This window comes from Wolbachia endosymbiont of Dipetalonema caudispina (genome assembly GCF_013365495.1).
Lineage (GTDB): Bacteria > Pseudomonadota > Alphaproteobacteria > Rickettsiales > Anaplasmataceae > Wolbachia.
This window is the reverse complement of the sequence record NZ_CP046580.1, coordinates 807400-863427: the sequence shown is the minus strand read 5'-3', so window position 1 is coordinate 863427 and position 56028 is coordinate 807400. Positions and strand designations below refer to the sequence as shown.

Sequence of the window (56028 nt, the reverse complement as noted above, 5' to 3'; positions counted from 1 at the left end):
ATTGGAAATTATTTTATTTATTTTTTCAGTTAAATCTTCTCTATCTTTTATAGAGTGTTCATCTATCTCCCAAGTGAATTTTACTTTTTTTTTAATAGGTAATTTTTAATGTTAGATTTAGTTTGATCAAAATTATAGTTATCTGCTGAAGAAGAATATGCTTGTTTCATGATTTTGTGTTTATTTATTAAATCATCAGAGCTTTCTCTCAGTAATGATAATATTTTTTTACACATAGTATTACTATTTTTGTCTTGTTCTTCGAACTCTTCTAAGCAAAGTATTATTCCATTCATAGAATTAGCAAAGTCATGCAGCAGTCTTCCTGATAGTAACTCTGTTATTAGCAATACATCTTTGATGTTTTTATTCATTAGGTATAGTTGTAAATGATTTAAGTTACCTATATTGATAAATACACAATAGTCAATTAAGAGGAATTTTTGTTGTGTTTTTTGTGGTGGTTTATTAATATAGTTTTAATAACTATGGAATTTACAGAAGAGTTATGAGTACTTATTTTGAATCAGGAATAAATCTTAAGTTGTATAATAAGTTGATAAGGAAAATTAAGCATATTATTGAGGAAACTAAGGAAAAAGAAGTGCTTAGTGAGGTAGGTTCATTTTCTGCTCTGTTTGATTTTGCTGAATTGGTTAGAAAATGTGATCATCCTGTGTTAGTTTCTTCTGCTGACGGAGTAGGTACAAAGCTGTTAGTAGCTCAAGAAATAAGTAAACATAATACCATAGGTATAGATTTAGTTGCTATGTGTGTAAATGACTTACTTGCACAGGGAGCAATTCCTTTATTTTTTTTAGATTATTTTGCGACTGGTATTTTGAGTAAGGATGTTTTTCTTTCGATAATTTATGGTATTATAGAAGGATGTAAACAAGCTAAGATATCATTAGTTGGTGGGGAAACTGCTGAAATGCCTGGAATGTATAGCGGTAATTACTATGACCTTGCAGGATTTGCAGTTGGGATGATTGGTAAAAGCCAGATTCTTCCAAATTGTAGTAAAATGAAAGCTGGTGATTATATAGTTGGTTTAGAATCAAGTGGAATTCATTCAAATGGATTTTCTTTGATACGTTGTATTTTTAAAAATTTAGGTATAAGCTATAATGATTTATCTCCGTGGAATAGCCAGCTTTGGGGAGAAGTATTACTTGAGCCTACAAAAATATACGTTGATTCTTTATTGCCTGTTATGTCTCAAGTAAAGGGTATTGCACATATTACAGGTGGTGGTCTGGTAGATAATATTCCACGAATTATTTCAGAAAATTTATTTGCAGATATAGACACTAACTCTTGGAAATGGCCAGATGTATTTTTGTGGTTAGCAGAAGAAGGTAAGGTAAGAAAGGAAGAAATGTTAAGGACATTTAATTGTGGTGTTGGCATGATACTAATCGTGGATTCTGAGAATATACAAAATATAAAAAATTATTTTCTAGAGCGTGAAGAAAAGATTGGGATTATTGGAAGACTTAATGAGGCATGTAATTCTTCATTCAATAAAGTGGTGTTTAGCTAATCTAATTTTATTGATAATCTTTTTGCAACTTTTAGATATGCTTCTTTTATGTTTCCTAAGCTTAAGCGGAAGATGTCTTTATCTAATTTTTCTTGTGTGTTTTTGTCCCATAGTCTACAATTATCGGGGCTTATTTCATCAGCTAAGATAATTTTGTTGTTGTTATTTATTAATCTTCCAAATTCTAATTTGATGTCAACTAAATTTATTTTTGCACTTGAAAATAGATTTGTTAGAAATGCATTAATCTTTAAAGATGTGATCTTAATTTCTTCTATTTCTTTGCGAGATAACCACCCATAATATGTTATATGGTTTTCATTTACCATTGGATCAGTTAAATTATCATCTTTGTAAAAAAACTCTATTATAGATGGTGTGAGCATTTCTCCTTCTTTTATGTTGAAGCGCTTGCAGAAGCTACCTGCTGTAATGTTCCTTACTACTATTTCAAGAGGAATAATTTTTAATTTTTTAACTAATTGTTCTCTTTTATTTAGGATTTTTATGAAATGTGTACTAATTTTTATTTTTTTAAGTTTTTTCATTATAAAAGCACTAATGAGATTATTAACTATTCCTTTACCTTCAATGACTTCATGTTTTTTTTTATTAAGCGCTGTGATGTTATCTTTAAAATATTGTATAACAGTGAATGGGTCTTTGGTTTTGATAATGGATTTAGTTTTACCTTCGTATATTATTTTGTTTAGTATCATAGATAATTTGCTATATTTATTATGAATATTATGTCACTTTTTATTTAGAGTTTGCTATAAATTTGTAAAGATGTTTGATGTTATAATATTAACTATATTTCCAGAGATGTTTCCTGGTTTTTTGAATTATTCTCTTGCTAGGAAAGCGTTAGAGAAAAAGGTATGGAATCTTGAAGTAGTAAATATGCGTTTTTTTGCTAAAGATAAGCATTTAACAGTAGATGATATTCCATATGGAGGTGGAGCAGGGATGGTTATGCGTCCTGATGTTATTGGTAGTGCAGTTGATAGTGTTCTTTCTGCTCATAAAAATACTAAGTTTATTTATATGACTCCATCTGGTAAAAAATTTAATCAGAGCATTGCAAGAGAATTAATAAATTTTCCTCATATAACAATATTATGTGGTAGGTTCGAAGGTATTGACCAGAGAGTAATTGATGAGTATACTCCTTATGAATTGAGTATTGGAGATTATATTCTTTCAGGTGGGGAACCAGCTGCAATGGTTATTCTTGATACATGTATTAGGCTTCTTCCTGGTGTTGTGAGTAACTCTGATAGTCTTGCTGAGGAAAGTTTTAGTTATAGTGGTATGCTTGAGTATCCTCAATATACTAGGCCTAGACAATGGAAAAAACATAAAGTACCTGAAGTTTTATTATCTGGTAATCATAAAAAAATATGTGATTGGAGACAGAGACAGTCTCAGGTTATAACAGAGAGACGTAGACCTGAATTATTGGATGGAAATAAATGATAAATTTACTTGAAGAGTTTAACAAAAAACAAATCAAAACGTTAACTAAGGAGATACCAAAATTTCGTTCAGGTGATGATTTAAAGGTTGTTTTTAAGATAATTGACAGTTCTGGTGAACGTATTCAAACTTTTGAAGGGGTATGTATATCTAAGAAAAGTTGTGGATTGCATTCTTCATTTGTAGTTAGAAAAGTAAGTTATGGAGAAAGTATAGTATCACAATTTTTTATTTATTCTCCTATGTTAGTTTCAGTACAAGTTATTAGGAGGGGAAAGGTCCGTAGAGCAAAGTTATATTATTTGTGTAAACTATTTGGAAAGGCTGCAAGAATAAAGGAGCGTGCTATTTATAAAAGTGGTAAGGGTAATAAGTATTAGTGAGGTTTAGTATAGAACTATATGGTAATATAAGTACTGAGATGATGGGGAGGATATTGATATTTAATAAAGTGGAAAGTCTCATTTGAGCTAGTTGTAAAATGAGTATAAAGACAAAATTTCTTAAGCTTCTTCAGTCTAGACGTGTACACGCTCGTATAGAAAGAAAGAATAAAAGAAATAGAACATTATATTTTTGTTCTTTTATAACATTAGTTATTTCGCTTGGTTGTCCTATATGTATATTGCTTAGTATATTAGTTAACTCTTATAGTGCCTTAACAATAACAAAGATTTTGTTACCAATAGAGATAAGTTCTGATTTTTCTTTAGTAAATAATCCTAGTGATTTGAGGTATAAATATATTGAGTTACTTAATGACTCTTTGCATAAGGTACTTAAAGGTACTGATTTTCAAAATAGTGATGAAATTTTGAGTCGTAGTTCTTACAAAGAACTAGAAAACTTTTTTCATGAAAAAGTAAAGTATGATGGGATGTATGAAATATGGTTTACTGCATCAAGTATAATTAATTCAATCAATAAAAATAAATATTTTAATGATCGTTATGTTAAATTGCTTAACTGGTTAAAAGAAAAAAAAAGGGTAAAAAAATTCTTTAATAAGTCTTTATTTCTTAAATCTGATTCTCGTGAACCTGAAAATGCAGGTATTTTAGGGGCATTTGCTGGCTCTTTGATGACGATTATTGTATGTTTAGTTTTAGCATTACCAATAGGAATTATGTCAGGTATTTGTCTTCATGAGTTTATGTCAAAGAATAGTATGATGACTAATATTATAGAGGTTAGTATAAACAATCTTGTTGCAGTGCCTTCAATAATATTTGGTGTAGTAGGCTTAACTCTCTATCTTGGTATATTTAAACTGCCTCGTTCTTCGCCTCTTGTTAGTGGAATGACTCTTTCATTTATGATGTTACCTAATATTATAATTATAACGAAAAATGCTTTTGCTAGTGTACCTGTTACAATAAAAGCTGCAGCTTTTGCTCTTGGAGCATCTCACATTAAGGTAACATTGGATCATTCTTTGCCAATTGCTTTGCCAAGGATAATACACGGTACTATGCTTGCGGTTGCAAGAGTTTTGGGTGAATCTTCTCCTTTGCTTATGGTAGGTACGGTAGCATTTGTTGCTGATACACCTATGTCATTTTCTGATCCAGCAACTGTTTTGCCTGTACAAATATATATATGGTCAAGTAGTCCTGAAATTGCATTTATTGAACTTGCAGCTATTGCAATTATAGCTTTATTAATAATATTATTTGTTTTAAATTTAGTGGCTAATTTTGTAAAAAGGAAATTTGAGTTTTTTAGTTTTTGATTCATGAAAATTATTGTTTTATTTGGTTATGGCTTAAATTGTGAAAAAGAAACTGCGTTTGCATTTGTAGAGTGTAGTAAAAAGCTTGGTATGAGTAGTGTAGAGGTGAAAATTGTTCATATTAATGAAATTATATGTAATCCAGGTGAATTAAAGTTAAGTAATATACTTGTAATTCCAGGAGGGTTTTCTTATGGTGATTATACTGGTGCTGGTAATGCCTTTGCTTTACGTATTAAGAATAATTTATTGAATGAATTTCAAGATTTTTTATCTCAGGACAAGCTTGTTATGGGGATATGTAATGGTTGTCAGATATTAGTAAAGTTGATTCCAGAATTCTCTAACTTGACTTTAATACGTAATGATGTAGGTAATTATCAATGTCGTTGGATTAGAGTTAAAGTTAATTCACATAGTAATTCTGTTTGGTTACATGGTTTAGGTGAGTTATATCTTCCTGTTGCTCATGGAGAAGGTAAGTTTTTTATGGATCAAAATGCTTTAGGCCAGTTGATAAAAAACAATTTTGTTGCTTTGCGTTATATCAATGAGAATGGTAACTATGCTAATCTACAGTTTCCTTATAATCCAAGTGGATCTTTATATGATGTAGCAGCTTTGTCAAGTAAAAATGGTAAAGTGTTGGCTTTAATGCCTCATCCAGAGAGAGGAATATTTTTTACTCAACAGGATAACTGGCCGTTTGAGAAAGAAAGATGCAAGCGTTTAAAATTCACTATGCCGAAATATGGTGATGGAATGTTTGTATTTGAGAATGCATTGAAGTATTTTTATTAGGGTAATTTATGGAGATTTATGTTGTGCATTGTACAAAATATTTTTTCTTGAGCGTAAGATTATAAATATTGGGGAAAATGAAGAGATTATATGTGCATTTAATCCTTTTAATTATGGATGGTGATAGAAATTGGTACTTTCTTTAAGTAAAACCGAATTGTTTTAGTATTGTCAGATTTCATTATTCAATCATTTACTTTCTTTTTGTAAAAGATTAATAAAGAATGTTAATTACTATATTTTGTTTAAAGAGATGGTAGTAAAAATGAAAGCTTATGCTATTTTTATAGGTTGAAATCTGGCTTTTTTTTTGGAAAGTGAGAAATAATATTATCTATATTGTAGAGTTGATATATAATGCAGGGTAAAGAGTAAATGGTAATGAAATATATTAAAATACTTTATAAAATTCTTTTTTTAGTATTAAATCTAACTCTGTCATTTGAACTTTTATTCCTAATTTTTCCATTGATGTAATACCATAATCTTTTAGTCCACAAGGAATAATGCCTTTGTAGTGAGAAAGATTTGGGGAGACATTGAGTGCTATACCATGATATGTTATCCATTTTCTTAAACGAATGCCAAAAGCTGCTATTTTTTCTTCTACTCCATTATTGTTTACCCAAATGCCTATTTTATCTTCTTTAAATTTTCCAACTATATTAAAGTGCTTTAGAACATTTATGATCCACTTACTTAAATCCTTGATATATAGTTTTATATCGCATTTATTTCTTTTTTTAAGATTTAACATTAAATATATAATGCGTTGTCCTGGTCCGTGATATGTGTACTTGCCACCTCTATTTGTTTTATGCACAGGAAATAATTTTTTAATAATTTCATCGTTTGTTGCACTGATTCCTGCTGTATATATTGAAGGGTGTTGAAGTAGCCATATTAATTCATTGGATAAATTATTATAAATTTTTTGAATTTTTGTCTCCATAAACTTTATGGCACATTTATACTCGATAAGTTGATCACATATTAGCCATTCTATCATATTTATTTTAATTTATATTATTATATAACTTCAATGTTGAAGTTCAAAATTTAGTTAGTAGAAGTAGATAAGTATACTAAGATGTTGAACATAAAGGAGTTGTTATATTAAAGTAATGATTTATTAAAGCTAAGTAGAGAAATTAGATCTGTATTAAGATTAGATCTTACTATAGTGATTAAAAGGTAACTGAAATTATAATATCTTGTATGTTATATATATGCTTACTATTTTTTAGTAATATTGATTATTAAGTATATATTAATTTTAGGGTAGTTTTATTTTTTTAAAATTTAATTTTTATAATGATACAAGTTTTTTTTTAAAGAGAAAAAAATATATAAAGGAGTTATTTTTTTTATCTGCAATTATATTGCAGATAATATAATTTATGGTGTTCTTATTTTATCTTTTAAAGATAGTTTATTAGAGAGTTATAATTTCTGATTATTAGATGATATTGTGTTAATGGTAATTAAATTAAAATGGCTACCTACATTAGTTAGCTGACTTTAATATCTTCTTATAGTTGACACAAAGCCTTTATCTTGAGTTGATTTATATGGATTATTTAGTAGATGAGTTGTGTTGATTGAAAATAGATGTGTATGTGTGAGATCAGTGAATATTTGTAAAGTAGACGAAAAAAAAGGTGTTAATGCAAAAGTTGGGATGAATGATAGGGATTGTTGAAACAATATCTTTAGGTTCTCATTTTGAGAATACAATTGTGTAGTTATTTAGGGAGTTGGAAATAAGTTGATGGTAGTTTTAATGACTTTGAGTGCTGGATAGTGAGTACTCTGTTTCAGCTTTTAATTTATTATGTGTTGAATATATCTTAATGAGAGGAAATATTGTGCTTTTTTCCATAATGTTCTAATCTAATGTAGAATTGTTTTGTTATCTGGCGATAATATATTTTTTTTAATGTATTATAAAACTTAATTTTAGTATTACTTATTTCGTAGTTGATCTATGGATATAATATTACCGTTCATTAATTTTTTAATATGTTTTTTGTTAGAGTCAATATTAATTTTATCAAATATCAAAATATCTCCTGAAGTTTTATTATAAAACTTACTGATGGCAAAAAATGATACAGTAATTTGTTCTTGTTTTCCATGAAAGTATAATTCGACGCTAAACTTATCTTCGAAAACTTTTAATCCATAAAATTGATGTTGTAATATGATAAGCATTTGAGTAGGATATGACTTTTTTAGGTAATTTGGTACAATGACACCATTAGAACATGTAGAAAATAGTATCTCTAAATGGGGTGTAAAATCATTGTTCGATATAGTATCTAAAGCTTTTTTAATGACTTGAAATTTTGCTAAATTGAGTGATTTATTGCAGTCTATCTTATCCATATAATTTTTACTTTTAATGTTTTTACTTTTTAAAGGGAACTTTCTGTTACCCGGCGTTCCCTAACCGTGCTTATAGTAATGAAATTACAGTGCTTGAGATTAAGCAGCTGATGTTATAACATTACTGTCGGCAGCAAAATTATCATTTGCATTTAAATTATAAACTCTTAACGGTGGTATCTAACCGAGCAAAGTTACTATCTTTACTATGTATGTCGATACTTGTTCACCCCCTCGTGTAAATAATAAAAATAATAGTGGAGGTGCCGAGCACTGCCCTCGGGTCCAATACATCTATTACAAAGTAATTTTATTGCTATAGTGTACAAAACACGTATTCATTATATAGTAATATTAAGTAAGTTTCAAGGTATTTCACTTTAAGTTAATTATGATGTAAATAAGGTTTAACTCTACCATGAAAATTATTTTGTCTGCTTATTTAATATTGTTTTACTTATAGTAAAGATATTGAAGAGCTTAGAGTTTATTTTTGTTTTTTTTATTTTAAATTTTGGTTAGTAATAAAACATACTTTTTTCGAAGAATATGTTGTTATATTACGTTTAATTTTTACCATATGGAGTTGCATTTTTCTAGATCTTTTTTATGTAGTAGTTATATATAAGTTCTGTTCTTTGTATAAGAAATACTAGAGTATTAATTTTTTTTTGCTATATATGATCTATATAACTATTGAATGTAAGATGGTATTTTAAAATGGATTATATATATCACTTTCTTTGGGGTGGCTCTTTTTTAGTTTTTTGTTTAATAATTTGAGAATAGGCTGTAAATCACTATTACTTGATAAGTATAGTACCTCCTTATTAAGGTAATTGGCTAGATAATTTCTTTTTTTTAAGATTTTTACTTTCTGCAGCAAGTCACATTTGTTTAATACTACAATTTCTTCCTTTTTGATAAGATTGCTATTATAAAGTTTTAATTCATTGTGTGTACAATTATAAGCTGAAATGACGTCATCATGAGTAACATCAATTAAATGCAGTAAAATTTTACATCTTTCTATATGTTTTAAAAATTTGTATCCAAGTCCCACTCCAAGATGGGCATCAGCGATAATTCCAGGAATATCTGCCATTATAATTTTGTTATTATTATCTATCTTCGCTACGCCTAAGTGTGGTCTAACAGTGGTAAATGGGTAATTCTCTACTCTTGTATTTGCATTTGAACAACGAGTTAAAAATTTTGATTTGCCTGCATTTGGCATTCCAATAATGCCAACATCTGATAAAACTTTTAGTTTTAATATTATGTTTCTTTTTTCACCAAGTTTACCATAAGTAAAATGTCTTGGTGCTTTATTAATAGAGGATTTAAAATTAGTATTTCCGAGTCCACCTTTTCCTCCTTGTGCTATTTGAAGTTTCATGTCAGGTTTATTAAAATCTACTATTACTTCTTCACTTTCTTCGTCAGTTATTTGTGTACCAACTGGAACTTTAAGTATAACATCTTTTCCCGCTATGCCAGATTTGTTTCTGTTTGCTCCATTTTTTCCATTATTTGCTTTGATATGTTTTATATGACGAAAATGAAGTAAAGTATTTAGGTTTGCATCACTGACAAAAATTATATTTCCTCCTTTTCCTCCATTACCGCCATCTGGGCCACCAAATTCAATAAACTTCTCTCTTCGAAAACTTGCACAGCCATTGCCGCCATCACCTGCTTTTAAGCATAATTTGACTTCGTCTATAAAGTTCATGCTAACTCATGATAATATTTGGCATTTTTTCCTAGTGTGTTTTCTATTCTAATTAACTCATTATATTTTCCAACCCTGTCAGAGCGTGATAGTGAACCAGCTTTTATTTGCCCACAATTTAATGCAACTGCTATGTGAGATATTGTTGTGTCTTCTGTTTCACCTGAGCGATGAGAAATGATGGCTTTGTAGCCATTTGATTTTGCCATTTCAATAGCAGCTAAAGTTTCTGTTAATGTTCCTATTTGGTTTGGTTTAATCAATACAGCATTTGCCATTTTCTTTTCTATTCCTTTACGTATTAATTGACAATTTGTAACAAAAAGATCGTCTCCAACTAATTGGACTTTTTTCCCTAATTTTGCAGTTAGTAATTTCCAACCTTCATGGTCATCTTCACTCATTGCGTCTTCTATAGAGGTTATTGGATATTTTTTTATAAGTTTTAAATAATACTCAAATAATTCCTTTGAGGTGAACTTTTTGTTTTTAATTGTGTAAGTTTTATTTTTATAAAAAGTAGATGAAGCAATATCAAGACCAAGTGCAAAGTGATTATAGATTGAATAACCAGAAAATTCTATGGCATATATGATCAGATCAAGTACTTTTTCTATATTCTCAATATTGGGTGCGAAACCGCCTTCGTCTCCTACATTTGTGCTATAGCCGTTTTTCTTAAGGATATTGCGCAAATTGTGAAAAACTTCTGCTGATATTCTAATCGCTTCACTAAAAGTTTCAGTTCCAACAGGGAGAATTATGAATTCTTGAAAGTCAAGTTTGTTATCTGCATGTCTCCCTCCATTAATTATATTAATTAGTGGACATGGTATAACATTTGCTTGTTCACCTCCTAGATATTTATATAGTGGCATTTTGAGGCTGTTTGCTGCTGCTTTTACAACTGCAAGAGATACTCCTAAGGTTGTATTTGCTCCAAGTTTTGATTTGTTTTGTGTCTTATCAAGTTCAATTAAAGTTTTGTCAATTGCATTTTGGTTTGTTACATCCATGCCAATAATTTCATTTGCTATTACTTTGTTTACAGTTTGAACAGCTTTTAATACTCCTTTACCGCAATATCTCGTTTTGTCTTGATCTCTCATCTCAAAAGCCTCTAGTTTGCCAATTGAAGCTCCAGAAGGTACAGAAGCTCGACTTGTTGTTCCATCACAGAGTTCAATTTCTACCTCGATGGTTGGGTAGCCCCTGCTATCTAAAATTTCTCTTGCAAGCACATTGTTAATTACTTTATTCATATTATATTAAACTTTTACTTTTGACATAAGTACTACAATTTCTTTTGCTAACTTAGCTATGTTATTACTAGTACCAATGAATAGTACTATATCACCGGAGTTTGTCAAATTACTGATGAAATATGAAATAAATGAAGCATTATTCATAATTTTTATATTACTAAATCCTTTGCTGAATAGTTTTTTTTTATATCAGTAATTCTGCAACCTGGAATGGGTTTATCTTTTGGGGGATGAATAGGAGTGAGAATAATATAATCAAACATCATAAAAATTCGTATAAATTCATCAAAAGAATTATAAATACGAGTAAAACGAGATAGTTCAATAATTCCTATCACTTTTTTTTTAGTAATTGAACGTGCTGCTGTTAAAGTTGCTTGTATTTCATTGGGGTTATGGGCATAGTCCTCAATTAATTTAATACCTTTAATATTAGCAATTAAAGAAAATCTTCTTACTACTCCTTTAAATTCTAGAAGGCCTTTTTTTATTTCTTTACTGCTAATTCCTAATTTTATTGCAACTGATATTGCAGCTAAGGCATTGATAACTTTATGTATTCCTATTGTGTTTGATAATATTACATTCTTTATTTTGTAGTTATTGTTTACTAATACATCAAATTTAATGCTGTTGGCGGCATGTTGTTTAATATTATTGGCTTTAATATTCCCACTTTCAAGCCCAAATGTTATGAAATTACTTAAATTATGATTAATGTTTATGGAATCAGAATTAGGAAGAATTGCAAAGTCGGCTTTATTTGCAAATTGAGAAAATGCTTTCTTAAGGTTATTGAATGTTTTATAATAGTTTGTGTGATCATCATTAATGCTTGTTATAACAGCAATATTCACAGGAATTCTTAGCATAGTTCCATCAGATTCATCAGCTTCAATCAAAAAAATATTGCTTTTCCCAAGTTTTGAATTACTTTTATAGGAATTTAATATTCCTCCTACAATTACGGTTGCATCAATTCCTGTATTGAAATTATCTTGAAGCATAATGCTGGAATTTAAATTTTCTTCTTGGCTTCTAGTATCAGTTGCTTGAGTGATAAAGAGAGGTTTATTAGAGTAGTCTAAAATGGAAGCAATCATAGCAGTTGTTGTTGTTTTTCCACTTGATCCTGAAACTGCTATTACATATTTATCTTTCATAATTTTAGTAAGTATGTCTGATCTTTGTAAAATTGTTTTATTACTCTTTCTTGCTGTAACTAGTTCTATATTATTAGATTGTATTGCAGAGGAATGTATAATTATTTTGGAATGCATAATGTTGTTAGCATTATGACCAATATAGACTTTTATGCCTAATTTTTGTAATCTACATGTATTGGCATTTGATTGTATATCACTGCCTTGAACTTTATAATTGGAGTTATGAAGGATTTCAGCAATTGCGCTCATTCCAATTCCACCTATACCAATTATATATATTGTTTCTTTTTTAGTAGCATTCATAATTTAATGTAAAAGTTTACTTATTACTAAATCTATTATAGTTTAATTTAAAATATTTATGGTATAAACTTTTTTGCTGAATATGATAATGAGAAATTCGGTTTTTCTGTGCTTGTTATTTATTTTGGTAAGTAGTTGTAGTTTTTATAACAAGTATAATAATGCTTCTGGTCACTATAAGATTGGTAATAGTTACACAATAAATGGTGTAACTTATTATCCAAAACATTGTAATCGTTATGAAGAGGTAGGAATAGCGTCATGGTATGGAATGAAAGGTCATAGTACAATTACAGCAAATGGTGAAGTGTTTAACCGTCATTTAATTTCTGCTGCACATAGAACTTTACCTCTCCCATGTTTTGTTCTTGTTACTAATTTAGAGAATGGAAAAAAGCTTATTGTAAGGGTTAATGATAGAGGACCGTTTGTTGAAGGTAGGTTGATAGATTTATCAGAAAAAGCAGCAAAAATTTTAGGATTTCATAAATCTGGACTTACAAAAGTGAAAATTCAATATTTAAGGAAAATGTCAGAACGGTTAGTAAAAAATACTCCTCATTATAGAAAACAGTATGAAAAAGAAATGCAAAAACATCATCCAAAGAAAAATAATGCAAAAAGTAAAGGGTATATTGCATTTTTTAAAAGCATTCAGGCTGCTAAATCAGCTGTATCAAAGCTTCGTAATCAAGGGATGAAAGATGTTAGATTTCTTTTTAAGGATGGTCAGTATTGTGTAAAAGTGAGTTATAAGTAAGTTAAAATTAAACTTCTAATATATAAAGAAAGTAATAATACTGTGATTTTTTTTATTTTATATTTTTTATTAAGTGATGATAGGTCAATTATAGTAATTGACAATAGTATCTATATATAAATTATAAATTGCCGCTTGATAAAATTTTTTTAAAGTAACTTTTCTTAATATAATTATTTAGTCATATAAATTTGCGTATGTTATTTCAGATGAAAAAGTATGCTTGGTGCTAATTTTAGTAAATATGAAAACTTTAATTTTTGATAGTGGATTTCTTGATTGATTTGATAGAAAAATAATTTTAATCAAAAAAATATTTTATCATATGAAAAATTTGAGTTACTCATAATAAGTATTGGAATTATAGAACCTTTAGAAAAATAAGTAAATTTTAAATACAGTTTTTAAAAATATAAACACTTATTTTGTAAAAATAACTTTTGGTTGAAGAATTTGATCTTTGTTTATTTTAAAGTATAATTATTATAAATATAATCTTTATTTAAATGTAATTTTTTTTTAAGAGCCATTTTAAGAGCCATTAAAGAGTTTAGTGTTTTGTTTAATTTTTGATTATTAATAGTTTAACTGAAATAGTAACTGTTAATTATTTTTATAATATTCTTTTGTTTTTTATATAGTGTTTTTATGTAGTATGGTTTTTTGGGATTTTCTAAGTGAGAATCATTTTGTAGAATTATATGTAATATTTCCTTATACAGTGTATTTTTACTGATTTATTCAGACTTTATTAAGTAGAGAATTATTTTTGTGTAAAAGTAGTTTGATTTAAAGAGTATAGGTGTGAAAAAAATATGAATTAATTAGTGAGAAGTGTATTAGTATTAATTTAGATGTAAAATATAGAGTCTTTTTTTTAAATTAATGAATTTTTTAGAAAAAGGTAATGTAATTAGATAAAATTATTGTGTTAGAATATGAAGTTTGTTTTGATTAGATTTTTAAAAATAAAAGTTAATTATATACTGTTATATATAGAATAAGTAGCTACTGAATTTTTATAATTGAATGGTAGTAATTTTAAAAATAAGAGATTTATTATACTGTATTTTCTACATTGTGAATGATATAAGGTAATATTTTTTTGATAATAAAAAAATTTAAAAATCAATAAAAAATCTTTAAAAAGAAGAAGCTTTTATGTATATAGTTTTATTGTGTGATTTTTTAGAAAGAATTTAATATAAAATGTGAATATAATATTTTTTTTGCTTTGATTTTTTATCAATCTCCATTTATTCTAACATATATGTAAAAATTATAGAATCCTAAGGGAAAGATATAATACAATATATAAAGTAAAAATGTAAAAAAATGATACTAGTTTTTTTTTGCATGGTTTATTAATAAAGTTTATGTAGTAAGGTTATTATAAAAAAGTAAATAAAAGACTAACTTGGGAAAATTTATCTATACAAAAAAACTTTATTTTTTAATTTGTTAAATGTTAGATTATATTATTAAGCTTTATGTAAAAATAATAATATTTTTTACATTATAAAAAAAGATAATTAAAGGTATAATGAAAGGATTTAAATAGTAATACTTGAATATATAAAGGTTGCTATTAATAATATTATTAACTTTTTTTTATTTTTGGTAAGTTTTTTTATTATTTATATAAAAATTGTGAAAATCTTACCAAAAATTAAAGGTGGTGTTTATGAACAATGGGAACGGATTTTACTTTTTGCTATTATCAAGGTTATTTTAAATATAGATAAGTTGTTATGAAGATAAAAAGTAGGTAAATATGGGGTATAAAAATTGTTAAATGTAATTAGTGAATATATCTAATAAAGTTAGTGTTGAATGAAATATAAATAATATTAATAAACTTAAATCTTTTGTTTGAAGAATTATAAAGTAAGTATTGATTTTTTTTATTTATCTTTAATTTGGTGTGATGACTTTTTATTTTAAGGCTTAAGGTAAATATTAAGAAAGGATAAAGGTAAAATTAAAGGTAAAATTAAAAGATGAAGAAGCTAAAGATATGCTAAAGTTTTATTCTATATTTAAAGATATTATTTTGTAATGTATAGTTTTTATAAACTTTTAAGGCTGGTTGATATACATGATTCTTTAAAAAGTTGAGGTTTTAACTTAGTATAATGAGTATAATCCTATTTTTTAATTTTTTTTTAATAAGCCTTCGAACTTTTTTCTTTCTTTTTTTTGATAATTTTATATTTCATCTTTGTTGATTTTCATATTCAATGGCTAAGTATTTATTTACTTAAAATATTTTTTTGTTGCTAAAAATAAAGTGTCATTGTTGAGATAAATAATAGGATGTTTATAATAGTTTTTGTATAGCTCTTAATTTTGCTGAACGTGCACGTGGGTTTGTACTTATTTCTTCTATACTTGCTTTGATTACTTTTTTATTTAAAGGAAAAAATATTTTATGGTTGGTGAATCTTGGCTCGCACAGACTCTTAAAGAAGGTTTTCACTATACGATCTTCTAAAGAATGGAAAGTGATGACAATTATCTTACCATTTTTATTTAAGATTTCGGATGCAGCTTTAATACCTTTTTCAAGTTCTTTAAGCTCATCGTTAACCCATATTCTGATTGCTTGAAATGTTTTAGTTGCAGGGTCAATTTTGTTTTTTCCACGAAATACTACTGAACGTATAATATCTGCGAGCTCAAATGTAGTGTTGATAGTTTTTTTTTTACGTGCGTTTACTATTGCTCTTGCAATTTTACGAGAGTGACGTTCACCTCCATAATTATAGATAGTATTTGCAATTTCTTCTTCATGTAGAGTATTAACGAATATTGAGGCGTTAATGTAAGAGGAACTATCCATACGCATGTCAAGTGGACCATTATGTAAAAAAGAAAATCCTCTATTTCCTTCATCAATTTGCATAGATGATACTCCTATGTCAAATACAACTCCATCTACAGTATTGTGTGGTATCATCTCAATGCTTAATTTTGAGTTTACTTTTTTTTTATTAATCTCTGCTGAGATAATGGAAGAGGGTTTTTGAATTATGGTAGAAGATTCAATAAAGTGCCAGGAGTTAGTGCTATTTATTATGGTTTTGATGTTACTAAATTTTTCAATAAACAATTTTATTTTGTTGGGATATTTAATATTTAAGCTATTAAAAAACTTAATGACTGTTTTATCTCGATCAATTGCATATACTTTACAATCAGCTGATTCTAATATTGCTTTGCTATATCCTCCAGCTCCAAATGTAGCATCTATATATGTGCCGCCATTTTGTGGTGAAAGTTGTGACAGCATTTCTTTTAGTAAGACTGGAATATGCATAAATGACATTTTTGTTATCAAAGCTTTTAGTAAAAGCTAATAATGGGAGTATAATTATAATATGAAATTTTTGATGTAGTCAATGATAGTAAAGTAATAATTTTGAATTAGAGTAATATAATCATATTATATTTTAATTGCAAAAATTAAGAGAGATTTTTAATAAATAAGTTATAAAAGGTTATATGGTAAATATTCAAGACAATTTTTAAAAGTTTGATTTGTAATGCTTATTGTAATGTAATTGTTTTAATGATTTGTAAAAATAATCAGCAAATTTGTTTTTCTTTGAGTAAATGGTAGTTATTAGGAATTTATAATAATTTTATGAGGTAATAGCAGCTTTTATATTTAGTTATGCTCATGATAAATATGAAAAAAATATTGCTTCTTAATTATTGAATGTGTCTCTAATTTATTAAATTATTTTTTCTAAGCTTGAAATTTTATAGTATCTATATTAAATTTGCAATATTTTGATTATTAGAAGGTTATCTTTTTTTAGTCTAAGTAAGACCGAGAAAATGTATTTTTATAGGTATGTTTTCTTGAGGAGAGTGGATTTTTTGCAGAATTTAATAATAGAAAATACTTAGTTTAGTTATGTAAGTAGTATTTTATATAAAAAATATTATAATTTTCACTTTTTATAAGTGTTTACTTTTTATTTTGGTTTGATAATGGGATTAGTTGTATTTATGAAATATGTTTTGATAGAGTTATTAAAGTATAAAAATAGGTGGTTTGTTAAATTATTTTATAGACTTGGAGGTAATTTAAGTTTTATGGTAATAGGATAGTAAAAATTTATTTGTAGTTTCTGTTCTGGGTTGCGTGTGATTATATCATTGTTAAAGATTTGTTATATAGTTATGTTGGATATTAATATTAAAAATTTGGAGATGATTGTTAAAGAGAGTTTATTTTTGATAATATCAAAAAATATTAATTTAATGAGATAATTTTTTTATGGGCTTTAAATCAGTTGTTTTATGTATATTGGATGGTTGGGGAAATGGAATAGAAGGTAGTAAGTATAATGCTATTAGCAATGCTAATCCATCATGTTGGCAGTATATTAACTCTAATTATCCAAAATGCAGTTTATCTGCTTGTGGAACTGATGTTGGATTACCAAGTGGTCAAATAGGTAACTCAGAGGTTGGCCATATGAATATTGGTAGTGGTAGAGTAGAAATGCAAAGTCTACAACTTATTAATCAAGGAATTGGAGCAGTAGAAGATAATGTAAATCTACAGTATCTTATTAAAAAGTTAAAAAATAAAAATGGTGTATGTCATATAATGGGGTTAGTATCAGATGGTGGGGTTCATTCGCATCAAAAACATATTACAACTTTAGCAAATAAAGTATCACAGTATGGAATTAAAGTGGTGATACATGCATTTTTAGATGGTAGAGATACGCTGCCAAATTCTGGGAAAAAATGTATTCAAGAGTTTGAAGAAAGTATAAAGGGTAACAATATAGTAATTGCTACTGTCTCTGGACGTTATTATGCTATGGATCGTGATAATAGATGGGAAAGGACAATTAAGGCTTTTGAGGCTATCGCTTTTACAAAAGCACCACGTTATGATAATGTTATATCGTTAATTAATACTAATTATCAAAGTAGTGTAACTGATGAATTTATTAAACCTACAGTGATAGGTAATTATCAAGGTATAGAACCAGAGGATGGGGTATTATTTGCTAACTTTCGTGCTGATAGAATGATACAGTTGACAAGTATTTTGTTGGGTAAAACAAACTATAGTCAAGGAGTAAAATTATCTTCTGTTTTAAGTATGATGAAATATAAAGAAGATTTTCATATTCCTTTTCTTTTCTCTTCTGCATCTTTTGCTGATACTTTAGGACAAATAATGGAAGATAATAAATTACGACAATTACGTATAGCTGAGACTGAAAAATATCCCCATGTAACTTTTTTTTTTAATTGTAAAAAAGAAAAACCTTTTCTTGGTGAAGAAAGAATTCTCATTCCTTCACCAAAAGTTAAAACTTATGATTTGAAGCCAGAAATGTCGGCTTTTGAACTTACTGAAAGGCTGGTGGAGAAAATTTATTCTCAAGAATTTGCACTGATAGTTGTAAATTATGCTAATCCTGATATGGTTGGACACACAGGCAATATGGAAGCAGCTAAGAAGGCTGTGTTAACTGTAGACAGTTGCCTAGCAAAAGTTTTCAATGCTGTTAATAAAGTAGGCAATGCTGTGCTTATTATTACGGCAGATCATGGCAATGTCGAGTGTATATTTGATGAAAAAAATAATATACCTCATACAGCACATACTTTGAATAGGGTTCCATTTATTGTGTGTTCTAATTATTATAGCACTTTAAAATTAAAAGATGGAAAGTTATCTGATGTCGCCCCTACTATTTTACAGTTATTTGGAATTAAAAAAGCAGGTAAAATGACAGGTAGTTCATTGATTGAATAATTTTTCTGTTATTTTGTTATTAAGATACAATAACGTTTAATTAAATAGTTTTAGATTTTTCTTTACAGATATCAATGGCTTGTTAAAAAATTGTTAATGTCATTAATACTATTTACATTTTTTGTACTAATAGATTGATCAATTCTCTTTACTAAATTAGATAAAATTTTATTAGGGCCAATTTCAATAAATTTGTTAGTACCACGACTTGACATATATAAAATCATTTCCTTCCATCTTACTTTACTGATAATTTGTTTAGCGAGTAAAGCTTTTATAGCTTTAGGATTACTTTCCTCTTTTGCTGTAACATTTGATACAAAGGGAATTAAAGGAGAAGTTATTTTGATATTCTTTAAAAAATTTAAAAATTTTTTATCAGCAGGTTTCATAAGAGATGAATGGAAAGGTCCACTAACTTGTAATTTTATTGATTTTCTTACACTTGTGTTTTTGAGTAAATTAGGTAACATTTCAAGAGCTTTTATAGTACCACTCACTACTACTTGTCCACCTCCGTTATCATTCGCAATTTCGCAGATTCCTTTAATTTGGGTAGATTTTAATATATTTTCTACTTCACTTATTTCTGCACCTAATAGTGCAACCATTCCTCCTTGACGCTTCAGCGAAACATCATGCATTATTTTGCTACGAACTTTTAGCAGCTTGATTGCGGACTCAAGGGTTAATGCACCTGCAGCACATAGTGCTGTGTACTCTCCAACTGAATGGCCACAAATGTATTTAGTATTTTGGTCAGAGAAAAGAGACCTGCCGAGTACGTATTCTATAGTACGTAACGTTGCAATTGACACTGCCATTATAGCTGGTTGAGCATTTTTTGTAATAGTTAATTCTTCAATAGGACCATTAAAAATTAAACTTGATAAGTTTCTATTTAGAATGTTATCTACTTCATTAAATACTTGTCTTGCAGCAGAGAAATTATTATACAAGCTCTTCCCCATTCCTATGAATTGAGAGCCTTGACCAGGGAAGGCAAAAATCATAATAATTATTACTTCTTTTTCATAAGGAGACTATATTATTTAATTTTTGTCAATATTTTGAATACTGATTGACTTAATAAATTAAGTTTACTAGAATGTTAATAAATTGAGAGTTTATAGGCAGGTATGATAAAAGTTGATTATCATAAAATAACTATAGTTACAACAGATGGTCAAGAGTTTGTAACTCGTTCCACTTATGGTAAGGAAGGTGATAGAGTGAAACTTGATAGAGATCCTCTAACCCATCCTGCATGGACTGGAAGTTTTACGAGCGGATCAGCGAGTAAAACTAGTAAGGTAGCTAAATTTAACAATAGATATGGGGATATTTTCTAATTTTTTCTCTTATTTTGGAGAACTAGCTAAAATATGCATCATAAATATAAAAATATAGGTTATGTTGCTTCTCTATCACCAAAATCTCAGGAAGTATCTAGACTGTTACAAAAACTTAATTTTGTTAATATAACGGAAGAAAGTAAGTTTAAAGTTGATTTATTGATAGTTGTTGGTGGTGATGGTTTTATGCTACGTACTTTACACAACTATGTTATAGGAAATAAAAGTATGCATGTATATGGAACAAATACTGGTAATGTTGGTTTTTTGATGAATAAGTGTTTTAGCTGTAGTGAGGATTTGATTACTCATATAGAGTATGCTACTTTGACTCAGTTGACTTTATTGAAAATGGAAGCTACAGATATAAGCGGTAAAAGTTATCATTATATAGCAGTCAATGAAGTATATGTCTTTAGAAAAGCAAATCAAATAGTAGAAATGAATATTACTATAAATGATAAGCTAAAAATAGAAAAATTTAGAGGTGATGGAATAATATTATCTACTCCTACAGGTAGCACTGCGTATAATTTTTCTGCAGGTGGATCAATTTTACCTTTAAATTCGAATTTACTTGCATTGACCTCTATTAATAGTTATTATCCAAGGCATTGGAATGGAGCATTAATTTCAAATGATACAGTAGTACAACTTGATATTAATGATGTGGAAAATCGTCCAGCACTTGTGGTATCGGATTACAAAGAATTTCATGATATATCGCAGATAAAGATACAGAAGGATCATGAAAACACAATCACTTTACTTTTTAATAAGGATTGTTCATTAGGTGAAAGAATTTTTGATAGGCAATTTTTATATTGATTTTTTATTTTTAAATATTAGTTTTTAAGGATAAAGAACAAAGAATATTAAGATGTGTATATTTGAATAGCTAATAATAGCAGGTGTTCTTGTTCTAAAAAGATAATATATATTTTATGATATTTAGTAGAGTTTTAGAAAAATTGTTGGTAACTAATTTATATTAATTTAGTATTTTTTATAAAAAAAGGTTGGCTATTAAAAGTAGCAAGGGGGGGGCTTAATAATTTTAATTAGTTAAAAAACCATAGAATTTGGTTAAAAATGAATATATTTTGTGAGTAAAGTGCAGGACAATTTTTTATGCATGTTTTGTATACAGTTTTAGCTTTAGTGTGTATGCAAGTAAAGCAAGTTTGTTCTGTTTTTATGTGTAATAAAAAGTTATTGTATTAATATATTGTTTTTATTGTCAAAATATTTTAATTTTATTCTGTAATTAAAGTAATTTAGAAACGCTTGATGAAAATATCAATCATAAGAAAATAGAGTATGATCAATTTTAGCTAGATGTATAAAGATATTAGTATTAGAGGGAAAATGTTATAAAGTTTGTGGTGCTTCTGAGTATAAAATGATCTTAAGTTTATACTAGCGCTTTGTAAAAAAAAAGAGTAATAAACTTCTTAAATATGATGAAAAAGTTAATTAATAAAATTAATAAAGTAGGTGTGGTGGTTGAGTAATTATTTCAAACAGTGTAGTTGTTGTAAATAAGTGCTTTATTTAGAGTCGTTTTAATGAATGGTGTTATAGTGATTATAAAAAAAATTTTTTTTGATTATAACGTACGTTGTAATTCTTATCATTTCATATTTTTATCGAATATTTATATTTTGTTATACATTGCTATAAGAAAAAATTATGCATGACAAATGTATTCTTATAAAATATTAATTATAGATAGAACTATTGGTAAAAAATATCTATTAAAAAATTAAAAGCTTAGAGAACTTTAATATAGATATTATAATAGTAGTTGTATTGGTGGTTTTATTTTTCTATGTGAAATAAATAGTGAAAATAACGACTTACAAGTAGTAAACTTTTATTTTGTCCATTAAAGAGAAATTAGTCTTCATATTTATGAATTTGTGAGAGAGAAGAGAATAAGCGTTAGATGTTATAGCTAATGTTTTTAAGCTACTTTCACATAGGAGTGGTAATGGTGACTTTTTTAGCATAAATATTGTGAATATATTTCAAGGAATAAAAAAATATGTATAACTTTTGTTATGTAAGAGATTTATAGTTCGAAAATACTATCTCTAAAATTTAGATATAGTGAAAATTATTAGTTTACTTTTATAGAAATAACTAAAATATTAGTTTATAATAAATGTAAGTAAATTTTAAAGAATTAAAGTAGTATGAAAATTTAGTAAACATAAATGAAAAGAAAAAGTATTAGTGCTCCTTTTATAATTTTGCTTAATTTTAAAGTTAATTATTTTTATGTTGAAAACGATGGTTTAAGAAATAAAAGAATTAGTTAGTGTAGTATAAATGATTGTGTTAAGAAAGTAATGATATTTGACAAATTTATATTATATGTAAGTAAAAGATATATTTTAGTAGTAAATTATTTTAAGAATTATTCCGTTTGATGAATATGTGTAAAAGAATATTGCAAGCTAAATTAGCTTTTTTTTCTTAAGGAAAATGGGTAGTGGATGTAAATATTAGTGGTGATGTATTAAAAGTCTTTAGGAATGATTGAAAAATAACCTGTGTTATAAAAGCTTGAAGTTTTACTTAAAGTTGTTTGTGATGCTCTTGTTATATAGTAATGCTCAGTGTTTGAGTAGATGTTAGGAGGTTAAATTTTTTTATTATTAAAGATTTTTCTCTCAATATTTTTAACTTTATTGCTAAGTTTATTATAAATTTTTTTTACTTATTTACTGTTAAATATATTAGATCTTTATTAAAGTAAGGTTTTGTTTTGGTTTTATTATTATTTATGTAATCTCTATATATTAAAGTTTCATTCTATTCGATGATACAGTAAGATTGTAGTGAAGAGCTAGAATAATTAAAAGTACAACTAAGCGTTATTTTTGCAGAGAGTATGTTAAAGTTTTGTTTAAAGTAAGCTTTTTTATCATTACTTTCTTTATTTTAAAACTGTTTTTGACTTTGCTTTTATTATTTTTATTAGATTGATAAAATTTAACCTCATTTTTAATTAATATTAATTTTATTTAGATACTGTAATATTAGATTGGATTCTTATTTTATTAGTGGATTATTGAAAATTAAGGTATAAGAAAGTAGAATAGATTTTAATTATAATTATCTCTTAAGAAAAAGCTATGGGTAGTAGAAAGAACTTACTTAGCATACGAGATCTCACAGTTGATGATGTAAAAAATATAATTGATTTAGCTAGTCAATACTTTAAAAATAAAGTTGTAAATTGTCACCTTTTAGAAGGTAAGACAGTAATAAATTTATTCTTTGAAGACTCAACACGTACACTTGCATCTTTTGAAATAGCAGCAAAAAGTCTTGGAGCAAATGTTCTAACTTTACCAATAAAATCTTCTTCTATTAATAAGGGAGAAGGTTTGAAGGATATGATAAAAACATTAGATGCAATGAATCCTGATTACATAATAATTAGGCAAAAAAATAGTGATTTTATTGATATATTAGCTCAAAGTGTTAACTGTTCACTCATTAATGCAGGAACTGGAAGTAGTGAACATCCAACTCAAGCCCTTACCGATTATTTTGTTGTTAGCAGTTATAAAAATCAGATAAAAAATCTTAAAATTGTGATATGTGGAGATATTTTGCATAGTAGAGTTGCAAGATCAAACATGAGATTATTTAAAATGTTTGGAGCGAAAATATGCTTGATTGCTCCCCCAACTCTGATTTGTAGACATTTTTCTGAAGTAAATTTAGTTTATCATTCATTAATTGAAGGTATAAAAGATGCTGATGTAATTATGCTTTTAAGATTACAGAAGGAGCGCATGAGTAATGGTTATTTTATCTCTTCGGAGAGAGAGTATTTTCATTTATATGGGCTTGATTTGAGGAAGTTATCGTATGCAAAATCTGATACTATTGTTATGCATCCTGGACCGATAAATAGAGGAGTTGAAATTAGTAGTGATATAGCAGATTGTGTTATTTTGCGGCAGGTAGAGTTCGGGTTAGCAATGCGTAAGGCAGTGCTACATTATTATAGTTCTTTTTAAAGATAAGTTTTTATGTTATTAAAATTTATTGTAATATTGGTCTTACGTTGTTTTTTTTAATTGCTTAGAGCTTTTATCTATTTTTGGTATTGATGTCTTCACATTTTTGTTATTGCTCTTTATTTTGTTTATGAACCTTGATTTTTGAGATGATGTTAAAATTATAAATAGGATTACTAGAAAAGTAAGTTTAACTTTATTTAAACTTATTTTGTTTCGAAAGTGTGAAAGGTATTAGATTTTACTTCATCTTTTTCATCGGCTATGTTTTTTCTCGATTTAGTGTAATTAGATTTAGTAATTTTACTTAGCATTGTGATAGGGTGTTTTTGCGTTATTGTTTTTGAAAGAAAATGGCACTTAGAATTTTTCTATATTCCGCTACTGTATGAATAAATTGTTAATATTTTAATTTTAATAATTTTTTTCAAAATGTACGATAACTGCTGTACATTTGATAATGCAATACGTTTTTTACTGTTTTTTTAAAGTGAGATTTTTATACTTGTTGTTAATTAGTTTTATAAAATTGCATTTCTCATTATTTATGAATTAAAAAACATGTTTTGTTAAATATTTTATTAAGGTTTTATTTAGATTAGTATGAAATTAAGAAAATGTTGACATATAAATAAATTTATGTTTGATGATATGGTTGTAATCATGATAATTGATCTTTGCACGGTATAGCCATTATTTTCACCATTAGGAATACATATACTAATATGGTTGTATTAGGGATAATATAATACTGTTATTTGGTATATAATATCATGACTACTATTAAATATTTTAGTTTTTTTTAAATTTTTAAGTAAAAAAAAGAGTTTGAAGTGTAATGTTTCCATGTGATAGGAATGAATTATTATCTTTTTTGATTTGAGAAATTTCATTGAGATTAATATTTTTTAACACTTTGAGAAGATTTTTATTATGATAATAGTATTGTTATTTTGATTAGTAGATCTTTAAAAATTTTTATTTTAAAATTATTGTTGATTAAGTCGCGATTTAAGTATTGACTTCAGTGATTATTAAATTTGTTTACTTTGAAATATTAATATTATTTCTTGTTGAGAATATTTACTGCTCTTTTTTTTGATCTCTTAATCTTTTTTAACTTACTTTTTATTTAAATATTATATTTTATATAAATTTCTTAAATTTTATTATTACTTTATGCTAGTCAGCTATTCTTTAGAAGTTTTTTGTATAATATGTTATTAATTTTATAACTATAAATTTTTTAATTTATTAGATAATGGTTATTTTTTTTGAGAAGTTATTTCTAATAATTCCTAATTTTATCTTTAAATATACTAAATTTTTCTTGTTTGTTTTCAGTTTAACCTTTTTGAACCTGATTTAGTATATGACGTAATAAATTTTATATATATGAATTTATAATATATTAGAGTCTATATATTTACCTTGATCACTTATTGAGTAATTGATAAACCTTGTTTTATGTATAGTTGTCATATATAATTTCATCAATTATATATCATGATTATAGTTCTTACTGAATGTATTTTATATTTTTATAATGTTTTTTATGTATTTTTGATATCAAGTCAGTTTATCATTTTTATAAAAAAAATATTTTCCTTTTATAAAAGTTATTTATTTTCTAATAGTAAAGTTTTTTTTATTTTGTCAAGAGATATACTTTAATATAGTGATTAGACTGCTTTATTAAAAGATTACTTGAACTTATTTTTCATAAATTGTTTTGAGAAGCATGATCATTTGTGATCTTTATTTTTATTAGGTTAGTAATTGTTTGCTATGGTTCCTATTGTTTGTAATTTACTTTTCATATAATTTTGCTCAACTATTGTATTTTTAGTGTGTGATTAATATTTTGTTTTTTTATTTTATATATTTTAATATATTTTAAATTCTAATTTGAATAAAAATATGAAAGATGAATTTGATATATTAAGTTACAGAATATAGCTGAGATTCTATATATTGTTTTTTTAGATTATATTAGATAAAGTGATAAATATATACTTTAAAAGTAAATTGACTTTAATTCTACTGAGAAAGTATACTAAAGCCATAATGGGTAACTAGCTCAGTTGGTGGAGCACTTGCTTGACGTGCAAGAGGTCATTGGTTCGAGCCCAGTGTTACCCACTTTTTTCTATCCATGAAAGGTTTGTATGATAGCAGTACATAACGGCAAACATTCAGCAGCAGAGTCCAAGCGTTTAATTCATTCTATAATAATAGTTGCAATTACAATGTTTATGGAAATAGTAGGTGGAATAATTTCGCATTCACTTGCTCTATTGTCGGATGCAGGTCATATGCTTATTGATCTTTTTGCTTTAGTATTAAGTTGGATAGCACATAAATTTTCAGCTAAGAAGTCTGATCTACAGAGATCATACGGATATCATAGATTGCAAATAATTGCAGCGTTTGTTAATGGTTTGACTTTATTTTTTATTTCTGTGATTATTATAGTTGAGTCAATAAGAAGATTTATTTTTCCAGTCGATATTGAATGGAAAATAATGTTAATTATTGCTACATTTGGACTAATTGCTAATGTTGTAGTTTTTTTTATATTGCATAGTAAATGTGAAAGTAATATAAATATAAAAAGCGCTGTGTTGCATGTTATAGGGGATATTTTAGGTTCTATAGCTGCTATATTTGCATCTATAATTATCATGCTAACTGGATGGCAAGTAGTGGATCCTGTTTTATCAGTATTTGTTAGCATAGTAATTCTAAGCAGCGGCTATAAAATTCTTAAAAGTTCTTGTCATATTCTTCTTGAAGGTACTCCTGAAGGGGTATCAGCTGAAGGGATAAAGAGTAGGATAATATCTAAGCTACCTGAAGTTATTGATATACATCATATACATGCATGGTCACTGTCTGATAATTATTTTATAATTACTATGCATGCTAAGGTGAGGCAAGATGCACAACATACTGGTATTTTATATGAGATAAAGAAAATATTATTAAATGAGTTTAAAATTGCTCATTCTACAGTTGAAATTGAATACGATGAATGTGTGGATGATAAGATATTGAAGATATAGTTTTATAATAGTTAGTGACTATAAATTTGAGCAAATGGAGACTAACACTATTTCAATAAAGATTTTTAAAACATTAAAGGTAAATCAATAATTAGGATCTTTTTAAATGGTTTTGAGGTTTATTTTCTTTGAATATTATTGTTTTTTATGTGTTCTTTTTTTTAGGAGGGTATGGGGTATGTTTATATGAGTAAATTATGAAGATTGTTACAATTTGAGGTAAGTAAGTTTTTAATAAAGGTTACATGAAAAATATCTATTCAGAATGGTGAAGCACGAAAATCTTGTCTTTTCTCATAAGTTCATAGTCTTTTGTAAGCAAAAACTTACTTTATTAATATATGCAAAAATTATTAGTAAGGAGTTTAATGTCAAAATAGAAAAGTTTTTAAAAACTAGTTTAAACGTAAATAAGAAAATAGTGAGTATATTATTTAAAAGTTAAAAATGAAATAATTTTGAAATAAAGTGATGATGTTAAATTTATTATCTAAGTAATGGAAGAATAGTTAACCAAGAAATTAGTTTTTATAGAGTTTTAAAAATACTTATAGTTAGCAATTGTATTTTGTAGGAGTGAGATAATATGAGAGTGAAATAGTTGGGTTATTATTTGTTGGGCAATGTCTTTTTGTATTCATTTAATAATAAATTTTTCTTTAATTAACTAAAAAATTTAATGAAAGTAGTAAGTTTATACTTTTACTGTTTAAAGTTTTTGGAGTATATATTATTAATAATCATCAGCAATGACTGTTTTTATTGAAAATTAAATTTATTTTCTGATGTATAGAGGATAATAATTTTAATTATGTCAGCACTCTGAAACAGAGTGCAGTAATATTATTGGTTGATAATTTTTGGTATAATATTTTTGCTATAAAAATTTGTGGATATTATTTCAGTTTTGTAAAAAAAAATTAGTGGTTACATTAAAAAATCTAAATGTAGGGTATAGTGAATATAGAATAGAGTAAGGCAAGATTGAATAGTGGTATTTTAATTATTGAATCATAATTGATTTTATGTTAAGAGGTCTTAAGTTAGTTAATGAATAAATTGATAGGATATAAGGAAATGATAAAGTTTTTTATTATATTATAAAGTACGAGGAAGCTGGAGTAATATTGAAAACAAACAACTGTTTAGAACAGTAATTACCGACTGTTTTGTTTCTAATTAAGAAGGGTGAGGATATATATAGAGTCTTTAGATTAGAAGTTTAATGTTAAACCGATCTCGATACTATGAGTTGATATGTTCTCTGCAATAGGTATTGAAGTACTGAAGTAACGGTAACCAAATGAAGGTTTTATTCCTGGAATTATTAGGTAGTCAACACCAAATTTTATTTGATAAGCGAACCAAGGAATGTTTAGTGGCATTAAGTTTTGTGATAATTCATTAATTTTTTTTAATTTAAAAACTGCTGATCCTATGCCAAGGGCAATATATGGAGTAATTTGTATATCTTGAATATTTGGGCTGTAATAAATATTAAACAAAAATGCAAATATATTAGCTGATCTGTCAAATACTGAAGAAGAGTGATCATTTTTGATATCAATCTTAGAGCACGTAGCTTCAAAAGCAACTCGGCAGTTTTTGCTTGTATAGCAACCTAAAGATATGCTGTTGAGCCAATGAAAATTAATTTCGCCATTAAATTTTCTTACGCTTTTGATTTCATCTGCAACTATATTTTTTATTATAGAATCATAGCGGTTTTTTTTAACTAAGGTAGATACTCTTTCTCTAATTGCTTTTATGCCATTTATAAATAGTTTTGAATTATCTGAGTATACCTTACCAAGGTTAGCACTGATATAAAAATTAAGTTTTCTATCTTTAGCTGACATAGATTCTTTTTTATTAATTTTTTTTTTAGATTCATGATGTGCAGATGCTTTTGTAAATATTAAGTTATCTATGAACTGTTTATTATCTGGATAATGATCAGCTTGGACAGAAAAAAAAATGGTGCATAAGATTAGTAATACATTAAAAACAACAGATTTTTTAGTCACGAATAAATTTGTAATTTGTAATGTTATATGCATTTCATTTTTATGAAAATTAAGAAAGAATACTTCCAATTAAATAATTTCTTTCCATTCCTATAATATTAGCTTTTACAATGTTTTTTCTTTCAGCCTTTGATAAAAGCTTTACTGATGCAAAATTTTCTGCTTTGCCAATATTATTTTTTTCAACCAGAACATTTTGTTTAGTACCTATCAGAGATTGATAAAAGTTGATCATCATTTCTTCATTTATTTTTCTTAGCTTTTTTGCCCTTTCTTTACGTATATTTTCTGGTACTTGTGGCATTCGTGCTGCAGGTGTGTCCTTTTGCTTTGAGTATGGGAAAGCATGTAGGTAAACTATGTTTGCTTCTTTTAGGAGATTAACTGTATCCTGAAACATTTCATCAGTTTCTGTTGGAAATCCAGTAATAATATCAGCACCATATGCTATATCAGGTCTTAAGTTTTTTACTTTATGACAAAATTCTATTACTTGTTCTTTGTTATGACGGCGTTTCATTCTTTTTAGGATTAAATTATTGCCAGATTGTAAACTTAAGTGTAGATATGGCATAAATCTTGATTCGTTGACTATTAGATCCATTAATTCGTTATCAATTTCGGCAATGTCAATAGAGGAAAGTCTAAGTCTCTTCAGTTCTGGAACGTCTTTTAAAACTTTTTTGATCATTGAACCAAGTGAAGGTTTTCCAAATAAGTCTGTACCAAAATCACTAATATCAACTCCTGTAAGTACTACTTCTTGATAATTATTTGCTATGAAAATCCTTATTTGTTCAATAATACTCTTTATTGGTACAGATTTGTTATTACCTCTTGCTTTAGTAATTGAGCAGAATGTACAATCATGGTTACAGCCATTTTGAATTTTAATAAATGCTCTTGACTTGTTTTCAAATTTATTAATTAAGGAACTACTTTCTTGGTTATCACTGGCTAATATTTTATTATCATTTAGCAAATAATTTGTAGCTTTTAGCTTGTCTTGATTATTTAATACTTTACTTACGCCAGGGATGTTACTATATGATTTAGGATCTAATTGAACAGCACAGCCAACTACGATAATCTCTTTATTTGGATCATTTTTATGAATCTTACGTATTTTTTGTTTTACTTGACGTTCTGCTTCGTTTGTTACTGCACAGCTGTGTATCACAATGATATTTTTTCTTCTTGCTTTTTTTAGTGCTTCTTTGATCAGTTCACTTTCATAAAAATTTAGACGACAACCAAATGTTATTATTTCATTCATATTGACTTTAATGACTTATAATTTTATTATTATATCAAATATTCAAACGAAGTCATAAACTTCTTAATTATGCAATAAACAACTCTATGTTTTTAGAATTGGTTTGTATTTTCGTGATAAATTTATACTTAAAGCTACGTATTAATAATATTTAATATTGATATTTTTTTTAAGAAGTCTTGTTTTATTTTAGTTGTTTATAGCTTTTGGTACTACAAAATATCCATGTTCAGATTTTGTATTGGATAGTATTTCTTCTTTCATACTTTTGGAATTGGTAACATTATTGTGTAAGTGAATGTTTTTATCTATAGTACCATAACGTACAGGAGAGATACCTTCAGTATTGACTTGTAACAAAGTATCATGTATCCAATCTAGCATTGTTAATTCTTTAGAGTAATGCTCAGTTTCATCGTTTGATAACTTGATTCTTACAAGTTGTGCAATTTTAAGCATTTCTTTTTTAGTAATTGTTACTTTTCTCTTGTTTGCAAATTCTATTAGTGAAGTGATTATATCTTCTGTGGATCTAATCGACATCTTGATTTCCTCTAATAAAATTGGTTAAAATATTCGCTATTGAAATAACTTCTATTTTACTAGTTTTTTTTAGTTTGTGAAGTATACTGTCTGTAGTTATTAGTTTATCTAGAGAGGAGGAAGAAATTTTTTCAACTGCGTTTCCTGAAAGGACACTATGTGTTATGCATGAGACTACAGATATTGCCCCATGACTTTTTAAAGCATGAGCTGTACTACATAGTGTTCCACCAGAATCAACTATATCGTCAACAATAACACAATTTTTATTTGTTACTTTTCCTATTATGTTCATTACTTGAGATATACCTGCTTTTTCTCTATATTTATCTATTATAATAATTTCATTATTAAATCTTATCTCATGTTTTTTTTCTAAAATTTTCGCAAAAGTACGTGCTCTACCAATCGCTCCAATATCAGGTGCAACTATTGCTAAGTTTTCTGTATATATGGATTCAACAAATATTTCAAAGCAGTTCAGGTTAGTTATTGGTACATCAAAAAAACCCTCAATTTGATCTGAATGAATATCAATCACTGCAACACTATTTGTACCTGCAGTTTTAATAAGATTTGTTACCAGTTTAGCACTTAAAGCGGATTGCATATTATTATTTTTAATAATTCTATCTTGTCTGCTATATCCATAATAAGGAATAATTGTTGTTATTTTTTTAGCTCTTAATCTTTTTACTGTATCAATTGTAAGCAAAAGCTCCATAAGATTATCGTTTACTGGAGGAGAAATTGATTGTATTATATATATATCTTGGTTATAGACATCGTTTTTTACGTATACATTTATTTCACCATCTGCAAACTTTGATACTTGAGTAAGCAATGGTTTAACATTTAGTTTATTGGCTATGGATTTTCCTAATTCTTTAGCAGAGCTGCCTATTATTATTTTCATGATCTATCTATAAACTTATTTTATAATAGTATACAGAAGTTCTAAGATAATAGAAATATGGATTAACGCAATTTTCTTGGTAAATTTATTTAAACTCTCATTTTATTTATAGTGAAAATTTTTAGTTACTTTAAATTTATGCCGATTCAGTGAGTAACTACTGTATAATTGACATTTTATGTTAAGTTTTTTTTGTATGTATGTTTTAGTATATTAATATAAAACTTGTTTTTTTATAAACTGTAAAAAGTATAAAAAAAATTAATATTAAAACTCGTTTTGTATAGTTGAAAGTGAAGTTATTTTACTAAGTTTTTTGTTTGTTTTTTACTATCTAAGTGGAATGGAGTTTTATATTTTTTACTAAATTGCGCTTTAGCTTTTTAAAGCGTCAATGCTATTAACTTAACTGGCCTAAGATTTATTCTGCTCTTTCTTTTAGTGCTTTTTATAAAGTATTATAATGGATAGTTTATTGAGCTCAATATTAGATCTAATTGTATAATAGTTTCTACTTGTCCTTTTTTATTAAAGTAAGGTTTTCTATATTGAGTTTATGGCAGAAAAAGTTATAAAGGATATATTTATAAAGTAATATTAGTATTATGTTATATACTTTATCTAAGGTATAAATTTACTACGTTTTTATAAAAATAAATGTTAGTGTTTAGAGTTGTATTGTTTCAGTAGACTTAAATGAAGTTTTTGTACAGTTATGATTTTTATTTATGAAATATGGTATATTATAATTAGTATTTAATTTAAGTTTATTATTATTTTTAGGTTCAATTATAAAGTTTTATATTATAGGTTGTTTTGCTCTTTTTTAAGAGTCTTTTTAGGCATGCCTTTATCTTATGTTTTGAGAATGCTCTTTTATAATTTTGTTATAACTTTAGTTTTTATCTTAAAAAAGAAGAGATTATAATAAATTAAATAATTATTAATTACATCTGTTTTATAGTGATTTTAAATTTTTTGTATCTATAATATAGGTCTATAAATAATAATTTGTTGCCAATTTTACCAGGGAGATTAATAATGTATAAACTTCATTGATTGTGCGAGAGATTAAAATCAAAAAGGAGATCAAGTAAATTATAATTCTAAATAGCTACTATGTTTCTGATTATAATATCAACTTATTGCTAGTTTAAAAAAATATATTGCTTAAATTCGTAATTAAAGCATGCTATTTTGTATTGATATTGTTAAAATATGTCTGTTGAATAAATTAATTTTATTATTTCTTTATGCATAATTAAAAATTTCTTTATTAATTTTTTATTTGTTAAATTTAGCATGCTTTTAATCCAATTTATTGTGGTAAATTACCTTAGTAATTGTTTTATACTAATATAGATTAAACTGGATAGCTAATATGATGAAAAGACTGATTAGAGAAGTGTTTTTTAAATTATTTCCTTTGAGTTACGTTTTATTAATGCGTCTCTGATTTTTTTCATACTGTTGTTGTTAGTATTGAGTAGATTGTTGCTATAATTTATTTAGTTAATTTTAATATGAAGCATTAATTTAAAGAGTCAGGTATTATTTATATATTCTTCGGGGCGATTAGTCCAAGGTTGTACCTTCACAAATAAAAATAAATGAACTTTACGTTCAAAAAATTTTTCTAGTTCTGTACGTGCTTCAATACCAATTTTTTTAATGCAACTACCATTTTTTCCCAGTACTATTTTTTTATGACTATCTTTTAGTACAAATATGACTTGTTTTATGACAAGACTTTTATCTTGTTTTTCTTGAAATTGTTCAGTTCTGATAGCTGTAGAATATGGTAATTCTTCATGTAAATTCAAGGATAGTTTCTCTCTTGTAGTTTCTGATGATAAAAAATGTGCTGAAGAATCAGTTATTTGTCCTTTTTTATAAAACCAAGGACTCACTGGTGCAACTTCAGATAAATAACTCATTAAATTTAAAAGTCCATTATTTTTTAGTGCTGATATTGTAAAAACTTTTTCGAATCTATAAAATAAGCTTAGATATTTATAAGCCATCTTTATCTCTTGCTTTTTTACTAGATCAATCTTATTAATAACTAAAATGCATTTTGCTTTTGTGTGTTGTAACCGTGCGAATATGATTTTGATTTTTTCTATATTTTTAAAGTAATTTTTTATATCAATCAGTAGCAAAGTTATGTCATTATCCTTAATTGCTGACCATGTAGATTTTACTAGGGCTTTTTCAAGTTTTGTATCTATAGAAAAGAAGATTCCAGGAGAATCAGTAAGGATAATTTGTGTTTTATTGAAAATTGTAATGCCTTTTATTTTGGTTCTTGTTGTTTGTGCTTTAGGAGTAACAATTGTAATTTTTTTTCCTATAATATTGTTAATCAATGTAGATTTTCCAGAGTTTGGTAATCCGGCTATAGTAACAAATAGGCATTTTTTTTCTTTCACGAAATAGATTGTAAATAGAGTTGAAGTTTAATGTCAAGTTAAACTATATGAATTTTATAAAATTAAGATAAATTTAGCACAAATTTTGTCACTTACTTCCTAAGTAGATTATTTTTCTGCTTATTAGCTTTCATGCATGGTTTATTTTAAATGAGAGTATAATTCGGAAAATTTGCTTGTAATAAAACTAATTTGATGGGTATACAAATATTATTTTAGTTAAAGCTTGGTGATTATTCGACAGTAACAGACTTAGCTAAATTTCTTGGATAATCAGCATCTAGTCCTTTTTTTATTGTAATGGAGTAAGCAAGGAACTGCATAGCTATACTATAGATTATTGGAGAAATAAAACTATTAGTACCTGGAAGTTGCACTACATCTGTACAAACTTTTCTTAAAAGTGAAACTCCTTTTTTATCGCTAAAAGCAATAACTTTACCTTTTCTTGCAATAATTTCTTGTATGTTGGATAATGTTTTGAAAAATAAATTGTCGTATGGGATAATTGCTATGACAAGTACAGATGAATCTATCAAAGCAATTGAACCGTGTTTCATTTCTCCTGCTGCAATGCCAATGGTGTTAATATACGAAAGCTCTTTTATCTTTAATGCACCTTCCATTGCAATTCCATATGAACTTCCTCTTCCTATTAGGATAATACTACTGTGTTCTAATATGCTGCTTGATATATGTTGTATCTTCACTACATTTAGAACATACTCAACGTATTCAGGGATAGAGTTAATAGCATCTCTCATCTGTTGTATTCTTTTTTTACTTAATGTGCCTTTTATTTTTGCAAGTTCCAGGACAAAGCATGCTAAAACTGCAAGTTGTGCGGAAAATGTTTTTGTTGAAGCAACACCGATTTCTGGTCCAGCAAGAGTATGTAATACAATATCTGAAAATTTTTCAATGCTACTGTTGAATGTGTTAGTTATGCTAATAATTATTTGTTTTTGTGATTTTCCATAATGAAGTGCTTCTATGGTATCTGCAGTTTCTCCGGATTGAGATATGTATAATCCAAAACTTCCTTCTTCTAGTTTTGTGTTGCTATATCTGAACTCAGATGAAATTTCTAAGTAAACTCGAATTTGAGCAATGCTTTCCAGCCAGTATTTAGCTATTAATCCTGAGAAATAAGATGATCCACATCCGATTATAGTAATATACTTCAGCTTAGAAAATGGTTTTTTATGAGCAGATATTACTTTTGTATACTTTTTATAAAATTGATTTATTGTTTTATTTAATGTGTGAGGTTGCTCAAAAATCTCTTTTAACATAAAGCTAGGATAACCATTTTTACTAATTAAAAAATTATTTGGACTGTTGCTTTTTATATTACGCTCAACTCGAATACCATTATTATATATGATAACTCCAGTGGATTTTATTGCTCCAACGTCGCCATCTTCTAAATGAGATATTCTTTCTACCATTGAACTTAGGGTATTAGAATCTGAAGTGGCAAATGAAGTATTATAGTTATAACCTATTGCTAAAGGTAATTTTTTTTTTGCTACAAACAAAACATCTGGATGTTCTGCAAATAATAAGACTAAAGCAAAAGAACCATGCAAATTGGTTAAACACTTAGATAGAGAATCAATAGGTGAAAGACCTTCATTAAGGTATATAGTTAGCATATTTGGTATGATTTCTGTGTCAGTATCAGTGTAAAACTGTATTCCTTTTTTCTCTAAGCTTTTTTTTAGCAAATTATAATTCTCAATTATACCATTATGAGCAACAACAATATTGTTGATATGAATAGGATGGGCATTTTTAAGGTTTGGAGCTCCATGTGTAGCCCAGCGGGTATGTGCTATTCCAACTGTACTGCTGGATATTTTACTATTGTTAATGACTTCATATAGTCTTTTAACTCTACCTTCTGATTTTCTGACTTCTATCTTGCCTTTATTATTTATAATTGCTATACCGGAAGAGTCGTATCCTCTATATTCCAATCTTTGCAATCCAGTTAGTAAAGTTGGTATTATAGAATCACCATTACTTACTGCACCAAATATTCCACACACAGCTATGTTTTAGTTATAAAGCATTTTTAATTTTAATATTGTTTTATCCTTTATTTGTTTTATCTAATCTATTTTTGTTTTTTTTGTCTTCCTTTTCAATTTTGACTTTTTCACTTGCTTTAACTACTATTTTTTGAGCTTCCTTATTTAAAACTTCAGATATAGCAGATTTTAGAACTTTTATTTCAACTTTTGGTGCTATTTCTATTATAAACTGTGCATTTGCTTCGTCAAGTTTGTTAACTTCTCCTATTATTCCACCAGACGTAACAACAGTGTCGCCACGTTTTACTTGATCTATCATCTTTTTAAGTTCTTTTAATTTTTTGTGATGGGGACGGATAATAAAAAAATAAAATACTACAATTATTAAAATTAGTGGGATAAGGTTAGCAAGAGATGTACCAATACCTGGTGTATTGCTAGTTGTATCTGCTGCTGCAGAAACTTTTGAAGTGAACATAATTTAATCCTGTTGTTAACGATAAATTTAAGTAAGCCTATTTAAGTATTAACTGCAATACTATTTTATGTCAAGTTTGGTGATAGTAGTTATTGTAAAGGTTGTTAATTTTGGTTTTGTATGAAATAATTACTGTAAATATAAATTTGTTATGTTAATGTTATGTTGTTTTTATGTATGACCTATAGTTTCAATGAGCGAAATTATGAATTCTTTGTAAGAGTAGTGTTGTTGGTGCAAAATTTTGTTGGGATATAGTATTTATAGTTTTATGTATTATATGTTGGTCAAAATATTTATTTTTTATAAATATTACTTAGGTGTTGTGTTTTTATATAATAATTAATTAAAAATTTATAGTAGTCTTTATTTTTCTTATTGTTCTAATACATAGAAGTTGGAAGCATGGAGTAATGGTATTGTTAAGTTTTTTTAATTATATAAATATTATTAGAAGTTTTTATATCATAAATATTTATTAATTTTTATCCTTACTGTGAAGTGATTTTAACTTTATGTTATTTGTAACTAATATTTGTAGTTGATCTATTTTTATAGATATATAATATTAATTTAAGGTTTAGTATTATTTTTATCTTACATAAAAACTTGAAATTAGTTATAATGAGAACTTTTTTTGTATAAAACAAGTTTAAAAAATATATATAAATATTTTAGATAAACTAAAATTAAGGGTATTTTTACAGTTTTGTTATCACGCAACTTCATTACTTTTAATCTTAACGTGTAAAGTGGTAATAATAACTCTCTGAGTTAACTAAGCAGTTTTATAATATTAAAATTATTAGAGTGGTAATGGATGAAAAATTATTAAGATTAGCTCTTTAGAGCTTTAAAAGTAAATAGATCAGGTGAGTGTGTATAAAGAAAAATTAGTGGTAGGGTACTTTATTGTGTTTCAGAGGTGACTTAGTTTTTAATTTGTATTATTAAAGATGAGAGAGCGAAAATTTTTTGCTGAATTATTCTACAGTTTATGCTTTTAAAAAGTGTTCTACTTTATGTTGTTAAAGTAAATAGGTATTATTTTTTTTATGAGGTTAGGAGTTTAAAGATTCAAAGAAAGTGCATTAATACTTGACGTAAAGAATTCTAATTGTAAGAAGTTGCTAAAGTTAGTGAGTAGCATTTATTAACTTTAGTATTTTGTAAGAAAAAATGTCTAAGTAATATACAGATAATTATTTGTTATTAAAAACATAATATTTTCCTTAGGATTATTATATTTAGTATATAATTGAGCCTTGAGAGCTTGATTTATAGTAAAAAATCAGTTTTCACAAGTTATAGGAAGGTTTTATGAAAGTATGATGAAATGGAAGATAGGTGGGCAGATTAATAATTTTAGAATTTGATATTAAGGAGTGTATGGATAGCAGAGAAGTTAATTATTTTTGTGATTGAATGAAATAAACTTTTAAAGTTGAACCACTATGTATTGTTTGTGAGTGGATAGGCATTGTAATTTATGATAGGAAGTTTTTTATAAAAGAATTATGCATATTTTAATACTTTGTTCATATTAAGGATTATAAAGAGAATAATAAGTCTTATTTCATTATTTAAAAAATTATGTAATAAATCATTACTAAAAGATATATAATAAATTAAGCTTTTAAAGGAAGTATGATAAGGATGTGTAAAAGATATTTAAAAAGGATTTAATGCTTATGTATAAGCCTCGTAATAATAAAATAGGGGGGGAGTATTGTATAAGCTTCAAGCTAGTACTATATCAATAGTGGGTGCTTTTAATAAAAAAATAAAAAAGGAATAATTTTATTAGGTTGGTATCAATTGAAGATGAGAAGTTGGTCTATTGTTTATAGAATAGATAGTTAAAAACAGATTAAGCTGTTGAGAGAAAGTGTATATTATAGTAGTTTTGTTAATCTTATGGTTAATTTTTTTAGTGTTGATTGGGTGTATAAGTAGTATTTTTTGTTATGATTAGTGTTTTTTTTAAATTAACTATGATATGTAGATGTGATGCCAAAGTACTATTATTGTGAAATAAGTAGTTGTAGTATATGATATTAATCAAGCAAACTATTATAAATAGTAAAGTGTGTAGAGCATTGATTCTAATTTTTTTTGTTTACAAGACATAGAAGGAATAAAGGTTTACTGACAAAAGTTTGTAAAAGAATCTAATCTTTCAAAAATTTTGTGATATGTTTGTACTTAATTTATAGTCATTACAAGTAACTTATTGTTTAAATTTTATTTAATGTCTAGCTCTTAATTAATTTTTATCTATTAAGTTCAATTACTTACTATTTTGCTTTTTTCTTTATATTTTACTGAAGGGCTAGAAAATTAGTATAAATTTTTCTCTTTAGGTGATATTATTAGTTTATGGTTTGAATAAGCAGATATGGAGAGGTTATCCTATAGAATTATAGAACATGAGTACGATGTAGTGGTGGTGGGTGCAGGTGGAGCAGGACTTAGAGCAACCCTTGGAATGGCTGCTACTAATTTTTCAGTCGCTTGTATCTCTAAGATTTTTCCTACACGCAGTCATACAGTTGCAGCACAAGGTGGAATCAGTGCAGCTTTAGGAAATATCACTGAAGATGATTGGCGTTGGCATGCATATGATACAGTAAAGGGATCAGATTGGCTTGGTGATCAAGATGCGATAGAATACATGTGTAAAAATGCTGCTAAAGCTGTTATAGAGCTTGAAAATTTTGGTGTTCCTTTTTCTCGTACAAGGGAAGGTAAAATATATCAACGTTCCTTTGGAGGGATGACAACTCATTTTGGTAAAGGGAAATCGGCTCAGCGTACTTGTGCAGCAGCAGATAAAACTGGGCATGCAATTCTTCACACTTTATATCAGCAGTGTCTTAAGTTTAATGCTGAATTTTTTGTTGAGTACTTTGTGATTGATTTAATTATGGATAATAAAACTGGAGCATGTTGTGGAGTTTTTGCATGGTCATTATGTGATGGTACATTACATAAGTTTCGTGCACATTTTGTAGTGTTAGCGACAGGTGGATATGGGCGTGTTTATTTTTCTGCAACGAGTGCGCATACTTGTACAGGTGATGGTAATGGTATGGTGGTCAGGGTTGGATTACCACTTGAGGACATGGAGTTTGTACAATTTCATCCAACAGGGATTTATGGTTCAGGGTGCTTAATAACAGAAGGATGCCGCGGAGAAGGTGGGTATCTTATTAATTCTCAAGGTGAGAGGTTTATGGAACGATATGCACCTAAGGCAAAGGACTTAGCTTCTCGCGATGTGGTAAGTCGAGCAATAACAATTGAAATTAGAGAGGGAAGAGGAGTTGGAGCGAAAAAGGATTATGTATATTTGACTATAGCACATCTTGGTCCAGAGATGATAAAACTGAGGCTTCCAGGGGTTAGTGAAACTGCAAAGACTTTTGCTGGAGTCGATGTGACTAAAGATCCAATACCGGTTATTCCAACTGTTCATTATAATATGGGTGGTATTCCAACTAATTATCATGGAGAAGTAATCACATTAAAGGAGGGTAAGGAGGAAATAGTGGAAGGATTATTCGCAATTGGAGAAGCGGCATGTATTTCTGTGCATGGGGCAAATCGACTTGGTTCTAATTCTCTTCTTGATCTTGTAGTTTTTGGTAGAGCTGCAGCATTAAGAGTAAAGGAGAAATTAAAGTTTAATACACCACATAAAGAATTGCATTCAGATTGTACAGATTGGATAGTGGATAGGTTCAACAAGATGAGATTTGCTTCTGGAGGGATTAGAGCAGCGAAAATTCGTAATGAAATGCAGAACATTATGCAAAGGTATGCATCGGTGTTTCGTGTTGCTGAAGTTTTAGAAGAAGGGAAAAAGGCTATAAAAGAAGTAGCAAGAATGATGTCTGATATTGTACTTAAAGATCGTAGTATGATATGGAATAGTGATTTAGTTGAAGCATTAGAACTTGCTAATATGCTTCCACAAGCAATTATTACTCTGGAATGTGCAGCTAATCGTGAAGAAAGTAGAGGTGCTCATGCTCGTGAGGATTTTCCTAAGCGTGATGATAAAAATTGGATGAAGCATACTATAGCGTGGCTTGAAGAAAAGGAAAATAGAATTGATGTAAAAATTGGCTATAAAAAAGTTGCTGAAAAAACTCTAAGTGATGATGTTGATTTCATAGCGCCAGAAAAGAGGAATTATTAATTTACTTTGTTAGGTTCTAATATTTTTTCGATAAACTTGGATGTTGATATATCATCTATTTTAAAATTGGGGAGGCTTTTTTCAATGTATTTTAATTGTAATTGATCTTGTAATTTTTGTGTTTTTTGTTTCTCTGGGTTATTAGGTTTGTTTTCTATGCTTTGAGAAAAATTACTATATTGCATATTATTTTTGAATATGTTGCCTTCAGATATAGTTTGTTTTTCTTTAGTAAATTTTATTTTAATTTCTTTGAAAGAATTGTAAAGATTTTCTAAATTAAAATATATAAGGCAGCAGCCTACTATGGCTGCTATAATATATAGTGCGGTAGTAATTATGACATTTCTCCGGGTAGCACTTAATATTATTGTGCAAGTTAGAGCGATAAATATAAATGTTGTTACTGCTTTATAAATAATATTGTTAGTATGCTTTATAATATTATCTGTTTTAAATTTTTTGCTAAAATTAAGTTTTAGTTTAGTTTTTGTATCATCTGGAATAAGTGATTTACCTGTCAATTTTTCTATTTCTTTTAGAGTTTGATAATATTTTCTATTCCATAATGATCCAGGTAGTATTAATTGTTTTGGGTCGGCTCCATTTTGTAATAATTTTACGCAGAACTTAGCTATATTATCATTATTTTTATGATTAGGAGAATTATATTTGTCTTTTACTATTCTGGAAATTAATGCTACTTGTAATGGTGTTTGTTCCTTATTATTCTTAGCATTTATAGCTTTGATTATTTTGTCTTCAGGTATATTCACATCTTTTACTATTAGATCTAAGCATGCAACTTTTTGCTTTCCTTTGAGTGAAGCAATATAGTGCAGAGCATTTTTTTTACTACTATCTTTAACAGTGATATCGACGCCGTTTTCTAGTAATAGCTTTAAGGTTTTATATCTTTTAGTTTTTTCAAAACTTACTAGTGAAAGTTTTTTGCTTTTTTTTTGCATATACTGGAGTAATTGGTGGAGAGGTGTTTGACCCTTTTTATTGAGAGCGTTTATAGCGTTACTAAATTCATCTTTATGTAAAATTAACTTTAAGTATGCAATTTTTTGTTTTCCTTTGAATGAAATAATATAATGTAAAGCATTATTCTCTTTTTTATCTTGAGTAGTAATATCAGTACTATTTTCTAGTAATGTCTTTAAGGTTTTATATTTATTAGTATTTTTGAATTCTTTTTTTGTTATATTTTTTATTTTATTTATTGATATAAATTTTTTACTCTTTTCCTGTATATTTTGGAGTAATTGGTGGAGGGGTATTTGACTTTCTTGGTTCTTATTATTATTTATAGCATTGATATATTGTTCTTCTTTACTTACTTTTAGTAATATGTTAAAGAATTTAAGCTTATGTTCTTTTTTTAATTTTGAAATTATCAGATGTAAAGTATTATTATCATTTACATCTTTAAGGCTAATATTTAATCCTTTTTGTAAAGGTTTTTTAGAAAGTTTTTTGTCATCATTATTGATTACTGAATATAGTAAATAGTTATTATTATTAATATTTAAAATATTTATGCTATTTGTTATAGCATCTTTAATTTTTTTTTCTATATCAGTTTTCTTCTCTAATTTGAATTGCTTTACCGGTTTTGTTAATTTTTCTAAGAGATTATTATAATATGTTTTTTGTTTTTCTCTTAAAGCTTGTAATTTTTCTGTAGATAATTTTAAATTACTATAGTTATTTTCATGTTTTAATAATTTTGTTAAAGATTTGAGCATATTATTATTTTGTACTATATAAGATTCATGTTTTTTTGTTATTTTATTACTCAGTCTTTTTTGAAGAGTGCTTTTTTTTTGCTTTTTGTTATTAATAAATTGTACTACTTTTTTTTTAGTGCTAATTTTAATTAAGATATCTAAAAGTTTAAGCTTTTGTTTTTTTTTCAATGATGTTGATGTAATAAGGTAGATATCTTTCTTTTTTTTATTTTTTATATTATTAATATCTGTGTAAATTTTTAGTTTTTTTATGTTTTTATTGTTTTGTTTTTTAATTTCTTTTGATGAGTGAATGTTATTATTTGTTATTTCATTGTCTATTTTTATTTTGTAATCATTTTTAATGTTGCCATCGTAGAAGTCATTTTTTAGTTCATTATTTTTACTATTCTTGTAATTATTTTTTTTATAGGTGTTGTTATTAAAGTAATGTTTGCTATTACAAATGATTTCTGAAATTACTTTTTTTATTTTTTCATCTTTTTTTGTATGATTTAGTTTTTTTGATGTTTTTTTATTATTTAATTCTGGGAGAAAGTGTTGAATATAGTGTTTATAGTGTTTTTTCTGTTTTTTAAGTGAGTGTTTTAATCTAGTTAATTTTTTAGTAGAGTGAGAACTTTTGTAGGTTAATTTTTTTTCTGTGGAATCATGTGGTTGATTATCTTTTCTTTCTTGCTTTTTATTTTTGTTTATATGTTTTTTTAATTTATTTATATTAATAGTTAATGTATTTGTATTTTTATTCATGTGACCTTTAATATTAGAATTATTTTATTGTGAATACAGAAAAGTTTATTTTGTTAAAATTAGTAATAAGTAGTTGAATTAGATTCGAAACTAGCTAAGTGTTGTATGTAAAATTAAAATAAGATGGTGTAAAATTAAAATAAGATGGAAAGGAAAAATTTTTTTATTAAAAAAAATTATTATCATGACTTAAACCTCCTTTACATTTACCGCTTATTTAAGCCTTTTAATCTTAAAAAAGAATAAATTTGCCAAGTAAATCGCAATTGATTTTAGTTTGAAGTTATTTTAAAAGGTTAAAAGTAAAGATAAATCTTTTTTATATCTATGACTTGTATTTTAATAGGTTGTTTTTTTTAAAACTTGAATTTAATAATAGTTATCATATATTATTTATGGCTAAAACTTGGAGTTTATTACAGGTAGGACAAAAAGAGAGTTATAAGGTAGTATATACAAATGCTCGTATTATTGATCCAGAGAGCAGACTTGATATAAAAGGTTCATTGCTAACTGAAGGAAGTAAGATTGTTGATTTTAGTAAGTCATTATTTTTAGATAGAGTTCCAAGTGGAATTGACGAGATGATAGATTGTAAAGGACTTGTTTTAATGCCTGGTCTTATTGATATTCATGTACATTTTCGTGAACCAGGGCAAGAGCATAAAGAATCTATATATACAGGTAGTAAATCTGCGGCTGCTGGAGGTGTGACAACTGTAGTTTGTCAGCCTAATACTATTCCAGCAGTAGATAATGTTGTTTTGGCTAAATATTTGAAATATAGAGCGCTTGAGACTTCGCATGTAAATGTTGAATTTTACGGTAAAATTACTACTTCGGAAGAAAGGTTAACTGAAATGGCGCTTTTAAAAGAAGCAGGTGCAGTTGGGTTTACTGATGATGGTATGCCAGTTATGAATTCAATGATTATGAGACAAGCATTGCTTTATTCAAGTATGTTAAATGTTCCTATTGCTCAACATGCAGAAGATTTAAATTTATCCGGTGGTGGTGTGATTAATGCAGGTAAGATTTCTGAAGAATTAGGAGTGAAAGGAATTTTAAGTGCATCAGAATCAGTTATAGTAAGTCGTGATATATTGCTTATGAAAGATATAAAAAATGTGCACTATCATATTTTGCATGTTTCTTCAAAAGATTCTCTTGATGCTATTAAACATGCAAAAGGTTTAGGATTAAATGTTACATGTGAGGTAACTCCTCATCATTTTACTTTAACTGAAGATATAGTGAGAAAATATGGAGCACTTGCAAAAGTAAATCCTCCCCTTCGTACTGAAGGTGATCGTTTAGCTATGATTGAAGGTTTGAAGACGGGTGTGATTGATTGTATTGCAACTGATCATGCTCCGCATGATTGTGATTCCAAAAATTTACCATTAGAAGACGCTGCATTTGGTATTGTTGGCCTTGAAACAATGCTGCCTCTTTCACTTGAACTTTATCATAGTGGGCAAATGAGTTTGTTTGATGTGTTGGCAAAGCTTACATATAAAGCTGCTGATATAATACATATACCACGCGGTCGTATACAAAAAAATCTTATTGCTGATTTAATTTTGGTTGACTTAAATTATGAGTGGACAATTAAAATTGATAATTTTGCTAGTAAATCAAAGAATTCTCCTTTTAATGAACGTAAAGTAAAGGGTCGTGTGGTACGTACTATTGTATCAGGCAAAACCGTTTACTTATGTGAATAATTGTATAGAAGGATAGTTGGTGTTATATAAAATTTTTATTTTCTGTGACTTGTGATTTTTTCGAGCTTAGCATTTTTATTAAAAGTATAAAACATTATAGTAAAGTTTGATATTTACTATATGTGTGATTAATTTAGCTTTAATTTTTATTGGTAGAGTTTTTTTGATATTCTTTAATAGATTTTGTTATTAGATTTTATGAAAAAATATTTTATTAATTGTTTACATTTGAATTTGTATTATTCAATAAATGCATTTATTGAATTTGTGGATGGTTAATCTTTGTAGAATTATATATTTTGAATGAGTTAGATCTACCTATAGAAAGATAAAATTTATTTTATCAGGATTCAGAATTTTCTTGGTTAAGTTTTTGTTTAATTAAGTACTGAAATAGTGACTTAAAATGTGATATAATAAATCAATTATAGAAATTTTTATTTTTGATATCTAAATTATATTTTCTGTAATGACACAAATTATTTTTTTAAATTTTAATGAGAACTTGTTTTGTGGTTTATTTATAGTTTTTTTTACTTATAAGTATCATCTTTTCTTTATTAAGAAGTAAGATATACTACTTCTTAGTATATGATATAATAAATATAATTTTTAAAAATATGACTTATTTTAAATTTAATGATTATTTTTTTAATATTTAGTAATTTATGCTTTTTTATTTTGTTGATCATTCATTCTATTTAAAGGGCAATGACGTAGTAATAATATATTACAGATTTGTTATTAACTATTTTTAGCAAGTTTTCATGTATTATGTATTCTTATACTTAATTCCATTTTTAGATGAGATATTCTTTTTAGAGCTTATTTGTTAGTGATAACTTTACTTTACAAATGTATTTCTGTATGGATTTTGAGATTTTATATTTATAATAGTTGGTGAAGAAAATAAGCTGTATTTATATTTACTTTAAGATACCTATTATAATGAAGTCTTGTTACAGCCCTAGCTGCTCTAAAAATTTTAATATTTTTCTATAATTTTTTTTGTACTACTTGCTTTTCTTTTAATCTTGTAGTGATGTTTTCTCTGCCAATAAAAATTAATAATTTAGCAAGTTCTGGGCCTGTTTTTTTGCCTGTTAAGGCTAAACGCAGCTGCATAAGTAAGTCTTTTGTTTTTGTATTTACTACTACTTGCTGAATAGCTTTAATCCATTCTGATAATGTATTTTCATTACAGTCACCTTGTGGTAACGTGTTAAGCGCTATTTTTATAAATTCTTTATCAAAGATTACAGGTTCTATATTAAATTTACATATTTTCCACCACTTTGCTACTTCAGAAAATTTTTCTATATTATTTCTTATGAAATACCAAAACTCTGAAGAGTTTACTTTAACTTGATTTAGACGTTTTTTTACCGTTTTAAATGGTATCTGTTGTAGAACTTTTCTATTGAGCTTGTATACTTCGTTTAAACTAAATTGAACAGATGCTGAGCTAAATTTTTTAATATTAAATGAGTTAATTAAAGATTGCATGTTAGTATGAACTTTGGTAAAGTTTGCTGTTCCAAGCTTTGCTAAGTAATTAGCAAGTGAAATTGGTTCAATTCCATCTTTTTTTATAGATCTAATATTTAATTCACCTTTTCGCTTTGATATTTTACTTTTATTAAAATGTAGTAGAGAAAGGTGAGCAAATGTAGGAACTTTTGTTTTTAATGTTAGTATCATTTGTATTTGTGCTGCAGTGTTGGTTATATGGTCTTCTCCCCGTATGATATGTGTTATATTAAAATCAGAATCATCAATAACAGAAGGTAGCATATATGTGTAAACTCCGTTTTCTCTTTTTACTACAGGATCACTAATGTGGCTAGTTACAATGTTTATTTTGCCTTTAACTTCATCATCCCATTTAACGATTTTATTTCTATCTAACTTAAATCTAAAATATGGTTTTCTTCCTTCTTGTTCATAATGAGCTTTTTTTTGCTCAGTGAGAAGTAATGCATCTCTGTTATAAACAGGTGGAAGTCCTTGTTTTAGCTGTATTTTACGTTTGATATTTAGTTCTTCTCTTGTTTCATAGCATGGATAAATATGTCCTTCTTTTACCAAGTTTAAAAATACCTCGTTGTAGCGCTCAAAGCGTTCTGATTGCTTAAAGTTTGAATCCCAGTCTATGCTAACCCATTGTAAGTCTTGTATGATGCTATTTATGTATTTGGTATTTGAGCGCTGAAAATCAGTATCGTCGAAGCGAAGTAGAAATTTGCCATTTTGACTACGTGTATACATCCAAGATATGAGTGCAGTGCGAATATTTCCTACATGAAGATAACCTGTTGGGCTTGGTGCAAATCTTGTTAACATTGTGTTATCTTAGCTTTTTAAAAATTTTATATAAGTATTATAGTGAAAGCAAATAAGCAATTAAAGTTTTCATGAACTTTTGTTTGTAAAAATTTAAGTAGTAATAGGGGAAAAGGCATAAAATTATTTAACAGATCTTATCAATTTTCTTTGTTACAATATATGGTGAAAGTATTTTATGATCTAACATTGTAAAGATAAAGGTGTTAAAAGCTAATATCTCTTAGTATTTAATTTTTTTATTATAGAACTCATGATAGAATCGTGTTTTTATAGATTTTATTAAATTTTCAAAGTTTTGTCTATGAGAGATGAAATATACTGATGAGTATTTTAATAAGAAAAATTTTATTGCTAAAATAGATGGTACTTGAATGGTTTTTGTTATAGTAATTTCTTAAATGTTAAGTCATTTATGTATGACATTTTCATTTATGTATGACATTTATTGTATTTAATAAATATATTCTTCATTATGTATTGAAACTATTTTTCTTAATAATTTATTGTGAAATGGTATTGAAAATGATATTATATAATAATTAATATTGAAGTTAAGTTTTTATTGTATAACTATAGCTCATGATTATGGTGTTGACTACTTGGTAAGTATGCAAATTATAATGTATGTTTTGTATTTCATATACTATTAATGTGATATCTTAATTGTAAGAAATATATAATATGAAGGGTTTGTATATCAAAACTTATGGTTGTCAGATGAATGTTTATGACTCCATTTTAATGGAAAATATAATTAAGCCTTTAGGGTTTAGTATTGTTAGCAATATAGAAGAGGCTGATTTAGTGATACTAAATACTTGTCACATCAGAGAGAAAGCAACAGAAAAGCTTTATTCGGAGCTTGGAATGGTTAACTCATTGCGGAAGAATAATAATAAGGAAGTAATTATAGTAGTAGCTGGATGTGTAGCGCAAGCAGAAGGGAAAGAAGTCTTTAAAAGAGCTCCATTTGTATATGCTGTTGTTGGTCCCCAGGATATTGCTACTTTGCCAGAGTTAATAGTTAAGGCAGGTAGAAGTAAAGGATATGTAATAAACACTGATTTTCCTGAAATTACAAAGTTTGATAAGTTGCCAAGTGAATGTTATGGTAATCATCAAGGGTCTTCCGCATTTCTTTCTATACAAGAAGGTTGTGATAAATTTTGTACGTTTTGTGTAGTGCCCTATACTCGTGGTGCTGAGTATTCACGGCCAGTGAATAAAATATTTCGTGAAGCGCTAAAATTAGTTGCAAATGGAACTAAGGAAATTAATTTACTTGGTCAAAATGTCAATGCTTATCATGGAAAATGTGAAGGGGAGGTGTGGGATTTAGGAAAGTTAATTCGTTATATTGCTAAACTTGAAAAGCTAAAAAGAATTCGCTATACTACTTCTCATCCAAGAGATATGCACGAATCTCTTTACTTGGCACATGCGGAAGAGCCAAAGCTTATGCCATTTATTCATTTACCTGTGCAATCAGGTTCAAATAAAATATTGCGTGCGATGAATAGGAAATATACTGTAGAGGAATATTTAGAAATAATAAATAAGTTTCGTACATTAAAAACAAAAATTGAATTTTCTTCTGATTTTATTGTTGGTTTTCCTGGAGAAACAGAGAAAGATTTTGAAGAAACTATAAAATTAGTGGAAAAAGTGAAGTATGTTCAGGCTTATGGTTTTAAATATAGTCCAAGACCAGGTACGCCTGGAGCAGAGAAGAAAGATCAAGTGCCAGAGGAAATTAAAGCAGAACGTCTTTTTTATTTACAAAAGTTAATTAATAAGCAACAGCTTGAGTTTAATCGAAGTATGGTTGGTAAAGTTATACCTGTTCTGTTTACTAATAAGCAGGGTAAGTACCAAAAGCAAATTATTGGTAAAAGTCCATATATGCAGTCAGTGTGTGTTCATGATCCTGAAGATAAGTATAGAGATAAAATAGTAAATGTGAAAATACTAGAAGCTTGGCAAAATAGTTTATTAGGTGTATGCTCTAAGAGTTAGCTTTTTGTCTTTTTTTATTAAGAAGTTATTTTTGAATTGAGTCAAGTATTTCTATAAAATTTAAAGAAAGTACTTTATTTGTTCCTTATTATTCTTAGCATTTAAAGTATAATCGTAATCTTTAAATATTATGTTTTAATGTAAAAAACTTTGTATAAAAGTACTTCTTAGGCCATTAATCGTTTTATTTTTGTATTTATAATGTTGTTTAATTTTCTGAAATTTTTTTATAAAAATAGGTTTTAAATTAGATCATTTATACTGCTGTTTTATCAGTGTTATTAAATTCTTAATAAGATTCATTTTTGTTATTATTGCTTTAGTAAATATAATTATTTTTTAATAAAGGTAGGGTTTATATCTTTTTAAATTTGTAATTTTTTATAAAACTTTATATTCTTAAGTTTTATCGGTAAAATTAGCATGAAGCATTATCCTGCTACAATTAGTAGTCCTGATTTTTCTTTATTAGAAAATAAAATTATAAAATTTGAGCAAGAAAACAGAATTTTTGAACGATCAGTTGAAGAACGTTCTAAAGATAATTGTTTTGTCTTTTATGATGGACCTCCATTTGCAAATGGACTTCCTCATTATGGGCATCTGCTTACTGGTTTTATAAAAGATACCTTTGCAAGGTATCAAACTATGTTACAAAAGAGGGTTGAACGTAAATTTGGTTGGGATTGTCATGGATTACCGGCTGAAATGAGTGCAGAAAAAGAGCTTGGAATATCTGGTAGGACTGAGATAGAGGAGTTTGGTATTGAAAAATTTAATAATTACTGTCGGGCTTCTGTAATGAAATTTATGTTGAAGTGGGAAAAATATGTCAATAGGCAAGCTAGATGGGTAGATTTTCATAATGGCTATAAGACTATGGATAGATCGTTTATGGAGTCAGTTATGTGGGCGTTTAAGCAGCTTTATGATAGAGGTTTAGTGTATGAATCAATACGAGTTGTTCCATATAGCTGGGCATGTGAAACTCCATTGTCTAATTTTGAAACAAGGCTTGATAATGCATATAGAAAGAGAACTAGCAAGGCTGTAACTGTTGCATTTGAGCTTTTAGAGAACCCACAGCAGTTTAAACAGAAATGTAAAAAATGTAAGTTACTTGCTTGGACTACAACTCCCTGGACTTTGCCAAGTAATTTAGCTTTAGCAATAGGAAAAGATATTGAGTATTGTGCAGTGTTAATTCGTTCATTGATGTTATTTCAACCTGCACTGAAATCTGTTCCTAAATCTCAGTTTCAAAATGCTCAGATAACAGAAAATTCTGGAATAACAATAGAGGATAATGGGGTGTATATTTTTGCTAAAAGCTATCTAGAAAAGTTTATTGATCATTGTGAAAAAAATAATTTTGTATATGAAAACTGTAATATAAAACTTAAAGCAAGTGATCTTGTAGGTCTTTCTTATAAACCATTATTTAATTACTTTAAGAATACGAAAAATGCATTTCGTGTTTTTGTTGCTAATTATGTTGTAGCAGAAGATGGTACTGGTGTTGTGCATGTTGCTCCTGGATTTGGTGAAGAAGATTTTTATCTTTGTCAAGATAATAATATTCCAGCCATTTGTCCAATTGATAGTAGTGGTAAATTTACTATTGAAGTTTCAGATTTAGCTGGAGTTCATGTTTTTGATGCTAGTGATGTAGTAATAAGGAAGTTGAAAGAACAAGGGAACTGGTTTAGAACTGAGGAATATACTCATAGCTATCCCCACTGTTGGAGAACTGATACTCCTTTGATCTATCGCACTATGTCTTCCTGGTATGTTGCTGTGACAAAATTAAAAAAAAGGATGGTGGAGTTAAATAAAAGAATTAATTGGATACCAAATCATATAAGAGATGGTCGATTTGGGAAGTGGCTTGAAGGGGCACATGATTGGTCAATTTCGCGCAATCGATTTTGGGGTACACCAATTCCTATATGGAAATCTGATGATGCAAGGTATCCAAGAGTGGATGTATATGGTTCAATAGAGGAACTAGAGCGGGATTTTAATGTGAAAGTAGATGATTTGCATAGACCATTTATTGATTCTTTGACAAGACCAAATCCTGATGATCCAACAGAGAAATCAGTTATGCGCCGTGTATCTGATGTGTTTGACTGCTGGTTTGAGTCTGGTTCGGTGCCGTTTGCACAAGTACACTATCCATTTGAAAATAAGAGGTGGTTTGAATGTAATTTTCCTGCGGATTTTATTACCGAATATATAGCACAAACAAGAGGGTGGTTTTATACACTTTTTGTGTTATCTACTGCTTTATTTGATAGTGAACCATTTAGGAACTGTATATGTCACGGTGTAATTCTTGATATTAAAGGGCGTAAGTTATCTAAGCGTTTAAATAATTATATGGATCCTATGGAGGTTTTTGATAAGTATGGTTCTGACGCACTACGTTTTCTTATGTTGTCTAGCTCTACTGTTTGTGGTGGTAATTTATTGTTTGATAAAAAAGGGAATGTAATACGAGATATTTTAAGGAACGTGGTAAAACCTATTTGGAGTAGTTATCATTTTTTTACTATGTATGCAAATGTAGATGAAATTAAGGCTGAGATTTGCAAAGATTATCAAAGTATTATTGATTGTTACATAATCTCTAAATGTTTCAAGACTGTAGAAAGTATACAAACTTTTATGAACAATTATAATTCTCAAGGAGCTTGTAAAGTTCTGATGGATTTTTTTGAAGTATTAAATAATTGGTATATTCGTCGCAGTCGTAAACGTTTTTGGAAAAGTACTTTAGATCAGGATAAACTTGATGCTTATAATGTTCTGTATACGATCTTTTATTATATATTAAAAGCTGCAGCTCCTTTATTGCCGCTTATAACGGAGACTATATGGCAAGGGCTTAAGTATGAAGAAATATCTGTTCATTTGGCTAGTTTTCCACGGTTAGAGAGTTACGATAATAAACTTATCGCTAAAATGGATTTAGTGAGAGAGTTATGTAATGCTGCTTTTTCTATTAGAAATACTTTTAATATACGTATTAGGCAGCCACTTAGCAGTATGATCATTTATCATAAATTTTTTTGTGGTTTTCTTGAAGATGGCTATCAGGAGATGATAAAGGATGAAGTGAATATCAAAAGCTTGAAATTGGTAAATAGACTTGAGGATGTTGCATCATTAGAGTTAAAATTAAATTTTTCACTGCTTGGAAAGAAAATTCCAAGTAAAATAAAGAAGCTGATTCAGTATGTTAAAGAGAAAAAATGGAGGCAAATTGAAGATGAGCAAATATTTTTAGGGGATGAGTCAGAAAGCTATGTTATAGAAAGGGGTGAATATGAGCTATTGCTAAAGATAGATAGTGAATATTCCGCTGTATTTGATGATGGTAAGGGAGTTGTTGTTTTAAATACTGAGCTAAATAATGCATTAGTTTTAGAAGGAGTTGCGAGGGATATTGTAAGGCTTGTTCAGGAAACTAGAAGACAGGCTAATTTTCATATATCTGATAGGATTAGAGTGATAATGAAAACAGAGAATGAAGAAATTAAAAAAGCAGTAAATATATGGAGTGAGTATATCAAAGAGCAAACTCTTGCTTCATCTTTGGAAATTAGTATAGAAATCGGAGTTAATTTTTATTTTAAAAAATATCGAAATTTAATAATTGGTATTAGCTTAATTTGTTAAGTAGTTGAAAATTTTGTTATTTATGCTATAGTTAAGCTCTTTCAGACAAGGTTATGTATGAGTATAGCTATTAAGGTTGATGACTTAGATGATGGTAATAGTTTGGATAGAAAAGGGCCTGTTATTAATTCAGAAAAACAAAAATCTATTTCTTTTTTGGAAAAACGGGAAAACTTAAGGAGTAAGGATCAAGTTATTGCTTTTGATATTCCATTGAGTTTATTTCACTATAAAGGTTATAGCTCTGATTTTTTTACTTCTTGGTATAATGTATCGAGTGAAATATTTAAAGAAATAAATAGAGCTTGTCCAGAAAGACGGGTATTAAGTTTGGCCTTATCAGTTTTGATGCTTCCTTATCTTGCTTTTGTTGCATTGGGATTAGTTATATTTAATAGATTCAAAGTAGATGATAAAACACAGGCTGGTTTTAATGAAAATAAAATAAAAGGAAATAAAGTGAGTAGAAGTATTTTAAAAAAAATAGTATATAATGTTCTTACTGTGATAGTAATTTTTATTAATATTGCTATGTTGATGGTCTTGGTTATTCCTGCAACACTTACTTTAGCTATTTTTTATCTTTTAAACAGAGAGTTATCTCATTTTTTAATTGCTGCTCTTAGAATCAGTATGGGATTATATCATAATGAATACCGAAGTATTAAAGTATCTTTTTGCGAGGTAAGTCCTGAAACAGGAACTCTTAACCAAGATGTTGCGTGGGATATGAAGATTAAGTTTCCACCACAATTTGGGCAGTTACTTAGAGATTTGTGTCAAAATAAAAATGGTAAGCTATTTGTTGCACAAAATGTGAAACACAGTACTATACTTAAGTTGTCAGCTAATGTTCATTTAAAAAATGGTCTTGTGTATTTATATAGCGAGATTAAGAGTGTAATTACAAAATTGATTCAAGAATTTGCAAAGTTTATTGAGAGATTGGTAAAACTTGGGGGGAAGGGTATTACGTATGATAAGTTGAAAAAATTATTGAATGAGTTCAGGTTTAAAGTAGTGGATGGGGTAGATTTTAAGTTAACAAGTCATTTAATACAGGATGCTTATAGAGTTGCTTTTATACAGGTAGTTAAAATTGCACAGAAAGAAAGAGAGAGAAGAGGAGGGATGGATATAGAAGAAAGACTTAAGGAAGTATTGGTAGAACAGGAATTAAAGAGTCAAGGTAAAGAGTTGCCGACTGAAAAGGAAATGATAATGAAGGATTTGAGAATATCAAATAACTTAAGAAGTGGTGTACTTCCTTTATTTAGAGCAAAATGGAGACAACGTATGGCTGGTGGGGTGATTGGTGTTTACAACGAAATATATCCTCAGGAGATGAAAAAGGCTGTTTCTAAGGCTAGAAGTTTGATTGAAGAATTAAAAAATAGAGGAAAACGCAAATATCAGGATATAAAAGAAAAATTGGAGATAATGTATCCAGAGATACATAAAGCCTTAAACAAAAATAGTGATTCAGTTGGTAATAATTTGAGGAGAAAACTTGAAGATATTTTTAAGTTTGAACCTACTAATCAATGTGTTTACCGAGAGTTAATAAAATCGAAAGTGAGCAAGGCTGAAGTGATGTTAAATAAATCAGATTTGACAATTGATATGAAGCAAAGTTTACTTAGTGAGTTTTATAATTTAGATATAAATGTGTGTTCTTATCATGAAGTAAACCTCCTATTAGATAAAATGTATTCAGAAATAATGAAATATAAAACTAAGAGTTTGTTTCGAGAGCAAGGGAAGAGTATAAGGGATATAGAAGATAATACTGGTGTGTTCATGTTATTCGACGGAGAAAATGAAGAACGTTTGGTGAATAGGATTGTTTCTTATCGAGAAGAAATAGGAAAATATTTAACTCAACCTATAAAATTAAAGAAAGTAATAGAAGAACAGAATAAGAACTTGGATAGTGAAAAAAATACTAAGGAAGAGGGGTCTTTAAGTGTAGAGTTAATAGAATTATGTTTAAAAAATAATCAAGAAATTCTGGAAACATTAGAAAGATTAGGATTAGAGAAAGAAGGGTTATTAATAAATGAAAAGACCGAAAATAATTATAGAGAGGAATTAATATCTCGCGAAAAAATAAGATTCGCAGTAATAGAAGATGATTTATTGAAGTTATGTAAGCAAGAAATTTTTAATGAAGGAGAGATTGAGAAGTTATTAGAGAGGGCAGAACTTGAATGCTGTTTAGCAGAAAAGTGTATAAAGTATCCTACAATAAAAACAAAGGATAATATTAAACATTTTTGTCAGGCTCTATTGTCTCCTTTGATAGGTATTTTGATGGAAAATATAGTAAATAATGTACCGAGAAGTATATCAAAAGATAGTGAAGGTAATTTATTAGATCAAGGTTGGGGATGGGTATATAGAA

34 protein-coding genes, 1 tRNA gene, 1 other RNA gene and 1 pseudogene (1 of these 37 only partly in view) are annotated in these 56028 nt (G+C 27.5%); 17 read left to right on the top strand and 20 right to left on the bottom strand.

Annotated features, from left to right (window positions below):
* Positions 1-80: 80 nt before the first annotated feature.
* Positions 81-374 carry a hypothetical protein gene (locus tag GOY14_RS03295; protein ID WP_175809842.1) on the bottom strand — a complete coding sequence of 98 codons (294 nt, stop codon included), beginning with the start codon at positions 372-374 and terminating at the stop codon, positions 81-83.
* A gap of 134 nt (positions 375-508) precedes the next feature.
* On the opposite strand from GOY14_RS03295, the gene purM reads away from it, so the two are divergent.
* Positions 509-1546 (top strand): phosphoribosylformylglycinamidine cyclo-ligase, encoded by a 1038-nt coding sequence (gene purM, locus GOY14_RS03290; RefSeq protein ID WP_175809841.1) that lies wholly within the window; start codon positions 509-511, stop codon positions 1544-1546.
* Here purM and purC read toward each other — a convergent pair.
* Entirely contained in the window at positions 1543-2265 is a 723-nt protein-coding gene (gene purC, locus GOY14_RS03285) for a phosphoribosylaminoimidazolesuccinocarboxamide synthase (protein WP_175809840.1), read from the bottom strand. The two genes, purM and purC, sit on opposite strands and share 4 nt — an antisense overlap.
* Before the next feature lie 70 nt (positions 2266-2335).
* On the opposite strand from purC, the gene trmD reads away from it, so the two are divergent.
* The 4 genes from trmD to GOY14_RS03265 all read left to right on the top strand — a co-directional run bounded on the left by trmD (position 2336) and on the right by GOY14_RS03265 (position 5558).
* On the top strand, positions 2336-3025 hold the full coding sequence (trmD, locus tag GOY14_RS03280) for a tRNA (guanosine(37)-N1)-methyltransferase TrmD (RefSeq protein WP_175809839.1): 690 nt from the start codon (positions 2336-2338) through the stop codon (positions 3023-3025).
* The gene (gene rplS / locus GOY14_RS03275) at positions 3022-3405 is read left to right on the top strand and encodes a 50S ribosomal protein L19 (RefSeq protein ID WP_175809838.1); all 384 of its coding nucleotides are present in this window, start codon (positions 3022-3024) and stop codon (positions 3403-3405) included. Before trmD ends, rplS begins: the two co-directional genes overlap by 4 nt.
* A 101-nt stretch (positions 3406-3506) precedes the next feature.
* Complete coding sequence (locus GOY14_RS03270) at positions 3507-4757, top strand: PstA family ABC transporter permease (RefSeq protein ID WP_175809837.1); 1251 nt, start codon at positions 3507-3509, stop codon at positions 4755-4757.
* Positions 4758-4760: 3 nt separating this feature from the next.
* The gene (locus GOY14_RS03265) at positions 4761-5558 is read left to right on the top strand and encodes a phosphoribosylformylglycinamidine synthase subunit PurQ (RefSeq protein WP_175809836.1); all 798 of its coding nucleotides are present in this window, start codon (positions 4761-4763) and stop codon (positions 5556-5558) included.
* A 391-nt stretch (positions 5559-5949) separates the two neighbouring features.
* On the opposite strand, the gene lipB is transcribed toward GOY14_RS03265, so the two are convergent.
* From lipB to GOY14_RS03235, 7 genes are all read right to left on the bottom strand, one after another.
* Positions 5950-6567 carry a lipoyl(octanoyl) transferase LipB gene (gene lipB, locus GOY14_RS03260; RefSeq protein ID WP_175809835.1) on the bottom strand — a complete coding sequence of 206 codons (618 nt, stop codon included), beginning with the start codon at positions 6565-6567 and terminating at the stop codon, positions 5950-5952.
* A gap of 956 nt (positions 6568-7523) precedes the next feature.
* Positions 7524-7946, bottom strand: coding sequence for a ClpXP protease specificity-enhancing factor SspB (locus GOY14_RS03255; protein ID WP_175809834.1), 423 nt, complete (start codon positions 7944-7946; stop codon positions 7524-7526).
* A 32-nt stretch (positions 7947-7978) separates the two neighbouring features.
* Positions 7979-8319, bottom strand: a transfer-messenger RNA (tmRNA) gene (gene ssrA, locus GOY14_RS03250).
* 342 nt (positions 8320-8661) lie between these two features.
* Positions 8662-9681 carry an Obg family GTPase CgtA gene (gene cgtA / locus GOY14_RS03245; protein WP_175809833.1) on the bottom strand — a complete coding sequence of 340 codons (1020 nt, stop codon included), beginning with the start codon at positions 9679-9681 and terminating at the stop codon, positions 8662-8664.
* Positions 9678-10943, bottom strand: coding sequence for a phosphopyruvate hydratase (gene eno, locus GOY14_RS03240; protein ID WP_175809832.1), 1266 nt, complete (start codon positions 10941-10943; stop codon positions 9678-9680). The genes cgtA and eno overlap by 4 nt, the downstream gene beginning before the upstream one ends.
* 6 nt (positions 10944-10949) lie before the next feature.
* Positions 10950-11090 (bottom strand): hypothetical protein, encoded by a 141-nt coding sequence (locus tag GOY14_RS03340; protein ID WP_255419689.1) that lies wholly within the window; start codon positions 11088-11090, stop codon positions 10950-10952.
* A gap of 5 nt (positions 11091-11095) precedes the next feature.
* Positions 11096-12415 carry a UDP-N-acetylmuramate--L-alanine ligase gene (locus tag GOY14_RS03235; RefSeq protein WP_255419688.1) on the bottom strand — a complete coding sequence of 440 codons (1320 nt, stop codon included), beginning with the start codon at positions 12413-12415 and terminating at the stop codon, positions 11096-11098.
* An 82-nt stretch (positions 12416-12497) separates the two neighbouring features.
* Here GOY14_RS03235 and GOY14_RS03230 point away from each other — a divergent pair, with 82 nt between their 5' ends.
* The gene (locus GOY14_RS03230; protein ID WP_255419687.1) at positions 12498-13175 is read left to right on the top strand and encodes a septal ring lytic transglycosylase RlpA family protein; all 678 of its coding nucleotides are present in this window, start codon (positions 12498-12500) and stop codon (positions 13173-13175) included.
* 2320 nt (positions 13176-15495) lie between these two features.
* On the opposite strand, the gene rsmH is transcribed toward GOY14_RS03230, so the two are convergent.
* Complete coding sequence (rsmH, locus tag GOY14_RS03225) at positions 15496-16494, bottom strand: 16S rRNA (cytosine(1402)-N(4))-methyltransferase RsmH (protein WP_175809831.1); 999 nt, start codon at positions 16492-16494, stop codon at positions 15496-15498.
* Between the two features lie 969 nt (positions 16495-17463).
* Here rsmH and gpmI point away from each other — a divergent pair.
* On the top strand, positions 17464-18969 hold the full coding sequence (gpmI, locus tag GOY14_RS03220; RefSeq protein ID WP_175809830.1) for a 2,3-bisphosphoglycerate-independent phosphoglycerate mutase: 1506 nt from the start codon (positions 17464-17466) through the stop codon (positions 18967-18969).
* Positions 18970-19005: 36 nt separating this feature from the next.
* Here gpmI and fabD read toward each other — a convergent pair.
* A pseudogene (gene fabD / locus GOY14_RS03215) lies at positions 19006-19982 on the bottom strand (ACP S-malonyltransferase).
* Between the two features lie 126 nt (positions 19983-20108).
* Here fabD and rpmE point away from each other — a divergent pair.
* The 5 genes from rpmE (at position 20109) to GOY14_RS03190 (ending at position 27429) form a co-directional block, all read left to right on the top strand.
* Positions 20109-20321 (top strand): 50S ribosomal protein L31, encoded by a 213-nt coding sequence (rpmE, locus tag GOY14_RS03210; RefSeq protein ID WP_175809828.1) that lies wholly within the window; start codon positions 20109-20111, stop codon positions 20319-20321.
* Between the two features lie 33 nt (positions 20322-20354).
* The gene (locus GOY14_RS03205) at positions 20355-21152 is read left to right on the top strand and encodes an NAD kinase (RefSeq protein ID WP_175809827.1); all 798 of its coding nucleotides are present in this window, start codon (positions 20355-20357) and stop codon (positions 21150-21152) included.
* Positions 21153-23467: 2315 nt separating this feature from the next.
* Positions 23468-24364 (top strand): aspartate carbamoyltransferase catalytic subunit, encoded by an 897-nt coding sequence (locus GOY14_RS03200; protein ID WP_175809826.1) that lies wholly within the window; start codon positions 23468-23470, stop codon positions 24362-24364.
* 2069 nt (positions 24365-26433) lie between these two features.
* A tRNA-Val gene (locus GOY14_RS03195) sits at positions 26434-26506 on the top strand.
* Positions 26507-26532: 26 nt separating this feature from the next.
* Positions 26533-27429 carry a cation diffusion facilitator family transporter gene (locus GOY14_RS03190; protein ID WP_175809825.1) on the top strand — a complete coding sequence of 299 codons (897 nt, stop codon included), beginning with the start codon at positions 26533-26535 and terminating at the stop codon, positions 27427-27429.
* A gap of 1214 nt (positions 27430-28643) precedes the next feature.
* On the opposite strand, the gene GOY14_RS03185 is transcribed toward GOY14_RS03190, so the two are convergent.
* The 7 genes from GOY14_RS03185 to yajC all read right to left on the bottom strand — a co-directional run bounded on the left by GOY14_RS03185 (position 28644) and on the right by yajC (position 37140).
* A complete protein-coding gene (locus tag GOY14_RS03185; protein WP_255419686.1) occupies positions 28644-29456 on the bottom strand; it encodes an outer membrane protein in 813 nt (270 codons plus the stop codon).
* 49 nt (positions 29457-29505) lie between these two features.
* Entirely contained in the window at positions 29506-30732 is a 1227-nt protein-coding gene (mtaB, locus tag GOY14_RS03180; protein WP_175809823.1) for a tRNA (N(6)-L-threonylcarbamoyladenosine(37)-C(2))-methylthiotransferase MtaB, read from the bottom strand.
* Between the two features lie 189 nt (positions 30733-30921).
* On the bottom strand, positions 30922-31275 hold the full coding sequence (locus GOY14_RS03175; RefSeq protein WP_175809822.1) for an Asp-tRNA(Asn)/Glu-tRNA(Gln) amidotransferase subunit GatC: 354 nt from the start codon (positions 31273-31275) through the stop codon (positions 30922-30924).
* On the bottom strand, positions 31265-32191 hold the full coding sequence (locus tag GOY14_RS03170; RefSeq protein WP_175809821.1) for a ribose-phosphate diphosphokinase: 927 nt from the start codon (positions 32189-32191) through the stop codon (positions 31265-31267). The genes GOY14_RS03175 and GOY14_RS03170 overlap by 11 nt, the downstream gene beginning before the upstream one ends.
* A 1544-nt stretch (positions 32192-33735) precedes the next feature.
* Complete coding sequence (era, locus tag GOY14_RS03165) at positions 33736-34623, bottom strand: GTPase Era (RefSeq protein ID WP_175809820.1); 888 nt, start codon at positions 34621-34623, stop codon at positions 33736-33738.
* A 233-nt stretch (positions 34624-34856) separates the two neighbouring features.
* Positions 34857-36677, bottom strand: coding sequence for a glutamine--fructose-6-phosphate transaminase (isomerizing) (glmS, locus tag GOY14_RS03160; RefSeq protein ID WP_175809819.1), 1821 nt, complete (start codon positions 36675-36677; stop codon positions 34857-34859).
* A 43-nt stretch (positions 36678-36720) separates the two neighbouring features.
* A complete protein-coding gene (gene yajC / locus GOY14_RS03155; protein WP_175809818.1) occupies positions 36721-37140 on the bottom strand; it encodes a preprotein translocase subunit YajC in 420 nt (139 codons plus the stop codon).
* Between the two features lie 2398 nt (positions 37141-39538).
* On the opposite strand from yajC, the gene sdhA reads away from it, so the two are divergent.
* Positions 39539-41344 carry a succinate dehydrogenase flavoprotein subunit gene (sdhA, locus tag GOY14_RS03150; RefSeq protein WP_175809817.1) on the top strand — a complete coding sequence of 602 codons (1806 nt, stop codon included), beginning with the start codon at positions 39539-39541 and terminating at the stop codon, positions 41342-41344.
* Here sdhA and GOY14_RS03145 read toward each other — a convergent pair.
* Positions 41341-43851 (bottom strand): ankyrin repeat domain-containing protein, encoded by a 2511-nt coding sequence (locus tag GOY14_RS03145; RefSeq protein WP_175809816.1) that lies wholly within the window; start codon positions 43849-43851, stop codon positions 41341-41343. The two genes, sdhA and GOY14_RS03145, sit on opposite strands and share 4 nt — an antisense overlap.
* Before the next feature lie 395 nt (positions 43852-44246).
* Between GOY14_RS03145 and GOY14_RS03140 the strand changes: the two genes are divergently transcribed.
* A complete protein-coding gene (locus GOY14_RS03140) occupies positions 44247-45578 on the top strand; it encodes a dihydroorotase (RefSeq protein ID WP_175809815.1) in 1332 nt (443 codons plus the stop codon).
* Positions 45579-46574: 996 nt separating this feature from the next.
* On the opposite strand, the gene gltX is transcribed toward GOY14_RS03140, so the two are convergent.
* The gene (gene gltX, locus GOY14_RS03135) at positions 46575-47921 is read right to left on the bottom strand and encodes a glutamate--tRNA ligase (protein ID WP_175809814.1); all 1347 of its coding nucleotides are present in this window, start codon (positions 47919-47921) and stop codon (positions 46575-46577) included.
* A 684-nt stretch (positions 47922-48605) separates the two neighbouring features.
* Between gltX and miaB the strand changes: the two genes are divergently transcribed.
* From miaB to GOY14_RS03120, 3 genes are all read left to right on the top strand, one after another.
* Positions 48606-49940 (top strand): tRNA (N6-isopentenyl adenosine(37)-C2)-methylthiotransferase MiaB, encoded by a 1335-nt coding sequence (gene miaB / locus GOY14_RS03130; protein WP_175809813.1) that lies wholly within the window; start codon positions 48606-48608, stop codon positions 49938-49940.
* Between the two features lie 417 nt (positions 49941-50357).
* Positions 50358-53624: an isoleucine--tRNA ligase gene (gene ileS / locus GOY14_RS03125; protein WP_175809896.1), complete on the top strand. Its 3267-nt coding sequence runs from the start codon at positions 50358-50360 to the stop codon at positions 53622-53624.
* Positions 53625-53681: 57 nt separating this feature from the next.
* Positions 53682-56028 carry the 5' portion of a hypothetical protein gene (locus GOY14_RS03120; RefSeq protein WP_175809812.1) on the top strand. Its footprint extends 401 nt past the window's final position, so the window shows 2347 of its 2748 coding nt (coding positions 1-2347); it begins with the start codon at positions 53682-53684; its stop codon lies beyond the right edge, outside the window.

What these genes read in the sequence shown, in the direction of transcription:
- GOY14_RS03295 (WP_175809842.1), bottom strand. Translation starts at nt 374, where the DNA reads ATGAATAAAAACATCAAAGATGTATTGCTAATAACAGAGTTACTATCA.
- purM (WP_175809841.1), top strand. Translation starts at nt 509, where the DNA reads ATGAGTACTTATTTTGAATCAGGAATAAATCTTAAGTTGTATAATAAG.
- purC (WP_175809840.1), bottom strand. Translation starts at nt 2,265, where the DNA reads ATGATACTAAACAAAATAATATACGAAGGTAAAACTAAATCCATTATC.
- trmD (WP_175809839.1), top strand. Translation starts at nt 2,336, where the DNA reads ATGTTTGATGTTATAATATTAACTATATTTCCAGAGATGTTTCCTGGT.
- rplS (WP_175809838.1), top strand. Translation starts at nt 3,022, where the DNA reads ATGATAAATTTACTTGAAGAGTTTAACAAAAAACAAATCAAAACGTTA.
- GOY14_RS03270 (WP_175809837.1), top strand. Translation starts at nt 3,507, where the DNA reads ATGAGTATAAAGACAAAATTTCTTAAGCTTCTTCAGTCTAGACGTGTA.
- GOY14_RS03265 (WP_175809836.1), top strand. Translation starts at nt 4,761, where the DNA reads ATGAAAATTATTGTTTTATTTGGTTATGGCTTAAATTGTGAAAAAGAA.
- lipB (WP_175809835.1), bottom strand. Translation starts at nt 6,567, where the DNA reads ATGATAGAATGGCTAATATGTGATCAACTTATCGAGTATAAATGTGCC.
- GOY14_RS03255 (WP_175809834.1), bottom strand. Translation starts at nt 7,946, where the DNA reads ATGGATAAGATAGACTGCAATAAATCACTCAATTTAGCAAAATTTCAA.
- cgtA (WP_175809833.1), bottom strand. Translation starts at nt 9,681, where the DNA reads ATGAACTTTATAGACGAAGTCAAATTATGCTTAAAAGCAGGTGATGGC.
- eno (WP_175809832.1), bottom strand. Translation starts at nt 10,943, where the DNA reads ATGAATAAAGTAATTAACAATGTGCTTGCAAGAGAAATTTTAGATAGC.
- GOY14_RS03340 (WP_255419689.1), bottom strand. Translation starts at nt 11,090, where the DNA reads ATGAATAATGCTTCATTTATTTCATATTTCATCAGTAATTTGACAAAC.
- GOY14_RS03235 (WP_255419688.1), bottom strand. Translation starts at nt 12,415, where the DNA reads ATGAATGCTACTAAAAAAGAAACAATATATATAATTGGTATAGGTGGA.
- GOY14_RS03230 (WP_255419687.1), top strand. Translation starts at nt 12,498, where the DNA reads ATGATAATGAGAAATTCGGTTTTTCTGTGCTTGTTATTTATTTTGGTA.
- rsmH (WP_175809831.1), bottom strand. Translation starts at nt 16,494, where the DNA reads ATGCATATTCCAGTCTTACTAAAAGAAATGCTGTCACAACTTTCACCA.
- gpmI (WP_175809830.1), top strand. Translation starts at nt 17,464, where the DNA reads ATGGGCTTTAAATCAGTTGTTTTATGTATATTGGATGGTTGGGGAAAT.
- rpmE (WP_175809828.1), top strand. Translation starts at nt 20,109, where the DNA reads ATGATAAAAGTTGATTATCATAAAATAACTATAGTTACAACAGATGGT.
- GOY14_RS03205 (WP_175809827.1), top strand. Translation starts at nt 20,355, where the DNA reads ATGCATCATAAATATAAAAATATAGGTTATGTTGCTTCTCTATCACCA.
- GOY14_RS03200 (WP_175809826.1), top strand. Translation starts at nt 23,468, where the DNA reads ATGGGTAGTAGAAAGAACTTACTTAGCATACGAGATCTCACAGTTGAT.
- GOY14_RS03190 (WP_175809825.1), top strand. Translation starts at nt 26,533, where the DNA reads ATGATAGCAGTACATAACGGCAAACATTCAGCAGCAGAGTCCAAGCGT.
- mtaB (WP_175809823.1), bottom strand. Translation starts at nt 30,732, where the DNA reads ATGAATGAAATAATAACATTTGGTTGTCGTCTAAATTTTTATGAAAGT.
- GOY14_RS03175 (WP_175809822.1), bottom strand. Translation starts at nt 31,275, where the DNA reads ATGTCGATTAGATCCACAGAAGATATAATCACTTCACTAATAGAATTT.
- GOY14_RS03170 (WP_175809821.1), bottom strand. Translation starts at nt 32,191, where the DNA reads ATGAAAATAATAATAGGCAGCTCTGCTAAAGAATTAGGAAAATCCATA.
- yajC (WP_175809818.1), bottom strand. Translation starts at nt 37,140, where the DNA reads ATGTTCACTTCAAAAGTTTCTGCAGCAGCAGATACAACTAGCAATACA.
- sdhA (WP_175809817.1), top strand. Translation starts at nt 39,539, where the DNA reads ATGGAGAGGTTATCCTATAGAATTATAGAACATGAGTACGATGTAGTG.
- GOY14_RS03145 (WP_175809816.1), bottom strand. Translation starts at nt 43,851, where the DNA reads ATGAATAAAAATACAAATACATTAACTATTAATATAAATAAATTAAAA.
- GOY14_RS03140 (WP_175809815.1), top strand. Translation starts at nt 44,247, where the DNA reads ATGGCTAAAACTTGGAGTTTATTACAGGTAGGACAAAAAGAGAGTTAT.
- gltX (WP_175809814.1), bottom strand. Translation starts at nt 47,921, where the DNA reads ATGTTAACAAGATTTGCACCAAGCCCAACAGGTTATCTTCATGTAGGA.
- miaB (WP_175809813.1), top strand. Translation starts at nt 48,606, where the DNA reads ATGAAGGGTTTGTATATCAAAACTTATGGTTGTCAGATGAATGTTTAT.